We start from the raw sequence: 57,671 nt of genomic DNA on the forward strand, positions 1-57,671 counted from the left end.
GGAAGTTATTCCTATGGCCCGCTCTTATGTGGCCCGGGAACTGGTCAAAATGGGAGGCCAACCTGTCTGGCGAGAGGGTGTGGTCACCGATAACGGCAACGTTATTCTGGATGTTCATAACCTGACGATCCTCAACCCCGTTGAACTGGAGAGTCAGATAAATCAATTGGCCGGAGTGGTCTGTAACGGGTTATTTGCCCGACGCGGCGCCGATGTTGTGGTCGTGGGCACCGAACAGGGCCCACAGATCAGCGAATAAGGTTCTTTGCTAGTCATACGAAAGCAAGAGTTTACCGCAGAGCCGCAGAGAACGCAGAGGTCTTACCCTTTATATTCTATGCAACCTCTGCGTCTCAGCGCCTCTGCGAGAGGCCATTTTGTGTTCTTGGGCTTAGTGTTTTTCGTGGTTGAAAGCTGTTTACCACAAAACTCAGAGGGTACGAGGTTCAAATTTATCTGCCCTGTAATCTCCGTGTTCTCTTTGTCTCCGTGGTTCAATTTTCACCTGATCAAATAAAGCTTTTACCCTTAGACTAAATCTGGTAATTTAGACGTCCAGACGCCCATACATTGATACGGGTAAGACTCCCTGTTATTCGTCATATGGAAACATTCATGAGCAAAGTGTCACTGCCAAAAGACAAAATCCGCATCCTGTTGCTGGAAGGTGTTCACCAGAGTGCCCTGGAGACCCTCAAGGCTAATGGTTACACCAATATTGAATACCTTAAGACTTCATTGCCCGAGCCGGAGTTAATCGAGAAGGTTCGCGATGTGCATTTTGTCGGCGTACGTTCACGGACGCAGATCACTGCCGATGTGGTTGAAGCGGCGCAAAAACTGGTTGCCATTGGCTGTTTCTGTATCGGTACCAATCAGGTGGATTTAAACGCCACCAGGCTGCGCGGAATTCCGGTCTTCAATGCGCCGTTTTCCAATACCCGCTCTGTGGCAGAGCTGGTATTAGGCGAAATCCTGCTGCTGCTGCGGGGTATCCCGCTGAAAAACGCCAAAGCACATCGTGGCGAATGGGATAAAAGCGCCTCAGGTTCCTACGAGGCGAGGGGTAAAACCCTGGGGATTATCGGTTATGGGCATATCGGCACGCAACTGGGTATTCTGGCCGAGCATCTGGGCATGCAGGTGCAGTTTTACGATATTGAAGACAAGCTGGTGTTGGGTAATGCCAGACAGATCAAGAGCCTTAATCAGTTGCTCAAAAGCTCTGATGTGATCACCCTGCATGTACCTGAGACGCCGCAGACCACCAATATGATTGGCCATGCCGAGCTGGACACCATGAAGCATGGTGCGATTCTGATCAACGCCTCACGGGGCACCGTAGTGGATATCGATGCACTGGCAGAGAATCTGGGTAACAACAAGTTATCCGGTGCCGCTATCGATGTATTCCCGGTAGAACCCAAATCTAATCATGAAGAGTTCGTTTCACCACTTCGTGAGTTTGACAATGTGCTGCTGACCCCTCATGTGGGTGGCAGCACCCAGGAAGCGCAGGAAAATATCGGCATTGAGGTTGCAGGCAAACTGGCCAAATACAGTGACAACGGTTCTACCCTGTCTGCAGTCAACTTCCCGGAAGTGTCGCTGCCGGAGCAGTATGGCCGCTCCAGACTGCTGCATATTCACCGCAATATTCCCGGTGTACTGACCCAGATAAACCAGGCCTTTGCCGAGATGAATATCAACATTGCCGCCCAGTACCTGCAAACCTCACCTGAAATAGGTTATGTGGTCATTGATGTGGACTCCGAAGATGCCGATGAAGCCTTTCAGCGGCTGCTGAGTATAGACGGAACCATTAAGACCCGTATTCTGCACTGAGGCGAATTGATACAAAGAGGGGCCTATCGCCCCTTTACCGATCCGACAATACAGGTATAGTAGAGGTCTATCAGTTGTTGCCGGTAATCCAATGCTCCGCATTTTCAGTCTGCTAATCGGTCTTTTTTGCCTGCCAGTCCAGGCACTTGAAGTGCTTGTTTCTGTGCACACCCAGGATAATCAGCCCATGCCTGGTGCTGTGATTTACCTCACTTCTGAACAACCACTGCCGCCGGTTGCTGAGGGCGCAGTGGCAGAAATGGATCAGATCAAAAAACAGTTTTCTCCGCATATTCTGGTAGTACAAAAAGGGACTGAGGTCAGTTTTCCCAATTCCGATTCGATACAGCATCATGTTTACTCCTTCTCACCGGCCAAGACCTTTCAGTTACAGTTATATAAAGATCAGAGTCCTGAACCACTGCCCTTTGATCAGCAAGGTAAAGTGGAACTGGGCTGCAATGTACATGACTGGATGCTCGGATATATCTATGTAGTCGATACCCCTTACTTTGGTCAGACTGACGAGCAAGGCCAGCTTAAGCTGAATGTGCCGGCCGGTGACTATAGCTTATATGTTCGCCATCCGAGAATTCAGGAGCCCTCCGCCAATCTGGATCAGCCCCTGACACTTTCTGCTGATCAAAAGCTAAAGGTTCAGCTTGAACAACCTTTGCTGCCGGGTCTGGATGATTTTGAAGAGGATACCGATGAATTTATCGGTTATGAATAGTGAGTTTATGGTCTCCTCAGCCATGCAGTCCGGGGGGACTGAATGACCATCAAAGTACTCTCCAAACTCACCAGTCGCTCTTTGCGCAGTCGCATGCTGCTGGTTTTTCTGCTGTTACTGGCATTAATTGTTATCGTCACCCTGGTCACCGTGCAAAAAGCCACATATCAACACAGTACCGGTCAGGTCAGAGATCACGCCAGAACATCCGCCATTGTCGTTCAGGATAAAATCCGCAATCGCTCAAATCAGTTACACTCTGCTCTGGATACACTGGCCAAGGACTTTAATACCAAACAGCTTATCGCCGGTGGCAGGCAGGATCCGGAATCGCTGCTATCGGCGCTGAATAACCATCAACGGCGAATTGATGCGGATCTCAGTTGGGTACTTGACGGTGAGGGCAGATTACTGACTGCAACATCGGATGCCGCTGCCGGGGTGCTGGAGATCAATGTGGAGGAGAGCACAAGTATTCTCTGGCACAATATCAACGACCATCATTATCTGCTACAGGCTGTACCGGTCAGATTTGTCGAGTCATCTCCTAAAATCAATGCCTGGCTGGTCGCAGCCGTGGATACCCGCAAACTGATTACTCAGGAACTGGTGACACTGACAGATATGCAAATCAGTTTATTTACTCCGGCTCCGGATAATCAGCTGATCGCATCGACATTTTCCACTGCTGTTGCTGATGCGCTGCAAACTCAGAGCTTGACCTGGTCGGAGAATTTGCAGCAGATACTGCTACCCGTTGAAGGGCAGGAGCAGGAGTTTATTTACGCCTCCGCTGAGATAGGAACCAGCCCTGCAGGAGCACTCAATTTATTACTGGCAACGGTCGCGGATAAGGCCTATCTGTCATACAACAGCCTGATAGGACAGCTGATATTAATCCTCGCCGTCGCCGCATTGCTGGCGCTGACTGCCGCGGTTATCATTTCCAATGGTATTACCCGGCCACTCACGCGATTGGTGAACGTCACCAACAAGATCCGCAAAGGCCAGTATGTAGACGATGTACCACAATCCACTACCCTGGAAATATCGTCCTTATCCACCGCCATTGGCGAAATGCAACAAGGCATCAGGCAGCGTGAGCTGGAAATCCAGCAACTGGCCTACTTTGACTCACTTACCGGCCTGCCCAACCGCAATCAGTTTAACCAACAGTTGCAACAGTTACTGGAAAAGCAGCATCAACCCGTGGTGGTCTTGATGATGGATGTGGACAGGTTCAAAGACATCAACGATACCCTGGGCCATGTTATCGGTGATCAGCTGCTGGCGAAAATTGCCTCGCGATTATCACACATTGAGCTGGACAATCTGTTTGTCGCCAGACTGGGAGGGGACGAATTCGGACTGATATGGTTTGGCGATGACTCGAACACCCCCAAGAGCCTCGCGAATAAGGTGGTGGAAGCCTTTAATCTGCCTTTTGATATTGAGCAATTACGTCTGGATCTCGATCTCAGCATCGGTGTCGCGGTGTATCCTGAGCATGGTGATGATCCCAGTGCCCTGATCCAATGTGCCGACATTGCCATGTACAGTTGTAAGGGTCATCACCGGGCTTTTGCGGTATACCGGCCTGAGCTGAATAAATACTCGGTGCAGCGCCTGAGCCTGATGTCTGAGCTGCGCTCTGCTCTCAGCGAAGGCCAGCTAAGCCTTTATTACCAGCCAAAAGTGTTGCTGGCTGATGGCAGAGTAAGTGGTGCAGAGTGCCTGATTCGCTGGATCCATCCCGTACACGGCTTTATTCCGCCGGATCAGTTTATTCCGCTGGCGGAGCAAACCGGCGCTATCCGGGATGTGACCCGCTGGGCCCTGACCGAGGCCATGCGGCAGCAACAGCAATGGTCAGAAGCAGGCCTGGAACTCAATATGGCAGTGAACATCTCGCCTTTAGATCTGGTAGATATGCAACTGCCGGAAATGGTTGCCAGCCTGTTTTCTGAATTCTCCGCCAACAAAGGCGGACTGACTCTGGAGGTCACTGAGAGTGCCGTGATGAGTGATCCGGATATGGCCATCAGGGCACTGGACAAACTTAAAGCAATGGGCGTCATTCTCTCGATTGACGACTTCGGTACCGGCTATTCTTCAATGGCTCAGCTGAAGAAGATGCCTGTACATGAGCTTAAAATCGACAAAGCTTTTGTGCTGGATCTGGCCACCAACAGTGAAGATCAGGTGATGGTCAACACCCTGCTTGGCCTGGCCAGACACCTGGGGCTGAAAACTGTGGCAGAAGGCGTAGAGGATGCCACCAGTCTGGCCTTTCTGAAACAGGCAGGGTGTCACAAGGCACAGGGGTTCTATATGAGCAAGCCTTTGCCTGCCGCTCAGTTCAGTGACTGGCTGAAGCAGTATCAAAGCCAGGCATCATGAAGCGGATTTTATCAGTCATATTACTGGGTCTGTACAGCAGCCTGAGCTTTGGAGCAGAAATCTCAGCACGGATTCAGCTCAACGTGATTGATGCTGACAGTCAACTAAGCTGGCAGCGCCAGGGCACGGGTATTCTCAGAGAGGATCATTCCGATGTTAATCTGCAGCAGGGGCTGATCAAAGTCCAACAGGCTCTGCTACCGGGCCTGGAAGCAGAAGCCGTGATAAACCTGCATCAGGACGGTGAGCGCCATCTGGGTTTAACCCAGGCAAAACTGCAATACAAACCGCTCTCCGCCAGCCCCTATAAGTTTCGTGCGCGGGCCGGCTTTTTTTACCCTGAGATGTCGTTTGAAAACCCCGATACCGGCTGGCTGTCACCCTATACCTACACTCAGAGTGCTATTAACAGCTGGCTCGGAGAAGAGTTAAGGCTGGCTGGCCTGGAAATGGGGCTGTACAGCCCTGGCAGACAGCGGCGCAGCCCCTGGTCCTGGGAGATTTATGCCGGCGCTTTCAGAGGCAATGATCCTCTTGGTACCTTACTCAGCTGGCGGGGCTGGGCGATGCACGACCGTCAGTCACTGCATCATGATCGAATCCAGTTTGCGCCCTACCCTGCAGTGACCGACAGGATTGACCATCCGGCCTGGGTTGAACCTTTTCATGAAATAGACGGGCGCACCGGCTTTTATATTGGCGGTCATCTGGATTACTTCAAAAAAACACGGCTACGCTATTACTATTATGACAATAATGCCGACCCGCTGGCCGTGAACCACCAGCGTTTATACGCCTGGCATACCCGCTTTCACTCTTTGGCCTTCTCTCACCAGCTTAACTCCGATACCCGGCTGTTGGGCCAGTGGATGGATGGCACTACCGAGATGGGTAGACGCTGGGTCTATGCCGAATTCGATGCCTGGTATCTGATGCTCAGTCACAGAACGGGCAGGCACCGGTTCAGTCTTCGCTATGACCATTTCACCGTGACAGAGGATGATATCTGGCCCTGGGATTACAACCACAGTGACGGTGAGGGCCTGACAGTGAACTGGCGATACCACCTGAACAAAAACTGGCAATTGGGCCTTGAGCACCACATTAACAGCAACACTGCGGTAAACCGTATGACGCTGAGCCAGGCTGTGAGCGTTGATCAGCAGCAAAGTCTGGCAGTACTGGAGTTCAGATGGCACTGAGCTAAACCTGTTAAACCGAACAAGGCCTATCAGCTAATTATGTTGCTGCCTTTTATGCCCGCCTGCTTTGTCCTGATACAGCTTAATACTGATACTGGTCAGGTTGCTGACATTAAAAATACTGCCAAATACACTGCCTACCGACAGCGCATAAGCCAACCCCAGGCCCTCAGCCAGGATAAACCACTGCCGGATACGATGCGTGCGTTGCAGTAAAATAGAGCCAAGAGTAAAGATTAGCGCCGAGGCATAGGCCAGTATAATTCGCCAGTCATGCTGCAATACCCACCATTCATAGGCAAAAAACAGCACATGAATCAGCACGAAAACAGACACCAGCATCAGCGAACGATGCCACAGAGCAATAATGTTTCTTACCGATGCCAGCGCACAGCCAATACCTGCCGCCATGGCGCCGAGTAAGAAGAAATGCGTACTGAGACAAGCCAGCCCCAAAGCAGAAATGAACCGGTAGTGATTAACCTTATTCTGACGGTAACCGACAAAGTTGATAATCAATGCCAGTGCCCCGAATCCCTCAGCCAGCATGGACTCCAACTGCATTGTTCAGCAGAAAGCTTTGACGATATGGCCCACAGCAGAATGCCTGACAGAGAGGCGAAGGTTGTCTCTGACCAAATCGGCCGGGTATCCGAACAGCCCGAACTTGTTGCCTCTGCTATGGCTGATAATCACCACATGTTCAGGTGGCTCAGGCAAATCGGCCTGAAAAGGATCCAGCACAGGGATTTCATAGGGCTCAATACGAATAATGCCCATGCGTCGTCCATTGCGATAAAAAGAACGTTCAAATACCGGTCGTTGCAGTATGGCATAGACCGCAAACTTAGGGATCTGAACACATCGTCCACGCCACTCAAATTCAACCAGTTGCAGGTAATTAACAAGCTGTGCAATATTTTCAGGCAAACGGGTTGTACGCATTGTCTTTCCCCCTTAACTGAGACTATAGCAGCTCCTGAAAAGATATGGCTGATGTGTTACGCCCGGGCGGTCAGAAATTCAGATAGAAGTGCTGGCACAACTTTCGGTAAGCTTGCGTGTAGTGGCCAGCCTGCTGCTGAATGATCAGATTTTGTGTGTTTACCTGATGCGGCGCTGTTCTGCTAAATTCCAGCAACACCCGGCTGACCGACTTATCCGGTTGTGAGCGCACCTCCATTCGCCGGCTGACATACAATCCTTCCTCACGGGCCATAGTCACAAGCCCCTCCACCAGCTGTTGTGGCAACACGCAACAAAAACGCCCTTGTTCAGTCAATAGTCCTGAAACGGCCTGCACAAGTTCCTGATGAGACAACTCTGCAGTCAGCCTGGCAGCTTGCCTGGCCGGCTCAAGTGAGTGCTGATGAGGAAAGTAAGGCGGATTAGAGATGATCAGGTCATACCCTGGCCTTTTGGGCATCGCCTGCAAAGGCAAACACTCAAAAACGAGTTTGTCTGCCCAGGGACTATTGACGGCATTCTCACGGGCCTGAACAATGGCTTGTGGATCCCTGTCAACACCACAGATCCGGCTGTCGGCGCTGCTGGTCTGGGCCATCATCAATGCCAGTAAACCACTGCCGGTACCTATATCCAGAATCCGCCGGGCCTGTCCGGGTTCAGTCCAGCTGCCCAGCATGATGCTGTCCGTTCCCACTTTCATAGCACAGCGATCATGGGCAACAAAAAACTGCTTAAACTCAAAGCCCTTAGCACGCCCCTGGGGAGTTGGCTTAGTCAAACCGCTGCAGCTCCATCATTTTTCCGGCAACTTCAGTTGCTGATACAGGACGGTACTTACTAAAACGCCCAATCAATACAGGAGAGAGCCATTGCATCAGGCGAATCGCTAACTGCTCTGAAACACGTGAATCATCCCTGTTTCCGACTAACAATGACGGCCTTACCGCAGAGGCACTGTTGAGACCGGGGATACGAAAAACAGCATTTTCCAGTTCCCCCTTGGTACGCAGATAGAAACTGGCACTTCTGGCGTTGGCACCCACCGAGGAAATCCATACCAGACTGCGCACATGCTGACTGCGGGCCAGCTGAGCAGCAATATGTACGTATTCGAAATCCACCTTACGAAATTCGCTCTTGCTGCCGGCAGATTTGAGCGTGGTACCGAGACAAATATACAGATGATCGACACAAAAATAGCCTTCGTAGGCCTGAAGGTTATCAAAATCGATGACCACCGGGTGATGTATGTTTGCCTGGCTGGACATGGGCCTGCGCACCAGACAGGTTACACTCTTATAACGAGGGTCTTTAACCAGCATTTGTGTCAGGGCTTTGCCCACCAATCCGCTGGCACCAAGCACAAGAGCAGAATAACCTTGGGTACGCTTCTGAGGCGAACCGCTAAGCTGAATGCTCATTGATTAACCGGTTGGACCACTGAAACCGAAGACCACTGATTGCGGACAAAGTCGGTAAGCTGATCAATTTCCATTGGTCGGGCAGTGAGATAACCCTGCACCTCGTGGCAACCACAGAACCTGATTTGTTCCAGTTGTTCCTGAGTTTCGACCCCCTCAGCCACGACACTGATCTCCAGAGTCCGGGCCATGGTGGCTACCGCCTCGACAATGGCCCGGACTCTTGGCTGATCCAGCAAGTCATGAATAAAGTCCCGATCGATCTTAATTTCATCTATTGGCAGATTCTTCAGCATCGCCAGCGAAGAATATCCGGTACCGAAATCATCAATGGAAAACTTCAGCCCCAGTTCCCGCAACCGGGTCAGCAAGCGCACACTGGCTGACAGGTCAGACAGCGCTGCGGTTTCGGTAATCTCCAGTTGCAGATAGGGATAGAGTTGTGGCGACTGGTGAAGCATCGTCAGTAAACTGGACATCAGCTTCTCACTGTTAAACTCCTGGGCAGAGATATTCACCGACACGCGCCTTATCGTATCTCCGAGCATACCGGACTCTACCAGCTCTTTATTGGCCTGACGGACTACAAAAGCGGTAATTCCGGAAATCAGGTTATTGCTCTCAGCCAACGGAATAAACACATCAGGCCCCACAGCGCCACGTTTCGGACACTGCCAGCGCACCAGCACCTCACAACCTGTCAGACCACCATCGGCAATGGAAAACTGAGGCTGATACACCAGCGAAAGCTGATCATTGGCAATAACCTGACGCAGATCCCTGACTAACGCCTGCCTTTCCTGCTCAGACTCAGACAATGCCTGATTAAACTGGCGGATCATACCCTGACCACTACGCTTCGCCTCCTTGAGGGCGCTTTGGGCAGCGAACAGCAGTTCCTGCGCAGTCTGTCCATCTCGGGGAAACAAGGCAACGCCAATGCTGCAACTGAGCTTCAGTTCAAACTCACGCACCACGTCGGCGAACAACAGGTGCAGAGCAACAGCCTGCTGTTCAATATCAGTTTGATGACGCTCAGCCACTATAGCCAATGCAAACTGGTCGGTGCCAAGACGGGCGATTAAATCCTCTGCATGATACTGGCGCTTCAGCGCTGCCGCCAGTCGCCTCAACAGCGCATCTCCGCCTGCATAGCCGAGGCGGTTGTTTGCTTCCTTAAAACCATCAATATCCAGGCACACCAACATCACCTGCTGATTGTTGCTATGACTACTTACCAGTAAGTCCTGCAGATAATGGGTAAAAAGATAGGGTCTGAACAATCCGGTGAGTGGATCGCGCTGATTGATCCGTTCAATATATGACAAAGCTTTGGCGACAATCACATACAATAACAGGGCTGTCAGGCCCACATAGAACCAGCCCTTGAAGGTCTGAAGTTTGTTGATTAGCTCAGGATCGTCAACCATCCGCTCCAGAGCCAAATCGGAAAACAGGATCCAGCCAGAGCCGATAACAAGGTAGATCAATGCAATCAATGCGGCCGGACGAGTAGCTCTTTTCATTCTTATTCCTTGTCCGGGACAGCCTTTACCAGACCGTCCAACAGCACAATACGCTAAAGGTTTTTAATAAAAAGGTCTATATGAAAATAATACCAGAACAACTTAACTACACAGATTAGCGATTAGCCGGAGACGGCACAAGGAAGAGGACTATCAAGCTCCAGCACAGAACTCAAAGGTATTGGCTTACTCAGGGCAAAGCCCTGACCGTAATCAATGCCCAGCGCCGTCAGTGCACGGCAACTTTCCTGATCAGAAACAAATTCAGCAATGGTAAGCTTGCCCATACTGCTGGCAATTTCATGAATGGCTTTGACGGTGGCGTAATCACTGCGATCACGGCACATATTTCTGACGAAGGAGCCGTCAATTTTCACATAGTCCACGGCCATATTCTTCAGATAAGTGAATGAGCTCATGCCCGCCCCAAAGTCATCCAGCGCAAAACGACATCCCATCTCCCGCAAGGTGTCGATAAAATGGTTGGCGGAGCCAAGGTTAGTGACTGCGGCGGTTTCGGTTATCTCGAAACAGATTTTCTCCGGCGGAATGTTGGCATAGCGCAGGCGACTGACTATCTTGTCCAGAAACTCCTCATTTCCCAGTGTCATACCGGAAAGGTTGATGGCACATTTGCTCAGCACATCCAGATGTTGCGGGTGTTGCTCTAGAAAATCCATGGTGTTTGAGAAGACCCATTCGTCGATCTTATTCATCAGCCCATAGCGCTCGGCAATGGGGATAAAGATTCCGGGGTTGAGCAGTTCGCCCTGTTGATTCTGCATACGTACCAGAATTTCATAATGCATCCCTTCAGCAGCCTGATTAAAGGGCACTATCGGCTGGCAATAGAGCACAAAACTATTGTGCTGTAGCGCCTTTTGAATAGCATTGACCCACTCCAGTTCTTTTTGCTGGTAGTTTAACTGCTGATCACTGGCATCGAACACATGATAGCGGTTGCGTCCGGTATTCTTGGCACTGTAACAGGCGTGATCTGCTGCCTTAATCAGTTCAACACTGTTGGCCATATCGGCACGGATCTCTACCACCCCGATACTGGCTCCGATATGAAAGAGTTTATCTCCCCAGGTGAAACGAAAACTGCGAATGGCCTGCAGCATTTCCGTCAGGCGGGGTTTAACCTGCTCAACCGACAAGGATGCATACACCAGGCAGAATTCATCCCCTCCAACACGGGCCAGAATATCCTGTTCTTCAATGCCCCCGCTCAGCAGACTGGCCACCTGGCGCAATAATTCATCACCGGCCTGATGGCCACAGGAATCATTAACCAACTTGAACTGATCCATGTCGATATAACACAGAGTAGCACTGCTGTGGTGCTGTTTGACCTGTTCCAGTAAGGAATTGAGCTGGCGATCGAAGGCGTACCTGTTGTACAGGCCGGTCAGTTGATCATGATTAGCCTGATAATAGACCTGCTGCTGCAGTGCCAAATCAGCGGTGACATCGCGGCCGATTCCTTCTACCGCAATCAGTCGGCCATCTTGGTCAAAGACCGGGGAATCCCTGTACTCTATCTGCCGCACCTCGCCGCTGGCGGTATAGTAATCCACCACATAAGGTTCCGGGCGCTGCCCTGAAGCCAGTTGACGGCGGATTTTCTGCTCGTTGTCCGGCGCTCGTTTGACACATTGACGATAATTATGGCGAAAATATTCAGCACTGTAACCGAGAATATCCTCCACACTGTGGCTGACGAAACTCACCGTGCCACCTGGCTCATGAGAGTAAACAAAGTGGCCACTGAGTCCCTCAACCAGGCGCCTGAATTTCTCTTCACTGTCTTTCAGTGCCTGCTCACTGAGGCGCCGCGCCGTAATGTCTCTGACTGTCACAGCAACACCGTCCCCGGCTTTCACTATCTGAATTTTCAGCCACTGAGCCTTAACCAAAGGATTATCACAGGCAATATATTGTTCATGGGCGCGCCCGCTCTGACAGACGCGGATACAGATCCTGAGTAACGGCCGGGCATCTAATGCAGCCAGCTGTTGGCTCAGTGTCTTGTTTTGCAGACCGTTATCGCCGGTAACAAAGAGCCGCAGCGCCATATGATTGGCCTCGGCAAGGCTGAAATCACTGATCTGTTGCTTTGTGCGGATCACCCTGAATACCAGAATGGCATCCAGAGAGGCTTCACTGGCGGCCTTATAACGCTGCTGCGACTGGCTCAGTTTAAAGGCACTGCGCAATTGGCGATGCACAAAAATACTGATGGTAAGCGACATTATCAGACCGATGATTAGAACCACATAACCAATATGTAATGTGCCCCTGTTACTCTGTAGCTTCAGTAGCCATTGGCGCCCGGCAAAGGTTACTGGCTGGGTTATCACGGTTTCGCTGGATATCAGCTCACCGTTGACCATCAACAGTTGTTCACCATCGAACAACTGGAAGTTAAAATCAGAGCCCACCAGTTCCCCTATCATCACCGCCAGTGTCGCCTTAATATCGAAGCTGGCCATGATATAGCCATGCTGCAGATCATAAGGATTGATGGGACGCAGGATCAGGGCATAGTATTGCTCCGGACTGGCCTGATATAAACGGCTGGTAAATTCGGTGTTAACTCGGGCAGGCAGTTGTTCTGTCAGTTCCACAAGTATCTGTTGCATTGGTGCTGCGGCGGTCTGGTGTTTGCTGCTCCAGCGAATACCGAGTTTATCATCCAGCCACAGAATATCATCGAACCCCGGTAATATATGGCGGGTCGTTTGGGCACGGGCATTAAACCAATCGATAACATTAGGATAATTTTCAGGCCAGGTAATCATCAGGTCTTCAAGTGCCCGACGTCTGTCAGCTGAGAAAACTTCAATACTGTTACTGACCTGTTGAGCAACCACCCTGGCTTTGGACGCCATTCGTTGACGCTCCTGGGTCTCCAGGTACAGACTGACCAGTGCAAAAAGCAGACTTAACAACAAAAACAGAATAAGGGGCAAGCCACTGACTCTCCCCGGGGCTTTGAACCACATCATCACAGCCTGGAATTACCGCTTAAGAGCGATGATTCTATCCTGCAAAGATGACAGGATTATGACTTCAATTGCGAAATCGTATCGGCACTGTGATGATACCGGCTAGGGTACAGCTATCCCTCTTGCGGCTTCAAGCAGGGCAAACCAGTGCTGACGATCCAGTTTTATATCTATGGCGGCCGCCTGCCTTGTGATACGTCGCGTATTGCCACTGCCAAGGAGTGGCATCGCCTGACAAGGCAGGGCCATTACAAAAGCCAGTAAAATCTGGTCAAGTTCGGCATCATACTGGCGGGCAATTTGTGAGGCTTTCTCCCGCAGTGCCTTGTACTGAAAATCATGGAATATTTCGCCACCGCCAAGACACGACCAGGCCATAGGTTTGACCCGCTGTTGCTGGAGATAGTCCAGATTACCATCGAACAGATAGTCGCTGTGGATCAGGCTGATTTCCAGTTGATTGGTCACCAGTGGATAGTCGAGCCGGGATTGCAACAAAGCAAACTGCGCCACAGTGAAATTCGACACGCCAAAATGACGCACCTTACCCGCCGCTTTCAAAGCATCAAAAGCCTGCGCCACATCATCGGCGTCCATCAACGGATCGGGTCTGTGCAACAACAAGACATCCAGATAGTCACAGTGCAATTCCCGTAGCGAACGCTCGACCGCGCGGATGATATAATCCCCACTGCTGTTGTAATGCATCTCGCTGACGTCAGGCTGCGCTTCACAGGGAAACAGAATGCCACACTTAGACACCACTTCAATCTGCTCCCGCAGATGCGGAGCCTGTTTCAGCATTTTTCCGAACAGGCCCTCCTCAGTAAAGGCGCCGTATACGTCAGCATGATCCGTAGTGGTGATCCCAAGCTCCAGCCCGTGTTCAACGAATGCCTGCAACTCAGATACTGACATCTGCCATTCATTGAGGCGCCAGTAGCCCTGGATACAGCGTGAAAAGCTTAAGTCGTCTTTTACCAGTTCAATACGTTGCATCGACTTTCCTGTTATTTATGCCCGGTTATCCGGGGGGATTTTGCGATACATCCAGGCCAGGTGAACGTGTTCAGGGCCTGACCAGTTTCCAGCCCACAAATACCGTTGCCACTACAGCCAGTACATAACAATAAAAAACATAGGGTATCAGGGCCACCGGCGAGATAGCAAAACTGGCACCGAGCAGCAAAGCCTGGGCGCCATAGGGGATCAGACCCTGCACAATACAGGAAAAAATATCCAGCAGACTGGCGCTGCGTTTAGGCTCAATATCAGCGTGGCTGGCAAGTTGTCTGGCCGCTTCGCCAGCCACGATGATAGATACGGTATTATTCGCCACACATAAATTAGTCAGGCTGCTGAGCAACGCAATGGCAAAACCATGACTGGCCTTATCATCGGGAGAAAGCTTTTGTGCCAGTGCCGTAATGCGCCCCACCAGATATTCCAGCCCTCCCTGACGACGCATCAGCTCTGATAATCCACCAATCAGTAATGACAGGATAAAGATCTCCTGCATCTGACCAAATCCGGTATAGATATCCTGTCCAATGCCGCTGATATCGTAATCGGCCTGCCACAGTCCCATTAGGGCGCTGCTGATAATACCGACGGTGAGTACCGCAAACACATTCAGTCCGGCCACCGCCAGTATCAGAATCAACAGGTAGGGTATCGCCAGCCAGGCATTGCCTTCACTCTCCGGTAAAGCGTCTGCAACAGGGGTAAAGAATATCAGTATTGCCAGGGTAACAATGGCAGCAGGCAACGCCAGACGCAGGTTTTCAAGGAACTTATCCCGCATCTGACAGCCCTGGGTGCGGGTGGCGGCAATGGTGGTATCGGAGATGATCGACAAATTGTCACCAAATATGGCACCGCTCATTAACACGCCGGCCATAAGTGCCGGTTCAATACCGGTAGCCCCGGCCATGCCCAGTCCAATGGGTGCCATGGCGGCCAGCGTGCCCATCGAGGTCCCCATGGCCGTGGATACAAAAGCGCCCAGAATAAATAACCCGGGTAACAGCAACTGCGCCGGGATCACACTCAGACCCAGGGCAACAGTGGCATCGACGCCACCTGTGATGCTGGCAACAGAAGAAAAGGCACCAGCCATCAGATAGATCAGGCACATGGTAATGATATTGGGATGGCCTACCCCGCGCACAAAACCCTCAATAGTATGATTGAGAGATTCGCGGGAGAGCCACACCGCCAGTAAAATCGCCGGCAATACGGCTACCGGAGCGGGCAACTGATAAAACGCATAATCGACCTGCTGGCTCTGATAATAAAATCCGGCACCGAGGAATAACGCCAGAAAAACCACCAGGGGTAGCAGGGCATACTTACCCCGGGAAAGTGTAGGATTTGACAAGTTTTCACCACAAAGACGTTTAGACGGCTAAAATAGTACCTTCAGGGCATGTTCTGAACAAGCACTGATTTATCACAATCCCGCCGCCTGCAACATCATCTGTCGTTTGGCCAGGGGTAACTGATTGGTGGCAGATAACCCGATACTGCGCAGCACTTTTTTAAGCGGATGGTTGCCCGAGAACAGACTTCTGAAACCCTGCATGGCGGCGATCATTTTTACGGCTTCAGCCTTGCGGGCCCGCTCGTAGGGTCGCAATGTGCTTATCTGGCCGATGTCCTTTTTGGCTGCCACCAGTTCCAGTAGCGTCGCAGACAATAAACTGATATCCATCAGGCCGAGATTGGCGCCCTGCCCTGCCAGCGGATGAATGCTGTGGGCAGCATCGCCGGCCAGCACCACGCGATGTTTAAGCCATTGCCTGGCATAGCGCATCGTCAGTGGAAAAGCCTGCCTTGTACTTTGCAGTTCGCACAGGCCAAGACGGCCTTCGAAGGCCGCATACAATGCTCTGGCGAACTGCTCCGGCTCCTGTTCCATCAGCTGTGTTGCCAGCTCAGTATCCTGAGACCAGACAATGGAGCAAAGATGGGGGTCACTCATGGGTAAAAACGCCAGTGGGCCCCTGGGCGTAAACACCTGTCTGGCACATTGCTGATGAGTCTGTTCGGTGCGTACATTTGCAACGATGGCACTCTGTTGATAATCCGCGAAGCTCAGGGCCATAGCCGACAGCTTCCTGATTTGCGAATGAATGCCGTCAGTTCCCACCACCAGTTTACCGGCAATTTGTGCACCGCTTGCCAGTTCCACCACCGCCTGGCTTTCTTCAACCTTCAGCGTCTTAATCGGCGAAGACACCTGCAGCTGGATATTGGCTGCATCAAGTAATTTTTCCCACAGGGCGTTAATCAGCAACTGGTTTTCAACAATATGACCAAGGTGAGGTTGATACAGGCTCTGATGATCAAACTCTATAGCGCCGAAACTGTCCTGCTCCCAGACCTGCATATGGGTATAGGGCTGCACACGCTGACTGTCCAGCTGTTGCCAGATATCCAGTTGCCGGAACAGATTCTCGCTGGCCTGATTGATAGCACTGACCCTGAGTTCCGGTGTCTTGCTGAGTGATTTAAAGGGCAGTTTTTCATCCACCAGCACGAGTTTCAAGGGGCTGTCAGCCAGAGCCACAGCCAGCGTCAGCCCGGCCAGACCGCCACCAACGATAATCACATCAGTCTGCTCCATTGCGTCCTCCATAGCCCATGGCGGATTGCGCCAGTCTGAATCGCAGCGGCGGACACATATCGAGCAAACCCAACCCCAGATTGCGACCCATAGTCAGCGGCCAGTGTCTGTTGCTGAAAAAACGTACCAGTGCATCAGTGCGGTTGATCACCTGCTGCTGATCCTGTTCACGTTGCCTGCCATAAGCCTGCAGCAGTGTCGGTTCGCCCAAGTCAGCATTTTGTTTATTAGCCTGCAACAACAAATTAGCCAGACACTCAGCATCCCGCAAACCAAGATTAAAACCCTGCCCGGCTATAGGATGCAAGGTATGTGCAGCGTTGCCTATTACCACTGCCCGATGTGCAATTGTTCTGTCCAGGCGCACCAGCGCCAGCGGATAGCTGTCGCGACGACCGACGCCACAAAAACGTCCGGCGCTGTAGCCAAATGCCTGTTGCAGCTGTTGTAAAAATGCCGCATCGGCCATTTGCTCTAACTGTCCCAGGCGCTCAACCGCAACACTCCAGACCAGGCCAAAGCCCTTGTCGCGGTTTGGCAGCAATGCCAGTGGACCTTGTGCAGTGAAACGCTCGTAAGCACGGCTTTCATGGGGCTGATCCGTTTGTACATTGGCCACTATTGCCACCTGGCGGTAATCATCTATCTGCGGTTCAGGCCCCAGCATATTTGCGGTGGCTGATTTGCCGCCTTCGGCCACGATCAGTAACTGCGCCGATAACTGCCCCCCGGAGGTCAGTGAAACCTCAATATGCTGTTGATGCTGGCGCAGACCGGCGATACTGTCAGGACAATGCCATTTAATATCCGGACTGTCTTTAACCGGCTCATACAGCATGGTTCCGAGCTGTTGCTGTGAAATGACGTAGCCAAGGGCCCCGACACCCTGTTGCCGGTGGTCCAGCAAGCATTGGCCTGTATGACCCTGATCAGAGACTTTAATCTGTTTAATCGGTGTGCTGTTATGTTGCAGCTTTGTTTGCAGCCCGAGATGATTCAGATAACTGGCAGACTGATGGGACAAAGCAATAGAGCGGCTGTCAAATCCCGGGTGCGGAGATTGCAGGGGATCCCGGGCATAGGCCCTGGCCTCCACGACCGCAATCTTCAATCCTGACGTTGCCAGCGACAACGCCAGCAAACAGCCAACGGTGCCGCCCCCGGCAATAATCAGATCGTATTTCTGTGTCTTTGCCATCAGCTCCTTGCCATCAACTGCTCAATCTGCCGGATTTGCTTGGGTGCACCCGCAGTAAGATTTTCATGACCGTCTGAGGTCACCAGCAAATTGTCCTCAATACGTATGCCTGTACCATGCCACTTCGGATCCACATCGGCCTCAGCAGAAATATAGATGCCAGGCTCAACAGTCAGCACCATGCCCGGCTGCAAAGGCCGGTCTTCACCCTCGACCTTATACTCTCCCACATCATGTACATCCAGCCCCAGCCAGTGACCGAGTCCGTGCATAAAGTACTGCCGATAGGTCTTGTCCGCCAGATTGGCTTCCAGACTGCCCTGTAAAATACCCAGTTCCAGCAGCCCCCTGGTGATCACCAATACAGCCTCTTCCATGGCCCTGATCAGCGTGCTGCCGGGTTTAATCTGTTCAAAAGCCGCCAGTTGCGCGTCCAGTACCAGTTGGTAGAGCCGAGCTTGTGGTTCAGTAAAACGGCCACTGACAGGAAAGGTTCGGGTAATATCCGCCGCATAGCCCATTAGTTCAGCACCGGCGTCAATCAACACCAGATTGCCCTCTTTGAGCTCATCCTGATTCTCCGTGTAGTGCAAAATACAGGCATTGTCGCCACTGCCAACAATAGTGCCATAGGCCGGATGTCTGGCTCCCTGCAGGGCAAATTCATGATGCAGTTCTGCTTCCAGCTGATATTCATAGCGACCAGCACGGGCAAACCCCATAGCACGGATATGACCATCCACGGAAATTTCAGCAGCCCGGCGCATCAGACTGATCTCTGCCGCGGATTTTATCAGCCGCATTTCATGCAGATAGTCACGAATATCGATAAGGGTACCGGGAGGACGCTGGCCCTTTTTACCCGCAGCGCGCATTTGCTCAAGACAGCCAAACACCAACGCATCAATATGTTCATAGCCACCCTGAGCGAAATACAATTGGCGGCTTTGTGCAAGTGCAGAGGGCAGCGCCGTCTCCAGTTGTTCGAGAGCGAAGCATTTGTCCAGACCGAGTCTGATTCTGGCCTGCTCCGGGCCCATTCTTCTGCCATGCCAGATCTCGGCCTGGGGATCTTTAGCCAGACAAAACAATACCGTCTCTACCCGCCCCTGCTGTTTACTGATCAACAACACCGCATCGGGCTCGTTAAAGCCGGTAAGGTAGTAAAAATCACTGTCCTGCCTGAACGGATATTGGGTATCGCGACTGCGGGTAACTTCTCTGGCAGCCGGAATAAGACACAAGGAATTGTCCTGCATATACGCCGCCAGGGCCTGGCGCCTTGCCTGATATTCACTGAGTTCGATCATATTAGTCAATGCAGGGTTTTAGAGGGAGTGGCAGCGCGACTTGCAACGCGACCTTGCTCGTTAAAACACAACATGGCAGATACACGCACATATTCCATCACCTCAAACAAGGCCTGCTCTGAATCTTCACCCTCAGACATTTTTTCATCCATACGACTGATCTCGGCAAAGTCTTCCAGCGCTTCTTTTACATCTTCGGAACATCCCGTGAGGTCATTCTGGTGCAGGCCGAAGCCGAGCAAAAATCCCTGCACCCACTTTACCAGAGCCATACCTCTGTCATTGATCGGAGCTGCATCGTCAGGCAAACAAAGTGTCAGGGTGAAGTCCGAAGCCATTAACTGATCTTTGGTCTGCTGATAGAGGTTCATGATTTGCTGTCTGACATCATCCGGCAGTTTCTCACCCTGATTAACAAAATCGGCCAGGGCGCTGAGCCAATCTTCGCTCTGAACAGGCATGCCACCAGCCAGCATACCTGTAATAATACCCTGAATTTCCGCCCCATCACTGCTGATAGCGGCTTGCTGCAAGGTACTGCCTAGCTGTTCGAATACTTTACTTAAATCGGCCAAAACGAAGTTACTCTTGGGCTGTCGATGGGCTTATGGTAACCCTAACATCAGATAAGCTCAAAGCCTTATCCACCGGGGAAAAAACGGTGACGGTTCAGAAGACTGGCAGTTATATCAATCCAAATTGATATTAAGCTGGTTTTCAGCCAACGGACATGTCTATAATGTTGTCATCGCGCTTTGAGATAATCATAAGCTGCACAAAATAATCACAATAAGACCATTCTGGTCTGCAGGCTGGCTGTTATAGCCGCTATCTCACTTAAATTACACAGCAAGAGCCCGGTAATGATAACAGGGTCTTGTTACGATCAATGTCTCCTGGGATGTACGCCAGTTCAGTAATGTCCCTGGCCGATGCTAATCTCCAAGGGGGTTGAATTACATTGCTATTGCGCAAGCTCGGCCTGAACCGAGAAGCCTGCGGCAGTGATGAAGCCCCCGCCCTGAACTTTTCGGTTCTAGGGCTCAATCTGAGCAGCGGCATTTTGGGAGACACCTTTTTCAGCCTTTGTGCCCGTCATAGTGAAAGCGCCCGGCTCAAAACAGGTTATCGCTATCCTGCTTGTCACCGGTTTTGTCGTCTTGCGCCATCTTGTGTACATATTTGACAAAGATCTCACTCAAAAAACGCTCCGAGTCAAAGCCCAGCCGCCGTGCTACATCTGTGACCCTAACATCGCTGCGCATCAGTATTTTCTTGGCATATTCAAGCCGGTAATGATAGACAAAAGCACGAAAATTACGTTTGAGTAAGGTGCGCGTGGCAATCGCGAGTAAAGTAGGATCCACATCAGCGGCGCGGGCAAATTCTTTCAGCCGTAATCCGATTTTCTTATAAGCCTTAAGCTTAAGCATAACGTTCTCAGCCCGGGTCAGGGCATCATGTAACTGCTGCTCAGAATAATCTGGCTCTGACAGCCTGGCATAATCCAGCGGAGAAGGGGCGTAACGGCGTTTCTCCATCAGAATCAGACTCAGGCCGATAAACATCAGGTAATAACAAAACTGCATAATCTGTAACCAACTGCCCAGTGGCAACAGGTTAAACGCAACCAGCAGAATGATTACCACGGCGCAAAAGGCCAGCGTAATCAAGCCCCCAAAAGCCTTGATGGTCGCCGAGAAGCGATAGAGGTGAGTATCCACCACCTGATCACTGAGGAACAACTGATAGTCTGCGAGCCGTTTTTCCACCACGAAAGCCTGCCACAGGATACCCCCTGACACAGCAACATATAACCGTACAGATACCAGTGTTGTGTCAGGTCGCCAACCGGTGCCTCTGCCAATAACCCCGACTTATAATCCAGTGAATAAAACAAAAAGGGTATGGATGCCAGTACTGCAATGCCACCAGGCAAGAGTATCATTTTTGCGGAGTAACGGGCTGGATCCAGTAGCAGACGGGTAATAGCAACAGATAACAGAGAGGTTAACAACAGGGGAAGACTGATGAACACGGCCACCAAAAAGTGCCAGTTCGCAGAAATCTCAAAAGCGCTCAGCGTCTGCTCTGTGAGCAGTAAAGGACTCAGCATTACCACCGCCAACAATTCCCGGCCATGGGGAAAGCGGTCAAATCGCGCCCACACCAGCATCAGCGGTATCAGCCATAATGCCAGCATAGCCAATACCAATATCTGATAGGGGGTCAGGTTGACCATAAAGACCTCGGCTGCCAAAAACGGACTGTGCTAAGCGGGTTCCCTTTGCTGTGATTGTTGTCGACTTTGCTCCATCACCTGCACGAGACGGGAAATTTTCTCTTCTCCCCAGGCTTTAAGGCTGTCCTTTTGCTCTACATCGGCCTGCTCCAGTTCACACATGAGCAAATTGAGCAATTTCAGTTCATCGATGCCGTCGAGAATATCCAGCCAGGGCGCACGGTATTGTTCGCGCTTATCATCACCAAAGAGATCGGCCAGAAACAGACTGTTAAACAGGGCCTGATCCAGGCTGGATTCTGCGGATAAATAGTGCTGCAGATTAAACGTCTTGTCACGGGGCATACTCTGACTGATATGAAACCAGTTTTGCGCCAGCCATCCCCTGGCATGCTCGATCACCGGTGATTGCCAGGCGGTGTCGTGCTGCCGCCAGGGTTTTTGTACTAACAAAGCTGTCAGGGCCAGCTGCAGGCTGGCATTTTCCTTGTTACAGATAAGCTCAACGGGCCGATACTCCCGTAATATTCCCTCATATCGCCCATGCAAATAACTGAGAAAATCCTGGTGCTTCATTAAGCGCTTACGAAAAGGCCCTTTACGGGAACGGAGCGATTTAATTTCCAGCAGCGCATCCACCCAGTACCAGTCATCAAGTTGCTTCATCAGGCGTTGTGGCAAATCGAGCAAATCGGAGCACTGCAGCATGGGCAGATACAGATTCAGCGCCTGAGATACCATATGGATACCGGTGCGGATCCCCTTCAGGGCTTTGGGCTTCTGAGTTTCCAGATAGCACTGTTCATGCCATTGCCAATAATTAAGCCCTGTATCTAAGGCCCGGCAAAAAGCTTCTTCCACTGTGCTATCAGCACTCAGGCTGACAAAACCCGGCAACGGCTCAGGCTGCAGTTCCTGTCCCGAAGCAAGCTGATAGCCTCTGGCCGCCTTACTCATGACACCGGCCCTTAAGGGCAGCTTTTGGATAAGCTTGCCTGCCAACTCAAACAAATAGCTGACGTCACCGGATTTCAGCTCGATTTCAATTTCATTGATTGCGCTCTGGTGTCCCTGTGCACTGATCTCGCCCTGGTCATAAACCAGCTCCAGTTCGGTGCCCTGGCCCATAATGAGATGAAAAATGCGGCGCTGAAAATGAGTGGTGAAGATCACATCCAGTTGCTGCTGCAACTCGGCCACCCTGGCTCCCTCTGGCCAGATTTGCTGATCAAACAGGCTGAGGTCCGGTTGCGGCTGATCGAGATCGATATTGTATTCCGGGCGCTGTTGTAAACTGCCCTGCTGAACGCCAGCCGTTTTTATGGTTTGTTCGTACCGACCATCCTGACCACGCACCCGCAGACCCATATTCATGCTGCGAAAGGCCTTGTCCTGAGTATCATAATATTGGTTAAACAAAGAGACCTGCGACGACTCACAATTCACGTTAAGTTCTGGCAGCAGTTGTTCTTCTATTACCGCCGCCACATCGACTTCGGCACACACCAGCAGTTTTAATTCAGTTTCCATCGTTTATCTGGACTTTGTAACAGGTCACAAACATTAACCCTAAGCTCAGCTCTTGGCAATTCCCCGTCTGATATGATGCGCAGTTGTATCACTTGCCTTTCCTCGCCACTCGCCATACCATCTAAAAAAATCATCGAGACCAATTGCACCCATGACAAAATTTTTTTTACAGCTTGTGGGCCTGAGCCTGCTCGCCGGGCTGATGCTCAGTCAGGCCAACGCACAGGACAATCAGACTGAATCGGCCAGTGATACCACCGTTTATATTTCCGATGATCTTTATACCTTTATCCATGCGGGCCCTGGTCGTAATTACCGTATTCTGGGCTCTGTAGTTGCCGGCACAGCAGTCACTCTGTTGCAACGTAATGACGAAGAAGGCTTTGTAGAAATTATCGACGACAAAGAGCGAACAGGATGGGTAGACAACAGATTTATCAGCGATACCCCCTCGGTACGTGAGTCCGTTCCGCAGTTAGAACAGTCATTGCAACAAGCTCAGGCAGATTTAGAGCAAACACAACAGCAAAACGATTTACTCAATCAACAGATCCTCGATCTGAGTTCCCGCAACGAGCAATTGCAAACCAGGTTGCAGGAAATTCAGCAACAGCACGGTGAGCTTCAGCAGCAACTGGCCAATATCGACAACAAAATACAAATAGAATGGCTGACCCGCGGAGGCATTATTGCCTTAGGCGGACTAATTCTTGGTGTCATACTGATGCTAATTCCGAGAAAGCGCCGCCGCAACGATAACTGGATGTAACCTGAGCGCTGCCTTAATCCCAGCCTTAGCCCGGGCTTTGTAAACCAGGCTTAACACTTATCTGACTCTTCTTCCCTGACCCGGTCTTTACCGGGTCTTTTTTAATCCCCATGCTGGATTTAAGCAAGCCAGAAAATGGCATTTTGACTTCAGTTACCCGCACCTTCGCCGCATATTCGCGATGATGTCCCGGGGTAACAATTGCCTTGCGTTGAGCATGGCAAAAAAGGAGTTGTATTTTGTATACAATCGGTTTTTTGACCGATATACTCCGCGAAAATTAGGTAGGTGTCTGTATTTTTATATCCGGCATCTGGTTGATATGGGCGCTGCCCGCATTAATAGGTTTGATCATGTTTAGAGCCAGTGAAATATTCAACGACGACTATCAGCTTCCTTCTCTTGCCGAGCTTCCCGGCATCATCAGCGACAACTATATGGTCGATGAAAATGTTTACCTTAAGGAGCTGATCAGGCTTATCCCCCAGGATCAGCAGACTCTGGATGAAATCAGGCAGGAAGCCTCGAAACTGGTGGAAGAAGTGCGTAAGGAAGCGGCCAGTGGAGACAGCATCGATGCCTTTTTGCAGGAATACAGTCTGGATACCCACGAAGGAGTGATCCTGATGTGTCTGGCAGAAGCCCTGTTACGTATTCCTGATGCGGCCACCGCCGACGCCCTTATCAAAGACAAATTGTCAGGGGCAGACTGGCGCAGTCATCTCAAACAAAGCGAATCATTGCTGGTCAATGCCTCCACCTGGGGTCTGATGCTTACCGGTAAACTCTTCCATCTGGATAACAGAGGCAGCGCCAACAGCGACAAGGTGCTGGATAAACTGGTCTCCCGCCTGGGTGAGCCCGTTGTACGCAAAGCCATGTATGCCGCCATGAGCATTATGGGCCGCCAGTTTGTATTGGGCAGAAATATCAGCGAAGCGCTCAAGTACAGCCGTAAACAACGCAAAGAGGGTTATACCCACTCTTACGATATGCTCGGCGAAGCAGCGCTTACCCGCAGCGACGCTGACAAGTATTTCGACGCCTACGCCGAAGCCATTGAGGCTATTGGCCAGGAAAAGTTCGACAAGCAGCACCCGGCACCACCGACCATATCCATCAAACTCTCAGCTCTGCACCCTCGTTATGAGTCGGCGAATGAAGAGCGGGTGATGTCAGAATTGAGTGAGTCGGTGATCAAGCTGGTAGAGCTGGCCCGCAGTAAAAGTGTCGGCGTAAGCATTGACGCTGAAGAAGCGGATCGTCTGGAATTATCCCTCAAACTGTTTGAGAAGGTCTACCGCAGCCCTGCCGCTAAAGGCTGGGGCAACCTGGGACTTGTCGTGCAAACCTATTCCAAACGGGCACTGCCTGTTTTGATCTGGATCTCTCAGTTAGCCAGGGAACAGGGTGATTTGATCCCCGTGCGTCTGGTCAAAGGCGCTTACTGGGATACAGAAATTAAGCTTTGTCAGCAAATGGGAACCGACAGTTATCCGGTATTTACCCGCAAAGCCAGCACAGACGCAAGTTATCTGGCCTGTGCCCGTTTTCTGCTCAGTGAGCACACGCTTGGCGCTATCTACCCACAGTTTGCCACTCACAATGCCCACACCGTTATCGCCATTAAACGCATGGCCGCCGGCCGGGATTTTGAATTCCAGCGTCTGCATGGCATGGGTGAAGAGTTATATGACTGCATTCTGGATGAGAAATCCAATATCAATGTGCGTATATACGCACCAGTAGGTGCACATAAAGATCTGTTGCCCTACCTGGTCAGACGCTTGCTGGAAAACGGCGCTAACAGCTCTTTTGTGCACAAACTGGTAGACCCCGATACACCGGTAGAATCGCTGGTTAACCATCCACTGGACTATCTGAAAAATTTACCGACGCTGTCTAATGATCAGATCCCCCTGCCCGGGAATATTTACCTGCACAGGGAAAATTCCCGTGGCCTGAATCTGAATATTCAGTCTCAGTACCAGCCCTTTATGGAAAAAGTCACGGCCTTTAAAGATCACCAGTGGCACGGCGGTCCTGTCGTCAATGGCGAGACCCTGACTACCGGCCAGGTCAATCAGGTTGTATCACCACAGGATCTGTCCCATCAGGTTGGGCATGTTTACTGGGCCGATGCAGAAGGTATCGAGCAGGCTATTGCCACCGCCCATAATGCCTTTCCCAACTGGAGCCGCACCTCAGTGGAAATGCGCGCCAGTGCACTGGAGGAATTCGCAGATCTGATGGAGGAGCATCGTCACGAGCTGATTGCCCTGTGTACGCTTGAAGGTGGCAAGTTGCTGCAGGATGGTATCGACGAAGTACGAGAGGCCGTGGATTTCTGCCGCTATTACGCTCAGGAAGCAAGAAAGCTGTATGCCTACGAAGGGCCATTAATGGGTCCAACCGGTGAGCTGAATGAGCTTTTTGTGCAGGCCCGTGGTGTATTTGCCTGTATCAGTCCGTGGAACTTTCCACTGGCTATCTTTACAGGCCAGGTCGTGGCCGCTCTGGTAACCGGTAATACCGTGATCGCCAAACCGGCCGAACAAACCAGTCTGGTCGCCTATCGGGCAGTACAACTGATGCTCGAAGCCGGCATTCCCGGTGATGCAATACAGCTGTTGCCAGGCACTGGCGCAGAGGTCGGCAGTAAATTGTCCAGCGACGAGCGTATCTGCGGAATCTGTTTTACCGGCAGCACTGTGACGGCCAAAGCCATCAACAGGGCTCTGGCAGAGCGCGACGGTGCCATTGCCACACTGATCGCAGAAACCGGTGGCCAGAATGCCATGATAGTGGATAGCACCGCGTTACCGGAACAGGTGGTACAGGATGTGGTTCATTCTGCCTTTACCAGTGCGGGTCAGCGCTGCAGCGCTTTGCGTGTACTGTATATTCAGGAAGATAATGCCGAGCGGGTATTAGATCTGCTTCAGGGCGCCATGCAGGAATTAAGTGTCGGGGATCCTATCCAGTATAAAACCGATGTTGGCCCGGTAATTGATGAAAAGGCTCAGCAGGGCCTTAAGGATCATATCGCTGCTATCAGTGAAAAAGGTAAAGTTCTGGGCAGGGCTCCGATGCCACAAGAAACCGAAAAAGGCACCTTTGTACAGCCTGTCGCCGTTGAAATCAGTAACATCAATGAGCTCGACAAGGAACACTTTGGCCCTGTGCTACATGTGGTGAAGTACAAAGCCAAAGAGCTGAATAAAGTGATTAACGATATTAATGGTACAGGCTTTGGCCTGACATTAGGGATTCACAGCCGTAATGAGTCTATGGCCGCCTATATTGCCGATATGGTGAATGTTGGCAATGTGTATATCAACCGCAACCAGATAGGTGCCGTGGTTGGCGTACAACCCTTTGGTGGTCAGGGCTTGTCAGGCACAGGGCCGAAGGCCGGGGGGCCTCACTATCTGTATCGCTTTATCACAGAAAAAACCCGCACCAACAACATTACCGCGATTGGCGGTAATGCCAGCCTGCTGAGCCTGGGAGACTAATCAGGCGGCCATGGCAGATTCCGCTGCCATGGCCGGTACTTAGCCCGGTAAAAAAATCAGATAAATGGTAAAGATGCATTTACCTGTAGCCCAAGTTAGGATAAAAAGACGCCGCAGATCTTATACCTGATAGAGGATTCACTCATGTTATTGCCGTTGCTCGCTGTCATCGCCGGACTTGTGCTACTGGTATACAGTGCCGATAAGTTTGTTGAGGGTGCATCAGCAACCGCAAAACATGCTGGTATGCCTTCCTTGCTGATCGGTATTGTGATCATTGGCTTTGGTACCTCTGCGCCAGAAATGGTGGTTTCCGCCATGGCCGCAGCTGATGGTAATCCCAGCCTGGCGCTGGGTAACGCCTATGGCTCAAACATTACCAACATTGCCCTGATCCTGGGTATTACCGCGCTGATTTCCCCCATCGCAGTGCAATCCCAGATTATCCGCAAGGAGCTGCCCCTGCTGTTGGCTGTTACCCTGTTGGCTGGCTGGCAATTGTATGATGGATTTCTATCGGGTCTCGATGCTGTGGTCCTGCTGCTGGTGCTCTTTGCCCTGATGGGTTGGTCTGTCAGGCAAGGGCTGTCGCAAAGACAGGATATCTTATCAGCCGAAGTAGACAGTGAACTGGCCATCCGTCCGATGCCCCTGAGAAACGCGATTTTGTGGCTGGTAGTCGGTCTGATTCTGCTGGTGATCAGTTCCCGTATTCTGGTTTGGGGGGCGGTCAGCATTGCTCAGACTCTTGGTGTCAGTGACCTGATTATCGGTCTGACCATTGTTGCCATCGGTACCTCCTTACCCGAACTGGCCTCATCCGTGATGGCGGCGAAAAAGGGCGAGCATGATCTCGCTCTGGGTAATATTCTCGGCTCAAATTTATTCAATACCCTGGCGGTCGTGGGTATCGCGGCAGGGATCCATCCGCTGCAGGTTGAACCAGATGTATTGCAACGGGACTGGCTGCTGATGCTTGGACTCACAGTCGGTCTGCTGATTATGGGTATCGGTCTCAAAGGACAGGGCCGCATCAATCGATTTGAAGGCTTGCTGCTGTTGCTTGTTTACATAGGCTATACAGGCTATCTGGGGTATAGCGTAATCTTCCCGCAACTCTGATGGGGGTGGCATGTTAAAACTGTTCAGATTTGAAAAAGGCATTATCGGCGAAATTGCCGCCGAAGAAGGCAAGCTCCATCATGCCCTCGGCCAGGCCCATTGGGTGGATGCTCAGGAACCCGAAGAGATTGAAAGGGAAGGCTTACAAAATCTGATGCGACTGGATTTGCCGATCTCCGACGAGATGGAGGAGATCGAAGCCTCGGCCCGTTATTTTGTCGATCAGGCCGGTATACATGTGCATTCCATGTTTCTGACCCAGAGTGAAGGTCGCCATGCTACCAGTTCAGTGGCCTGTATCTTACAGCCTAACCGCCTGATTACGATACGGGATACTGAGCTGGCTGATTTTCGCCTGTTGCGCATGCGTGCGCGTCGCGGACAGGTGGAAAGCCACTCCCCTGCCGAGTTACTGGTCACTCTGCTGGAGCAGAAAGTGGAAAACCTGGCAGATAATCTGGAAGATATTCATCGCAATCTGGAAAACACCAGCTATCTGGTGCTTGAAGAAGAGAATTCCGATCTCGAGGAAGCCATTGCCCAGTTGGCCAAATCAGAGGACAGTAATGGCAAAATACGCCTGTGTCTGATGGATACTCAAAGGGCAATTTCGTTTCTGCTGCGTCACTTGCGAAGCTACCCTGAGTTGCAGGAATCCTGCAGAGAAATCATGCGTGACATCGATACGCTGATGTCCCACACCACTTTCCTGTTCGATAAAATTAACTTTCTGATGGACTCCACCCAGGGCTTTATCAATATCGAACAGAACCAGATCATCAAAATTTTCTCTATAGCTGCGGTGGTATTCCTGCCCCCTACTTTGGTGGCCAGTATGTACGGCATGAACTTTGTCAATATGCCGGAGTTACAGTGGATGCTGGGCTATCCCTGGGCCCTGGGGCTGATGGTGATCTCCGGCATTACCCCGTATTTATTTTTTAAATACAAAGGCTGGCTGTGAAATGAGTGGCTTGCGCCACTCTCTCATCAATAAAAACATTGCGGCAAATCCTGCAGTCGGCATAATTGCAGTGAGAAAGAGTCGAGCAAAGGTGGTGGCAGATGAAATGGATAAGCCTGGTGTTAATAACACTGCTGTGCCTGCTGCAGTACCGTCTCTGGTTTGGCAAGAACAGCATTCCTGATTATTGGCAGATGCAGCAGGAAACGCAGCAGATGAGGGAGCAAAATGCTAATCTTGCACAACGCAATAGTCTGCTTAAAGCCGATATCGAAGATCTCAAGATAGGTATGGATGCCATTGAAGAACGTGCCCGCAATGAATTAGGCATGATAAAAGAAGGCGAAACCTTCTACCGAATCTTACCTCCTGAGCAACAACCCTAGGATATGATGCCTCCCAGTTCAGACGCATTTTGCGCAGTAGTGCCAGCCGCCGGAATCGGCAAACGGATGCAGTCCGACATCCCCAAACAATATTTATCCCTGGCCGGTAAAACCATACTCGAGCATTGCCTGCTCAACCTGATCGCACATCCGCGCATTCAGCACATTATTCTGGCGTTGCATCCACAAGACCCCTGGTTCAACAAACTCGGGATCGCCTCAGTTCCCTGGCTGACAGTGATAAATGGTGGTAAAGAGCGCGCCGACTCGGTCCTTAATGGCCTGCAGCAAGCCCGGATGTCTGAATGGGTGTTGGTACACGATGCGGCCCGGCCTTGCTTACCCCATACCGATATCGACAAACTGCTGGCGCTCGCCGGGGGGAATGAGGGTGGCATTCTGGCAACGCCCGTGCGTGACACCATGAAGCGCGCCGATGAACAGGGGCTGGTGCTGCGGACCGAAGAACGCGAGCACCTCTGGCACGCATTAACGCCACAGTTTTTTCCCCGCGCACAATTACAGCATGCTCTGAGCAATGCGCTGGCTCAGAACATCAGTATTACGGATGAGGCCTCAGCCATAGAATGGGCCGGGGGCAAGGTGAGGCTGGTACAGGGCGATCCCTGCAACATAAAAATCACTCATCCGGAAGATCTGGCGCTGGCGGAATTTTATCTACAGCGAATGAAGAAGACCCGGGGGAACATGAAATGAATATTCGCATAGGACATGGTTTTGATGTGCATCGGTTCGGGGGCACCGGCCCCATTATCATCGGCGGGGTCAGCATAGATTATGTGCAGGGACTGCTTGCACACTCAGATGGTGATGTGGCCTTACATGCCATCTGTGATGCATTGCTTGGCGCGCTGGCCCTGGGTGATATTGGTAAGCATTTCCCGGATACCGATGCAGAATATGCCGATGCCGACAGCCGGACACTGCTGCGCCATGTGTTCTCATTGGTGAAACAAAAGGGCTTTAAGCTGGGCAATCTGGATATGACACTGATAGCGGAATCCCCGAAAATGTCCCCGCACATTGATGCCATGCGCGAAAACATCGCAGCCGACCTCGATGCCCATATCAGCCAAATCAATGCCAAGGCCACCACCACAGAGAAACTCGGTTTTACCGGCCGCAAAGAAGGTATTGGCTGCCACGCTGTCGTATTATTAGTACCTCAACATAGGGCGGATTAATTGATTCTCGATACCCAACACTGGGCTTATCTCTGGGGTAAGCCGCAGGCCAGCGGACTGCTTAAACAGCAGCCGGAAGATTTTATTGTCAAAGAAGTGCTCGGATTCGAGCCTTGTGGTGAAGGTGAGCACATCTATGTATGGCTGCGTAAATCCGGGCTGAATACGGCTTATGTGGCCGAACAACTGGCGCGTTTCGCCGGTGTCCATCCCCGGGCCGTGACCTTTTCCGGTCGCAAAGACAAATATGCGATCACGGAGCAATGGTTCGGTGTACATATGCCCGGTAAGTATGACCCTGACTGGAAAGACTTTTCCCTGCCCGGCGCTCAGATTCTGGAAACAAAAAGACATAATAAGAAATTACGGACAGGCATTCATAAGGGCAACAAATTTGAACTGGTGCTAAGAGATCTGAAACACAGCGATGCCCTGGAACAAAGGCTGGAAAAGCTCAGTCAGGGCGTACCCAACTATTTTGGTCCCCAGCGCTTTGGCATCAACAACGGCAATCTTCACCTTGGTTTACGCATGCTTCAGGGTGAGAGCATACGTAATCGTCAGAAACGCGCCATGGCCATATCGGCGCTGCGCGCCTGGTTGTTCAATCAAACCCTCAGTGAACGAATTCGGCTTGGCCACTTTGATAAGATCCTGACAGGAGATATCATGGTGCTGTCTGGCTCTAACAGTTATTTCTGTGCCGAGGCGGTGGATGAGGAGCTGGGCAACAGATTACGCAGCGGCGATATCTTACTCTCTGCGCCTCTTTGGGGTCAGGGGTTACCGGACAGCCGGGCCGACGCGCTGCAGTTTGAGCAGCAGGTTGCCGGACAATATGAAATGCTGAGCAAAGGCCTTGAAGCGTTAGGACTCAAGCAGGACAGGCGTGCCATTAATCTGCTGCCGGACCATCTCCAGTGGCAGATAGCAGAAGATACCCTGAGACTGACATTCAGCTTACCACCTGGTGGCTTCGCTACCGCGCTGGTAAGGGAAGTGCTAACAGCAGAAGAACAAACAAAAGGGACAGAACATGCGCATACTACTGAGCAATGACGACGGCGTACATGCCGAAGGGCTTGCAAGCCTCTACCTCGCTCTGTCTGAACAACATGATGTCACCGTTATTGCCCCGGATCGCAATTGCAGCGGTGCCAGTAACGCCCTCTCGCTGCAACAACCATTGCGTATACAGAAAATGAAAAGCGGCTTTTATGCCGTCAACGGCACGCCTTCTGATTGTGTTCATCTGGGCATCAACAGTTTTCTGGACGAGGATCCTGAGCTGGTCGTGTCTGGTATCAATCATGGTGCCAATTTAGGCGATGATGTGATCTATTCCGGTACGGTAGCCGCTGCCACAGAGGGCCGTTATATGGGCCTGCCGGCTATTGCTGTTTCACTGTGCAACTATCAGGCGGGCATTTTGAAACCGCCGCAAAAGTCGTCTGTGAGCTGATCCAACGCATGGCAACTCATGCCCTGCCGGCCGATCAGATCCTCAATGTGAATGTTCCTGATCTGCCACATAACCAGTTACAGGGTGTGCAGGTGACACGGCAGGGACGGCGTCACCGTGCAGAATCTATGGTTCGCAGCCAGGATCCCTGGGGCCGTGAAATCTATTGGTATGGTAAGGTCGGCCAGGAACAGGACGCCGGTCCCGGCACAGACTTCAATGCCATTGCCAATGGCTATTGCTCCGTGACCCCGCTAAGTGTTGATATGACGGCCTATCAGAGCCTCGATGATATGCAGAGCTGGATAGAAAAACCTTAAAATCATAACAAGAAAACAGAAAAATAATGAGCCATACACAACGTTCCCATTCGCGCAAAGGCGAGACTCTGGCCCTGTTACTGCAACAGGAAGGGATCCGTAATCCTCAGGTTTTAAAAGCCATTGCCGCCACTCCCAGAGAACTGTTTCTGCCCGACGCACTTAAGCACAAAGCTTATCAGAATACGGCCCTGCCCATAGGCCAGGGACAAACCATCTCACAACCTTATATTGTCGCCAGAATGACAGAATTGCTGCTGGCTGCACCGAATCAGGCTAACACCATTCTGGAAATTGGTACCGGCTCCGGCTATCAGACCGCCATTCTGGCGCAGTTATTTGGCAAGGTTTTCAGTGTTGAACGCATCAAAGCGTTGCAATATCAGGCCAAGAGGCGAATGCAATCACTGGATCTGCACAATATCGCCATGAAACATGGTGACGGCTGGCAGGGCTGGGCCAGTAAAGGGCCCTTCGATGCCATTATCGTTACTGCTGCAGCCAGCTATGTTCCGGAAAAACTACTGGAGCAACTTACTGACGGTGGCCGACTGATCATCCCGGTGGGTGACAACAGCCAGCAACTCTATGCCATTACCCGCCATGGTGATGAGTTTGATCAACAGAAGGTCGAAGCTGTGCGCTTTGTTCCTCTGGTACCCGGGAATATTGTGTGAAGATTTTTGAGTATTGCTACGACAAGGCCATGTTATGGGCCAGGCACAGACATGCTCCGGCTTATCTCAGTGGCATGACCTTTGCTGAATCCGTGTTTTTTCCTATCCCACCGGACGTGATGCTTGCACCCATGGCCCTGGCCCGGCCGGACAAAGCCTGGTTTTATGCACTGATTACCACGCTGGCATCGGTGGCTGGCGGCATAGCTGGCTATCTGCTTGGATGGCTGGCCTATGATTCATTGCTACAACCCCTGATAGAACAGATGGGTTATACCGGCAAAGTGGAAAGGGCCATTGCATGGTTTGAACTTTACGGTGTCTGGGTTGTATTTCTGGCCGGGTTTTCCCCTATTCCCTACAAGGTATTCACCCTCAGCGCCGGATTTCTGCAAATGGCGTTTCTGCCTTTTGTTATCGCCTCGACTGTCGGCCGGGCTATGCGCTTTTATCTGGTCGCTGCGCTGATGCGATGGGGCGGAGCACCTATGGAAGCCAAATTGCGTCAATACGTTGAGGCCATCGGCTGGGCGACGGTGATACTGGCAGTATTGCTGTATCTGTTTTTGAGGTAGCCATGCACAGCAGGGCTGTCGGATTGTTGCTATTAGTGATGCTGTTGAGCGCCTGCGGCTCACGTACTGCCCCTGCACCGGTAATGGAGCTCAGCCAGCCCAAATCCTTCCGCCAGTTCCAGCAGAATAAAACCTATACTGTGCAACGGGGCGATACCTTGTTTTCTATTGCCTGGTATTCAGGTAATGATTATCGGGATCTGGCCCGTATCAATGATCTCCGCGCCCCTTACAGAATCTATCCTGGACAGCAATTAGACCTGATCGAGCCTGTTAAAAAGACGGCTAAACCGATAGAACGCCAGACTGGTCAGACCTCAAAAATAAACACAAATCAGACAGTTGACCCTCCGAAAAAGCAGGCGTATGGTAAATCTGAAGCTGCTCAAAAGAGTAGCAGTCAGACTCCCGGGCAGACATTTCCTGCGCAAGTGAGTCAATGGCTGTGGCCCGCTGAAGGAAAGCTGGTCGGGCGCTTCTCACTGAAGGAACAGGGAAACAAAGGAATAGATATTGCCAATGTACGTGGTACGCCCGTTCTGGCGTCAGCGGCTGGTAAAGTTGTGTACACTGGCAATGCGTTAAGGGGGTTCGGTAATCTGGTTATTATTAAACATACAGATGCCTACCTCACGGCCTATGCCCACAATCAGGACATCCTGGTAAAAGAACAGGACTGGATTGAGGCGGGCCAGCAAATAGCAAAAATGGGAGACAGTGGTACATCGCAGGTTATGCTTCATTTTGAAGTGCGCTACAAAGGCAAATCTGTGGATCCGCTTAGGTTTCTGCCCAGAAGATAATAACAATAAAGAATAATAATAAACGAAAGGAGAACTATTAAACCACCCCACAACCTGCTGGAGATGCTGTCATGGGTCAAAAGAAATTGAAAGATGTCGACCTGACTGAAGAAGTAGAAGACGTTATCGAATCTGAAATCGAAGATAGCGATAACGATGTAGATCCAATGGAAGAAATCCTGGCTAATCAGGAAGACACCCCCAGAAACCTCGATGCCACCCAACTCTATCTAGGAGAAATCGGCTTTTCTCCACTGCTCAGCGCCGAAGAAGAAGTGTATTTCGCACGCCGCGCCCTGAAAGGGGACGATGCTTCCAGAAAACGAATGATCGTCAGCAATCTTCGCCTGGTAGTAAAAATAGCCCGTCGCTACAACAACCGTGGGCTGGCACTGCTGGACCTGATTGAAGAAGGTAATTTGGGCCTTATTCGGGCAGTGGAAAAGTTTGATCCGGAAAGGGGCTTTCGTTTTTCCACTTATGCCACCTGGTGGATCCGTCAAACCATTGAACGGGCCATCATGAATCAGACCCGTACCATACGCTTACCGATCCATGTGGTAAAAGAACTGAATGTTTACCTGCGTGCCGCAAGAGAGCTGGCACAAAAACTGGATCATGAGCCCACCGCGGAAGAAATCGCCGCCGCCCTGGAAAGACCGGTGGAAGACATCACTAAAATGCTGCGCCTGAATGAGCGCATCAGCTCTGTAGATACACCGATCGGCAGTGATAATGACAAAGCCCTGCTGGATATTATTGCCGATGAAAAAGGCCATGGTCCGGAGGCGGAGCTGCAGGATAAAGACATGAAAAGCAGCATCATCCACTGGCTACATGAACTCAATCCCAAACAGCGTGAAGTCCTGGCCAGACGCTTTGGCCTGATGGGGTACGAGCCTTCGACACTGGAAGATGTGGGTGCAGAAATCGGCCTGACCAGAGAGCGGGTGCGCCAGATCCAGGTTGAGGCTTTGCGTCGGCTGCGGGATATGCTTGGCCATCAGGGATTAAATCTCGAATCACTGTTCAGTAAAGAGTTCTGAACTGCAGGGTTCAACCCTAAACCTCAGACAGTACCAGCACTTTACCTAAGCCCTGTTCTTTGAACAGGGTCAGGGTAAGCTGATAAGGATCAGGCTGAAAAACCTGAAAGTCCAGCGCCTTTCTGTCCGGCAGGAAATTATGTACTTTTGCCGGTGCACCAAAAAGAGTCAGGAGCTCTGCCTCTGACATACCTGGCCGTACCGGCATATCTAAGCTGCTAAGGATCATTGTTGCTTTTTGTGGGGGCAGGTTAAGCAAATCCAGGCTAATCAGGCGGGTATCATCAGGTACTGACTTGGAACGCAGAAACTCTGTGGCCCCAAACGCTTCCCCCAGCCATTCACGCCCCATAAAAAACCAACTGTCAAACTCCTCCACGGATTCCGGAGCCAGAAACTGACGCAACCTGAGGCTGGCAAAATGACGATGGGCTATCACAAAGCATCCTTATGTTGATAAGTCACAGATATACATTTGCATATCTGTGATGCTTTAAGCCTATTGCACAATGGCTGAAAAACCAACGTTTTATACTTCAGGTATAAAAATCTCCGCACTATATTGTCGGAAATATTTACAAGCTTGTTTACATTTTGATCCACTTGAAACTTATATCGTTGTTTATTAATGATTTTTTATTTTGGCACGGTTTAAGCATTCCCTACATTGCATATAAAACCTCATAAGAAATCAGGGAGTAGCTTTATGAAACTAAGAAATACATTAAAAGCAGCGGCTTTTGCAATGGCGAGCATGCTGGCAGCCGCACCGGCCTCTGCGATTCTGCTGACAGGCTGGACCGGAACAGGCAACTATGGCACTTTGGGCGCTGATGGTGATGTGACCCTCTCCCCCTTCGGTGACAGCCAATATGGTTATGTGACCACCGATGGTGGTGTTAGTGGTGTCGGTTTACCAGGAGTTGGTGACGGCGACGGTGGCTCTCCGACTACCGGTTCTGTAATTACCTCGCCGGTATTTGCAGCAAACTCCGGTGATTCGCTGGAGTTCTATTTTAACTTTGTTACCTCCGACGGTGCCGGTTATGCCGATTATGCCTGGGCACGTCTGCTGGACGCCGACTCAAATGAAATCGCCCTGCTGTTTACCGCCAGAACCCGTGACGATGGCGGTGATACTGTGCCCGGCTTTGGTATGCCTGCTCCTGTGGCCAGCCTGACACCCGGCAGCACCCCTATTGTCGGTGGTGCGCCAAACTGGTCTCCTTTAGGTGGTGACTCAGGTTCATGCTACGACACTGGCTGCGGTTATACCGGTTGGGTACAGGCTGCCTATAATATTGGCGCCGCTGGCGACTACCGTCTGGAAATCGGTGTAGTAAACTGGAATGACAGCGCCTTTGACACTGGCATGGCCTTTGATGGTGCTACCATTGCCGGTCAGGTGATTGGTGAACCCACAGAAGTTCCTGCACCTGCCCCGCTGGCATTGCTGGGACTGGGCTTGATTAGCCTGTGGCTGTCACGCCGTAAGGCGCGCTAACATAACCTTCTATTCTCCAATTAAAAAGCGCTCAGGAAGAGCGCTTTTTTTATGTCCAGTGCCTGAAGGAACATGCTCCGGCGATGTACAGCAACCGGCTAACCTTCTTTGCCCGACCGTTTAATCTTTTGCCATACTGCTTCCATTTGCTCTAAGCTGGTTTGCTCCATGGGTGTGCTTGATTCAGCAAAATGTTGTTCTACCGCCCGGAAGCGGCCTTCAAATTTATTATTAGCAGCTCGCAGCAGAGATTCAGGATCTTTTTTTAGTTTTCTGGCCAGATTGACGGTGGCGAAGAGCAGGTCGCCGATTTCTTCTTCCAGCGCCTGCTGGTTAATGTCCGTTTGATTAAGTTCCTGCTGCACTTCGAGGATCTCTTCCTGAATTTTGGCAAATACCCCTTCTGTATCGGGCCAGTCGAAACCCACATTGGCACAGCGCTTCTGGATCTTGGCGGCGCGGGTCAGCGCAGGCAGGGCCACTGGGATATTATCCAGCACGCTGGTCTGGCCCTTTGATTTCTGCGCCCGTTCTCTGGCTTTTTCTGCTTCCCAGTTGGCTTTTACCTCGGCTTCAGTAAATTCTTTGTCAGCAAAGACATGGGGGTGGCGACGAATAAGCTTTTCCGCCATGGTTGCGGCTATATCTTCAAAATCAAACAAGGCCTGTTCTTTGCCCAACCGCGCATAGAACACCACCTGAAATAACAGGTCGCCAAGCTCTTCCCGGATCTCTTGCGGGCCACTGGTTTCAATAGCATCGGCCACTTCATAGGCTTCTTCGAGCGTAAAGGGCACGATGGTTTTAAAGCTTTGTTTTAAGTCCCAGGGGCAGCCAGTCTCGGGGTCACGGAGTTTATCCATTACCCATAAAAGCTTGTCGAGATTGGGATAGTTCTGATCATTAATTATGGTCATAAATAACCTAATATTCCGTGCGGCGCACTTCGGTAACGCCGTTAACCTGTTTTAAGCGGCTAACCACTTTTGAGAGGCTGTTCAGATCCCGCACTTCCAGCTTAAGACTGATGCGGGCGGTATGGTCCTTGTTATTGCTGAGGCTGTTAACACCGAGCAAGCCAACTTTATCGTTAGCCAGTACGGTGGTGATATCCCGCAAAATACCGTCCCTGTCGGCACAGCGCACTTCCAGCTCTGATTCAAAGGCGCCGCTGCGCTCACTGGCCCAGTGTACCTCTATGGCCCGCTCCGGATGGGTTTCCATCAGATGCAGTAATTGCTCACAATCTTCACGGTGCACACTGACACCACGGCCCTGAGTAATAAAACCCTGAATGGCATCCCCCGGCAGTGGCTGGCAGCATTTAGCCAGTTGGCTCAGAAGGTTACCTACCCCTTCCACCACTACCGCATCTTTAGCTGCTGCGGCGCTCTTAGTGCGCTTTTTGATCCGTGGGTCCAGCTCAGGTGGCGGTGCGTGCAGTTGTTGCAGATAATGCACCACCTGATACAAGCGTACATCGCCACCGCCAATGGCAGCGTATAAATCATCAAGGCTGGTAAGATTAAACTTTTCACAGGCCTGAGCCGCTTCTTTTAATGGAATATGGCTTCGTTGCAGCTCCTTCTCCAGGGTTTCTTTACCGGCCTGCAGGTTTTTATCCCTGTCCTGCTTCTTAAACCAGGTGTGGATCTTGGCCCGGGCGCGGTTAGAGTGCACATAACCCAACTGCGGATTCATCCAGTCTCGGCTCGGGTTAAGCTGTTTACCGGTTAAGATCTCAACTTGATCGCCGGTCTGTAACTGGTAGGTGAAAGGCACAATACGACCGAATACCTTGGCACCGATACAACGGTGACCCACATTGCTGTGTATGTAATAAGCAAAATCCAGTGGTGTTGAGCCCAGCGGCAGATCCACCACATCTCCTTTTGGTGTGAACACATACACCCTGTCATCGAAAACCTGGCTGCGCAGCTCTTCCACCAGATCGCCGGACTCGGCCATTTCTTCCTGCCACAACAGGATCTTACGCAGCCAGTTAATCTTATCTTCATAGCCGCTGCGCCCACCCGGGCTGCCCTCTTTATACTTCCAGTGTGCGGCCACACCCAGCTCGGCATCCTGATGCATCTGCTGGGTACGGATCTGTATCTCCACCGCCTTGCCCTCTGGCCCCACCACCACAGTATGAATAGACTGATAACCATTGGGTTTAGGCGTGGCGATATAGTCATCGAACTCCCGTGGAATATGTTTCCAGTTGGCGTGTACAATACCCAGCGCTCCGTAGCAATCCTGCAAGCGTTCGGCGATTATGCGTACCGCGCGGATATCAAACAGCTGCTCGAAACCCAGATGCTTTTTCTGCATCTTCTTCCAGATGCTGTAGATATGCTTAGGGCGGCCATAGACTTCGGCCCGGATCTGCTGCTCATTGAGCTGGCCCTGCAGATTCGTGACAAAATCCTCAATATACTGCTCGCGGTCCTCACGCCTTTCATCCAACAAGCCGGCGATTTGTTTGTAGGTCTTAGGATGCAGGTAGCGAAAAGAGAGATCTTCAAGCTCCCACTTAAGCTGGCCAATCCCTAAGCGGTTTGCCAGAGGCGCATAGATACCGGCGCATTCTTTAGCCACCAGCACCCGGGTCTCTTCATCGGCATCTTTGACTTCTCTTAAGGTGCAGATACGCTCGGCCAGTTTGATCACCACCGCGCGCACATCTTCCACCATGGCCAGTAACATGCGCCGCAGGTTGTCAATTTGCACTTCGTCGGTGCGAGCCTGTTTGTTATTGTGCAGCGCACGAATCGCATCCATACGGCGCACCCCCTGAACCAGCAACCAGACAGAGGGTCCGAGAACCTCAGTAATTTTTTCCTCACCCCAGCCCTGCTGCTCGAGCATGGGCAGCAACAGCGCAGTTTGTAAGGTTTCATCATCCATATGCAGTTCATGGAGAATCTCTACCATCTCCCGCCCGGCCAGTGACACTTCAAATTTTTGTGCCAGCTCACCCAGCTTACCTGCTGTTGCGGCAGGTAACTGCATCGAGCGCAGCCAGTCCGGAAATGGCGTTGCAGTCTGTTTATGCACCTTACGAATGGAAACCATTTAATCTCATTTATCTTGAAAATAACGCCATTAATTCAGTATGGGCAGTATTGGGGAACATATCCATCAGTCCTATTTTATCTACCTGCCAGCCGCTCTCAACCAGCTGCCCCATATCTCTGGCGAAGGTGGCCGGATTGCAGGAGACATACAAGATTTGCGCCGGATTCAGCCGACTCAGCCAGGGCATCACATTTGCCGCACCAGTACGAGCCGGGTCCAGCACGACTTTGCCTATCTGCCCAAGCTGCGTTGTAAGTTGCGTCAAAGCATCTTCATCACCCAGATCGGCCTGCAAAAATTCCGCCTGCAAGCTGTTTTTAAGTGCATTAGCACGGGCCTGCTCGACCATGACCTGAACACCTTCAATGCCGGTAACCTCAGCACCTTGATGGGCCATGGGCAGGGCAAAATTACCTACTCCGCAAAACAGATCCAATACCCTGTCGCCGGGTTTGATATCAAGCCAGTTCAGCGCCTGCGCTATCATGGCCCGGTTAACAGACCCATTCACCTGAATAAAGTCTGTGGGTCTGAAGTCCAGGCTAAGCTCATCCACAGGCCGATAACTGGCGAATTGGTGATCTGAGGTCAGATGTTCAAATTCCTGTGCCTCGGTTTGCAGCAGCACAGTACAGCCATGCTCTTGCGAAAAGGCCTTCAGAGCCTGGCGATCCATTTCGGGAAAGGGTCTGGTCAGGCGCAGGCACAACTGTAACTGATTATCCGCATCCAGCAGGCTGATATGACCGATATGCCTGACACACCCCAGCCCTTTGATTAATGAGCGTAAATCGGGCAAAAGTTGCTGCAATGGCGGAGTCAGCACCTTACATTCGCTGATATCCACCACTTTATCTGAGCCCTGGGCGCGAAACCCCAGATGCACGGAGGATTTGCCTTTGCCCGTACGGGCATCCAGTGCCAGCCTGACTTTGCGCCGATACCCCTGATCTGAACCGCTAAGCGGTGCCTGCCAGTTCAGTGCTGTCACACCGCCAACTTTATTCAGCAGTTGATCAACGGCCTGTTGCTTATATTCCAGCATAGGTAACTGAGCGATATGCTGATGCTGACAACCACCACATTGACTAAAGTGTGGGCAGAAAGGCGCGATACGTTTCGCACCGGGCTTGAGTACCTGCTCCACGGTCGCCCGCCAGAATCGTTTTTTACGCTCATATACCCTGGCCCTGACCTCTTCGCCGGGCAGTGCACCCTCTACAAAGACCACAGGTTGATGAGTACTACATACCCCTGTGCCACTGTGATCTAACTCGTCAATTGTCAGGGTTAATGGTTTTTGTGGCGGCTGTTTTTTTCGCGCGGATTCATATAACTGCACCATCTGCCAGTCCCTTATTTTTCCAGTATCACAGTGGCCATGGCGTAATGCTGCTCATCGGCGATACTGATATTAACGAAACTGCCATGAACCAGCAAACCACTTTTTTTAAATATTAGCCAAGTGCAAAAGCACACTACAAAGACTTATCATCTATGTACTTGCTTTATTTTTTTTCGGGGATAATATAAGCAAGCTATGAACACAAAGAATTACGCACTACAGAGCACCGCACTTACCTTTCCAAATTAAGCCGAGCGCAACACCTGCGTTCGGCGCTTTCTTATTTTCAGTAATTTAATACTCTTTATTTATTAGTTCGGTTGGAGCCAATGCCGTGCTTTTACGTATGTTTAGGTCTCTGAGAGAAAAAAGAGAACATCCCGAAAAAATTCTTGTGAACAAGAATCAGACACTATTACTGGATCCTACAGAGCTCCGTCTTTTACTGGAGAGGTTAGAGCAGAGCCAACAGAGCAAGTCACGACTGTCCGGTATCGTAAGGTTGGGCTCATGCGTAACGATCCGGGACCAGGAATCAGGCAATCAGATCAGTCTGACATTGGTCAATACCTCTGATGCAGATCCCCTGAATAATTACATCTCTTTTTTAACTCCTTTGGGGTTGTCACTAATAGGATTGCGAATCGGGGAGACGGCGAAAATACAATATAACGGGCTCATAATGAAATGGGATGTGGTATCAGTAAACCAAGGGAAAATTTATTTTTAATCTTGCCATACACCTAGTAAGAGGAGGGTGCCATTTTGGAGTAACTGTGTTGCGCAATCGATTGAATCACATGACATTGAACAATAAAGGTGAATCCAATGAGTAAAGAAAAAGATAAAAAGAAAGCAAAACTTACACTAAAAGAGAAACGAAGAATAAAGAAGAAAAAGAAAGAGAAAGATACTGATAATTAACATGTTTAGGGGGCTCTTATGAGCCCCTTACATTAAGGACTATACATAATGAGCATTAAACCTAACATCATAATTTCTACCGTTGACTTAGCCATTATTGAAAATAGCATAGAGGACTCGCGCCTGCCGAAGGATTTTCAGGATGCGTTAGAAACAGAGCTAGCCAGGGCTAATATTGTTGCACCTAATGCACTTCCAGCTGATGTCATTAGCCTAGGAAGAAGAGTAACCTTTAAAATTACGGAAACCGGACAAATTCTTACAAGGAAACTTATTTCTCCAAAACAACGAAATAACGAAGATGACTGCTTATCTGTATTTGCACCATTGGGCGCAGCCTTAATAGGTATGGCAGTGGGTCAAACTATTCAATGGGCTACACACCGTGGCTTAGAGACAATTGAGGTAATCAGCATAGCCTGACGCTTTCTCGTCAGGCTTTTTTTATTGATTGCCAAACAGCCTGACTTATAAAAAACACGCGCGAATCGTTTCAGTTTTAGCGTAATATTTTTGCTAATAATCCAATACATTATTGCACGACTATGGGGATAAACATATCTCGATTCTGATTACAGATATATACGCCGTACAAACTGATGTTCAGGTTTTATTTTTCCAGTATCACAGTGGCCATGGCGTAATGCTGCTCATCGGCGATACTGATAAAGGTAGCGGTTAACGCCCACTCCTCTGCCAGTTGCTGTAAATAACCGGAAAGATGCAGGTAAGGCTGGCCACTTTCATAATGGCGAATCTCCATCTGCCGGAAACTCACACCGTTGCCAATACCGGTACCGAAGGCTTTAACTGTGGCTTCTTTAGCGGCAAAGCGCTTAGCCAGAAAACGGGCCGGAAACTGGTGAGCTGACCACTGTGCCAGCTCTGCTTCTGTCAGTATCCGCTCGGCCAGACGCGAAGAATTTTGCAACTGGCGTTCAATACGGGCAATTTCGACGATATCCGTGCCGATTCCGATAATGGCCATTGTTAATTCACCACAGAGGCACGGAGGACACAGAGGTTAAAAAAGGTAAAGCCTTCAGGAACAGAAGCGCGTCCATCCGCAGGTTTTATCACTCTGTATGCTGTGGAGTTAAAAATTTTCGAAAGTATCGTAGCCTGGATAAAGTGCCGCGGAATCCGGGAACCCTGTCCCGCAATCCGCTTCGCTCCTTGCAGGCTACATCTCTGTGACTCTGTGGTGAACATCATCACAGCCTCGCCTCCAGCATCAGGCGTTTCATATCTGCCACGGCTTTTGCCAGTCCATCAAAGGCGGCCCGGCCGATAATCGCATGGCCGATATTCAGTTCAATAATTTGTGGCAAGGCAGCAATGGGTTTCACATTGTGATAGTGCAGGCCATGACCGGCATTAACTTTCAGCCCCAGGCTGTGAGCATAGGTCACGCCGTTGGCAATGCGGGTCAGCTCCCGCTCGCGGGCAACTTCTGTTTGCGCATCAGCATAAGCACCGGTGTGGATCTCGACATAGGTCGCCCCTGCACCGGCACTGGCTTCTATTTGGTTTTCATCGGCATCGATAAACAGAGACACCTCGATTCCCGCTGTCTGCAGTCTGTCACAGGCCTGCTTGATCCTGTCGCTGCTGCCAGCCACATCCAGGCCGCCTTCGGTGGTCAGTTCCTCGCGCTTTTCCGGCACCAGACAACAAAATTGTGGCTTAATGCGTTCGGCAATTGCGAGCATCTCTTCGGTAACCGCCATTTCCAGGTTCATGCGGGTTTGTAGTGTCTGGCTCAGCAATTCCACATCACGATCCCTGATATGCCGGCGGTCTTCACGCAAATGTACGGTGATGCCATCAGCTCCTGCCCGCTCAGCAATCTCTGCCGCGTGCACGGGATCGGGGTATGCTGTACCGCGAGCATTACGCAGAGTAGCAATATGGTCAATATTGACGCCAAGTAAAATATCTTTCACCAACTGGACTCCTGAACTGGTTGTAAAAATAATTCCCTGCTCTTCAGTGGCTTATCACCTAGTAAGGGCTTTAACGCGATACGGGTTAAACGCTTTGCGGCTTTAAGGGACTCGCTGTGCCATTCTGCCTGGGCAATATCCAATAACGCACTGCCACTGAAGCTCTGGCCCGGTGCATAGCCACCTCGCTGCTTTATCAGCCCCTGTTGCGGTGAAAACTGATATAACGCGTCGGGCTGAACAGGTTCGCCCTTGTCGCCTGTATGGCTCAGTGCAACGGCATATCCAAGCTCCTGCAATAGCAACAGTTCATATTCACGCAATATGGGTTCGATATCTGCCTTCGCCGCCAGCCCCTGTAAACTCATCCCATAGGCCTGATACAGAATATCAAAGGGGATATCAGCAGGTAACAGGCGTAACAATAATTCATTCAGATACATGGCCGAATAAAGGTGATGACCATACAGCGCAAAAGCCGGGCCACTGGCCTCAATCTGGCGCAGAGTTTTTAAATCGTGACGACCGGCCAGACTTAACTGCAGCGGCAGAAAAGCCTGCACCAGAGAGCTTCTGGCCTGTTTACTGTTGCGCACTCCCTTTGCCACCACGCGCTGTTTGCCCTGCTCCTGTGTAAACACGTCCACCAGAAAACTGGTTTCCCGGTAGGCACGGCGATGCAGCACAAAGCTGTTAAGAAAAGTGCTACTCAAGGGTTGGATCGCAGCAAATCAGTCATGCCAATAGTCTATCAGTTTATGTAATACCGGCTAGGACTGACAGATCCTGACGATTTTCATATATTCGAATTCCATACCGGCAACGATTTCTGTTTCCGGGTAATAAGTAATATTCACCAAAGCGCCCTGTAAACTGCGGTAGCGCTTTTTGCGTTTAAAGCGAAAAGGCACGTCATGGCCTTCCAGCATCAGGGTATTAACCAGCCACTCATCGTCTTCTCGTTGTACGTGAGATATCACCTTCATCTGCTCCGAATGGGTGAGATCCGGATGCTGTTCCAGCAGTTGCTTGGTTTTGTCTTTTTTTGCCATGCCTGTACCCTGAATCTTGTTGTGGCTTGCATTTACCCCAGCCTCCCTCTAGTCTGACAGACCGGAATAACACAGGGAAGCGGTATCAACGTGCATCTGTTACTTATAACCTTAACCCTATTGCTGTTAAGTGGCTGTGCGGAACAACCAGAACAATCCGAGTCACAGCTCAGGCTGGCCTCAGTGCACCAACAGGCACAAAAGCACCTGAATCAGGCCCGCGAACTAATCAGTTCTGAGGTAATCAGACACCCCGCCCAACACCTTGAAACTATCTTTGAAGGCCATCGTCTGGTTATAGAAGCCCGACAAGTATACCGTAAAGCCGATGTTTTTGGACTGGAACCGCAAGCATTATCTGATTTCGAACAGCAACTGGCGGAATTTAACCCCATTCTCGCTGAGCATGCTGTTAGTCTGATGCAAGAGCTAAAAGAACGTACGTTGATATTGCGTGAAAAGGTTCAGAAAATTCGTGACGCAGAATCCGGCGTCGGCAAAGTATCAGGGGCCCAGTCCATTAAACGCCTCTCCCGCCTTTACAATGATGAAGTGGATAAGTGCTGCTTAAGAGATATTTACTCTGTTATTGAAATTCTGCATCATCAACAGCCAGAAACCTACTCAGGTGTTGTTCAGCTTGGTATGCGGGCCACAGATGAAATGGTAAAAATACTGCAGAACAAAAACCACGCTGCCATTTTTCAACGAAAGATTGATGCACTAAAACCGTCAATTTGAAAGTAACCACAAAGGCACAGAGGAATAAATAAGTTATCAGTCTGCAGCCATCAGCTTTCAGTCACAAAAACAAAAAACCATATTGACGGCTGATCACCGCACTTTTTCTGGCGACTGACAGCTTAACACTGAAAAATTATTAGTTAGTCCAATAAATTGGACCCTACATAGAATTGCCTTTCTCCGTGGCCTCTGTGTCTCTGTGGTGAAATTTCTTTTTCGTGTGGTTCGTGATAAAGACATCAGTCGATGGCGGCCAGTGCTTCCACCATCAATTGCAGCGATACTTTGCCGCGGAAATAGTTAATATCCAGCCGGTAAGCCAGTTGCACATTGCTCGTTTGTGAGTTTGGCCATTGCGCTAAATCCACATTAAAAGCGATGGCATCGATCAGCTTGCCACCGGGTTCACGTACCATCATTTTCAGGTGCTTACTGCCCACCAGGCGCTGATCCACCAGTTCAAACTCACCGTCGAACAATGGCTCTTCGAAACCCTGCCCCCAGGGCCCACCGTCTTTAAGTTGCTGTGCAAATTCAAGACTGAGCTCAGCACTGGTTAAAGGCCCGTCGCTGACAATCTCTCCTTCCAGCGGATGGCCCTGCAACCACTCTTCAGCAATCTGGTGAAACACCTCTTCAAAGGCCCCGAGCTTGTCGGCCTTAAGGGAGAGTCCGGCGGCCATGGCATGACCACCAAACTTGTCGATAATGCCCGGGTAGCGACTGTTAATTTCCTCTAATAAATCGCGAATATGCAAACCCGGAACAGAGCGGGCTGAGCCTTTGAGTATCTCGTCATCCTGATGGGCAAAGGCAATGGTCGGGCGAAAATAACGCTCCTTGATTCGGCCTGCAAGAATACCAATCACACCCTGATGCCAGTCGGGCTGATAAAGCACCAGGCCAAAGGGCAGTTGTTGTTCATTGAAACTTAACTGCTCAAGGGATTTCAGCGCCTCACTCTGCATTCCGGCCTCGATTTCGCGCCGTTCACGATTAAGGCTATCCAGTTGTACTGCCATTTGTCGCGCTGTGCCCTGATCCTCTGCCAGCAGGCATTCAATGCCCATGGCCATATCATCCAGTCGCCCGGCCGCATTTAAGCGCGGGCCGACCACAAAACCCAGATCACTGGCCTGGATCCGCGCAGGTTCACGTCCGGCCACTTCAAGCATAGCGGCAATACCAGGCCGGCAACGACCGCAGCGTATGCGTTGCAGCCCCTGATACACCAGAATGCGGTTATTGCTGTCCAGTCTGACCACATCGGCCACCGTACCCAGGGCCACCAGATCCAGAAAATCAGCCGGATTGAGCGCTTTTCTACCCTGCTTTTCAAACCAGCCCTGTTGTTGCAACTCCCGGCACAGGGCCAGCATCAGATAAAAGGCCACCCCCACACCAGCCAGATTCTTAGAGGGAAAGCCACAGTCAGAGAGATTGGGATTAACGATAGCATCGGCATCAGGCAACTGCTCGGCTGGCAAGTGATGATCAGTAATCAGTAACTGCATCCCCAGTTCCCGGGCACGTTCAGCGCCTTGTAAACAGGCGATGCCGTTGTCCACCGTCAGCAACAACTGCGCACCCTGTTGATGGGCGACATCCACTATTTCAGGGCTCAGACCATAACCAAAATCAAATCTGTTAGGTACAAGATAATCGACCTGACTAAACCCCATTGCCTTTAATGCCAGCACGCAGAGCGCTGTACTGGTAGCCCCATCGGCATCGAAATCACCGATAATCATGATTCGGGTCTGATTTTGTAAGGCCTGGGATAAGAGTGAAACGGCGCTATCGATGCCCTTTAACTGCTGATAGTGGGCGAGATTGGCGGTCTGGCGTTTGAGTTCAGATTCACTGCAAATGCCACGGCTGGCGTAGATCTGCCGTAGCCTGGGATGCAAAGTACTCTGGTTGTCGCGCCATTGGCCTGGCGTTCTGGCAGCAAGCTTTATTGTCATAAGAACAGAATAGATAGGCCCCTCGCGGTCCGGGAAGGGCGAATTACATCAGGAATTAATATCGTCGAGAATCTTGATCAGCTCTGCTGGCGGCTGATAGCCCGGGATCATATTGCCGTTACCAAGAACTATCGCCGGAGTACCCTGTACCCCTACCTGCTGGCCGAAACTGTAGTGTTCACTGACCTTGTTCTGACAACGCTTATTGCTGATATCTTTACCGTCTTTGGCATCGGTCATGGCCTGCTGAGGATTGCCGGCACACCATACAGAGACCAGATCCGAGAAACCCTCGCTGCTGACGCCGCCGCGGGGAAAGGCCAGATAACGCACGGTAATGCCCAGGGCATTATAGTCGTCCATTTGCGCATGCAACTTGCGACAATAGCCACAGGTGGTATCGGTGAAAACCGTAACCTGATGCTTTTCATTGTCCGCTTTGAATTCAATCACAGAATCGGCAAACCGCTCTATCCCCTGCAATCGCACAGCAGAGAGCGCTTCTTCGGTTTCATTCCGCAATCCTTTATCTAAATTAAAGACTTTTCCGTGCACCAGGTAAGTGCCATCTTCACTGATATAGAACAGCCCTCTGCTGGTCATGGCCTGCAGCAATCCGGGTATCGGAGAAGGCTCGACGCTGATAACTGACAGGCCGACGCCGTCGGTGATCTTAGCGCGTATCTCAGCATAATCCTGCTGTGCCTGCGCTGTAAAAGATAACACCGCACACAGGCCTGAAATGGCAATAACTGAAAGAGTTTTAATCATAAAATATCCAAAACAACGGGGGATTAACTATCAGACCCACTTTCGCGGGAAATCATTACAGCGGATCATTGTAAACGCTGGCCGCTTCGTATACCAACCAGTTCGGGATAAACCACCATTATTCAGGATTTACAGCGGTTAAATTCACTCACAAGGCCGCCTGAACAGATCATAACGGCCCGATACAGGGTATCAGCCTCTGGGATGATGCTCATCAATCAGGTTCTGCAGTCTTTGTGTGGCCACATGGGTATAAATCTGAGTGGTGGAAAGATCAGAGTGCCCCAGCAGCATCTGCACTACCCGCAGGTCTGCACCATGGTTGAGTAAGTGAGTGGCAAAAGCATGACGCAGAGTATGCGGAGATAAGTTCTGCTCGATCCCTGCCTGCACGGCATAATGCCGTATACGATGCCAGAAGGTCTGGCGGGTCATTTGCCGGCCACGGCTGGAGGGAAACAACACATCGCTTTGCTGTTTCAGTAACATCACCCGGCCCGCGCGCAAATATTCCTGGATCCAGCTTAAGGCCTCCTCACCCAAAGGCACCAGGCGCTCTTTATTGCCTTTACCGGTAATACGCACCACCCCCTGTACTGTACTCAGTTGCCCTAATCGCAGGCCCACTAGCTCTGACACCCGTAAACCTGTGGCATAAAGCACCTCCAGCATGGCTTTGTCACGCAGTTGAATCGGCTCCTGTGTATCCGGTGCCTCCAGTAAGGCTTCAACCTGATGTTCACTCAACGTTTTGGGCAGAAACTTACCCAGTCTGGGGTTTTGCAACAATGCCAGCGGATCATCCTCACGTATTCCATGAGTGATCTGGTATTTGACCAGCGCCCGCAGGCTGGAGAGAAACCTTGCGGTGCTGCGTTCAGACAAGCCCTGATCATAACGATCGGCAAGATAATGCTGCAATTGCTGCAGGGTGAAGGTATCGAGACTGATATCCTGCCCACTCAAGCTATGACAGAAGCGGTTCAGGTCACTGCGGTAGGCCGACAGCGTATTCTCGCTAAGGCCCTTCTCCAGCCACATGGTGTCAATAAAGCCATCCACCAGCGCCTGATTCTCACTTAAGAATTTACTGTTGTTGTGTTCTTTTGCCGCTGCCACGAAGAGAGTCTTTCAGATATCGACCATGGTACCTATGCTAACACCGACACCGAGACAGCCTGAAGCAAATTGACAGATGTGCTCAAAACTGGATCTTATGGGGTTATCCAAGCACAATATGCGCAAATTTCAGCAAACAACCTTATTTGATGACGGACACCAGCGCCAAAATCGGTCTTTTTTACGGTTCCAGCACCTGCTATACAGAAATGGCCGGTGAAAAAATTCGCGATGCCTTAGGCGCAGATCTGGTAGAACTGCACAATATTCAGGAGGTGCCCCTGAAGCACGCGGAACACTACGATATCCTGATTTTTGGTATCTCAACCTGGGACTTCGGCGAACTGCAGGAAGACTGGGAATCAAAATGGGACGATATCCGCGAGCTGGATCTGAAAGGCAAAGTGGTCGCCCTCTACGGCCTTGGCGATCAGATTGGATATACCGACTGGTTTCAGGATGCTCTGGGCATGCTGCATGACGAGCTGGTCTTGCTCGGCTGTCAGATTATCGGCTACTGGCCCAATCAGGGCTATGATTTTGCCGCTTCCAAGGCGCTGACCGAAGATGGCAGTCATTTTGTGGGGCTGTCACTGGATGATGAAAACCAGTACGACCTCAGTGATGAGCGTATCGACAAGTGGGTGGATCAGTTACTGGAGGAAATGCAGCAGCTGTGAACCAAAGCCGCTTGTCTGACGTAGGTTTTTTATTTAGGGCCGATAATGTCTGATACACAGCAAGTCATTTTAATCACCGGTGCTGCCCAGCGCGTAGGTCTGCATTGTGCCAAGGCCCTCAATCGCCAGGACTACAAAGTTGTCATCAGTTATCGTCGTCAGCGGCCGGTTATCGATACGCTGACAGAAAAAGGCATTGACTGTATTCAGGCCGATTTTGCCACAGTTGAAGGGGTCGAAAACTTCACTGATACAATCCGTCAGCGCTACCCGCAACTGCGCGCCATTATCCATAATGCGTCCGACTGGAAACACGACAGCATCCACAACCAGGCTGACATTTTCGAACAGATGATGGCCATTCATGCCCGCGCCCCGATGCTGATCAATCAGCGACTTGCCGAGCGGCTGAGTGGTGAAAAAGCCGATATTATTCACCTGACCGACTATGTAGCCAGTACCGGCAGTGCCAGGCATATGGCCTATGCCGCATCCAAAGCCGCGCTGGAAAACCTGACCCTGTCTTTTGCCCGCAAGCTGGCGCCAAAGGTCAAGGTGAACGCCATCGCTCCGGCACTGATTTGTTTTAACGAGGGAGACGATGAGGCTTATCGTCAAAAAGCACTACAAAAGTCCTTATTAGGCATCGCGCCGGGAGAGCAGGAAGTACTGAAAACCATCAACTGGCTATTGGATTCTGACTTTGTCACCGGTCGCATTGTCGCCCTGGATGGCGGCCGCCACCTTAATTTCTGATGCAGCCAAGACTTTATCGCCCCTGGTTTCGCAATGGTCCTGATCACCGAGAGGGCGAAGATGTCAGCTTTGCCGATATCAACCGGGTATTTGGCTTTCGCACTGTCACCGTGGGTAAATGGGTCAGCAAAGACGAACAACAGCTTGCCGCCAATCTTTTCTTCGATGCCTTTTGCGATCTGATGCTTATTCTGTCGGTACCCGAACAGGTGATTTCCTTAAACGGCCAGCTCTCGCTGACCTTTGGCAGCGGCGGCCGCAAACACGCCAGCGCCCACTATGAGGCGAATACACGTACTCTGGCACTGGCCAAGAATGCCGGCGGCGGCGCCCTTGCCCATGAATGGTTTCATGCCTTTGACCACTATATCTGCCCGCGGGTGTTTAAGCAGGCGGGCCGCACTGATTTTGCCTCAGCCAGCTGGCTGGAGAAAACACCACTACTCGACCACCCCCTAAACCAGCGGCTGGCAAAGTGGTTTAAGCTATTGTTTCTTACCGATGACGGTGAACAAGGCAACACCTACCTTCAACAGGCGGTCAGCATTGACAAGCAAATGAACAGTTTCTATTTCGCTCAGCCACAGGAGCTTGCGGCCCGGGCCTTTGAGGCCATAGTGCAGAATCAGCAGCTGAAGAATGCCTTTTTGGTGCAAGGTACCAAACAAAGTCAGGAGGCTCAGATGGGGCTCTACCCTGCAGATGAGCACCTGCTGGCACTACAGAGCGTCCTTTTTGAATATTTTTATCTGCTTGGCCGCGCCCTGGATGGGCGCGGCTGAATCGGCAGCGTATTTTTGCCTTTTGTTTATGGCGTGATATCTATTTATGTTCATGAGCATCCACCGGCTCTTCAAAGGCGATCACAACTACGCACTGCTCTTTACTGACACACTTGCCATCGTGTACGACTTTTGCCGGACCATAAGCGTACATACCTTCTTTGAGATGGGTGGTTTCCTGCCCCTCATATTTAACATCCAGTTCACCAGAGACCAGCACCATTCGCTCAGCTGACGTATGCCAGTGTGCAGGAAATTCATATCCGCCCGGTATTTTAAAGTAGATGTCAGCGTTTGGCTTTGAAGGATCGCCATGCAGCACGGCAATCTGGCATCCTTCAGGAAAAAACGCCGGACACGCTCCCCATTCAAGGGAGCTATCATCATGAGAAGCCGAGATGGCCTGTTCACCGGCACCCACGCCGGATACTGAAAACAACATTGCCGCCGCCACTACAAACTTGCATAGATTCTTTTGCATTACTCACTCCTTAAATTAGTTTGATTCGGTTGCTTAACGCCAACAGCAGGAGCGGGATGGCAGCCACGCTGCCAGTCCACTGTTCTGACTACCTGATGCGCAGCATGTTATCTGAATAACAGATCATAGGAGTCATCTGGCAAAACAGCCAGCGTATGGCGCAGAGGCCGGACTGTGGTAAGCACCGCTGGCCGGAACGGGTAAGCGCAAAGACACCGAGCTAGCCCCTGAAACCTGTTCCCGGGCTTTGCACATGCTCTATCATTTTTTCCATGTCTTTATAGCGACTTAAACTTGTAATGCGTCGTTCGCCTTCAGTAACTGAGTCCAGCTCACTGCCCAGAGTCACAATGACAACACGCTCACCAGAACGCTGTTTCAACAAAAGAGCCAGACAGGCTCTGGCGTTTATGGTTGTGCCGGTTTTTCCTCCAACCACTTGAGTCCTATCAATATTATCAAGAGTGCTAAGCAGTGCTTCATCTCTCGCATTGTCACCTTGAATTTTTGCTATATGTTCTCGTACTGATATGACGTCTTGTATAACCGGGTTGGAAAAAGCGGCTGATGCCAATATCGCCAAATCGCATGCGGTGCTGTATTGGCGCCATAAGTCCTGCCCACTGGGATTACAAAATCGGGTGCTTTTCATCCCGAGCGAATCTGCAAGCTCATTCATGGCGGCTACAAATCGAATTGTGGGATCTCCGGTTGCCGATTCATCTTGCAGCATCGTCTGCCCTATGGCCCTGGCTGTTGCTCTAGCCGCATCGTTACCGGATGCCAGCAACATTCCATAGAGCAAATCCAGGTAGCTGACAATATCACCTTGCTTTAGTTTCATACTTGAACCTACAGGTTCGGCAACATCTGATGCTTCGATGGTGACATATTCATCTTTAAGTAACTTTCCGCTGCTCACTAAAACCAGTGCTGTTGCAAGCTTTACAATGCTCGCGGGGGCATACCTGAAATGATGATTTTTTTGTGCAACGACTTTTCCCGAGTCAACATCGATACAACAAGCAGAACGGGCAGATATTTCAGGAGTTCCACAACGCCGGGAAGCAAACAAGTCAGGTAAATGACGACACCATACAGCGAAATTTATCACGCTAAATAATCCCTGATATGATTTGGCCCGTACTTTTGCCCTGAGATTCCAGTAACGCGTTTTTATTTTTTGCAACATAGCGCTTTCTTTAAACATGTCTCAAGGTGTCAGCGTTAATCGGCATCGGTATGTAATCTATGCGCGGACTTTGCGTCACGATGTGGGAATCAGATTGTATACCATTGGATTGACTATGCCCCGGCCAGCGCGAATCTGCAATTTGTGGCAGCGTTAAATGACTCTTGACCATACTGCCGGCCAGCGTTCAGATTTTTCTGTTGGAGAGAGTTGTTTAGGGCTAACCGTAATGGATGGCCTAAGAGAATACCTGCCGGTAAACAGGGCTTTGGATATCGCCCCTCTTGTTTCTGTGCCCTTAGCATGTGTAACAGCGATTATTTGTTTGCAATGACGACATTGCCAAAAAGAGGCTTGCTCTGAACCTTGTTTAATTTCGTTGAGTAATTCTCGCGGAGAGAACGATATTGTGCCATGGACATCTGAGAGATAAGCCAGTCCGTGCGCAACGCAAAAGTCACAGTCGCACTCGCGAGCCTGGTATTCCTCAATTGGAAGCGGAAAAGACGCCGAAACGTTAATTTTTCCGCAATTGCATTCAGAACAATATTCCACTCCATCCTTCCCATTTTATTCATTACATACCAAACACCCGGAGCAGATTGCGCGGTGTTCAGCGGTAGCGCTTAAATGCTAGCCACCTTTGAGCTTATTGATAAAGGTGCGATACATGGCAGTATCTTTTTCCAGAAACTGATAATTTAACAGGTGATCCAAATCGTTGTAATGAAGATGCTCACACCGATTCTCTCGTTTTTCGTTCATTTTCTGACAAATTTCATTTGCCATCTGAGGTGCAGGCCAGACTGCATCATTCCCCCCGGTCATCAGTACCACCTGAGCACTTATATGGTTAACAGGAATATCTGCTTTATTGCCGTCAACCCGATTCGCTAATGACTGAGTGTACAGATCGCGCAAACCGTTTACCTGCCCCGATGGTTTAAAGGGAACATGAGCTAACGCTTGCCCTTTCTCTGTCCAGCTTGATGAAGGCACTTTCGTCCAATCCTTTAAAATGCCGGCCCAAACTACAGAACTTGGCGCAATAGCCACCACTCTTGAAATCTGCTCATCCTTTGTCGCCAACAACAGCGCCAGCTCTGCCCCCTTAGACCAGCCAACGATAATTAACTCATCTGGTTTTACATTGCTCTGATTTTTTAACCAGGACTTCGCCTGAGTAAAATATTCCAGCGGAATCTTTTCTAATTCTTCAGGTAAGCCGTCGGCATTAAAATAGGCAAGAGCTAACGTTGGATACCCTGCCTCAACAACAGGCTCTGCAAGCTTTTCAGGTATCCCACCCTCGGACCCGCCCAGAACCAACACAGCAACCCGTTGCTCAACCGATGAAGAGGGGTAGTATTTTCCAACAAGACCATCTTTCACTCTGTTTAAGTCAGTAACTGAGGCATAGATGCCATGACTTATTAACAGTGAGCCAACTAATGTCAATTTAATAAATTTGTTTAACATGCTTTTTTCTTTTGTCTCTACAGTTGTTGGGCGTTTTGATCACCTCAGGCGCCAAGCAAAGGGCGATGCTTCAGGCTATGGTAGGTCAACGCCATTTGCAGGCAATGGCCCAGTGGATCTTCTTTTAAAGTAGCATCCAGAGGGATAACAATCGCTCGCTTACCCTCATATTCAAATTCATCCTGGTATATCTCCCTGAATGTTTCGATTAACCTGGTCTGGCAATGGAAACACACCTTTATGGCGTTCGGATCTTTTGCTTTCCAGTCCATTCGAATCGTAGTGCCGCCCTTCACAAGGTAGCTGGCCTCGCCCCACTTAAGCGTTTCCTCAACATTACCCAGGTGGTTTTCTTCTGCAACCAGAAAAATCAGGCGGCGAACGGCTTCAAGTTGTCTCTGAGCCTCAGCGGGGTATGTTGCAAATTTAGCTTCAATTTCGGATTTCACGGGGCCTCGAGCTCGTATAGCAAGCAAGAGTCAGCTTATTATGAACCATCAAAAAGAACAAATCGAAGTCAACGTGGGCGTGGATGTGGGTAAGTCGAAACTGGATATCCATCTGCATCCCCTGGAGCTGCATTTCAGCATTCCTAACCAGCAAGAGGCGATTAGCAAAGTCGTCAAAAATCCTTAAAGGTTATCCCATTAAACGGATTGTCACGGAAGCGACAGGTCGTCATGAGCATGCCTTTTTGTTTGCTCGTGACCAGGCAGATTTACCTGTTGTGGTAGTCGACCCCATCAAGGTCAGACGGTTTGCCCAGGCGCTGGGCGTACTGGCTAAAACCGACAAGATTGATGCCTCGGTCATCGCCCGGTTCGCGGTTAAGATTGAGCCTGAAATAAAACCTATCCCTGAACAACAGGTGCGTTTAATCAAAGACTTACTGGTTCGTCGCAGCCAACTTCTGGAAATGGCAACAATGGAAAAGAACCGGCTGCAAATCATGCCCAGGCCATTGCACAAATCCATCAACAGCCTGCTTAAAACGATACAAAAGCAGATAGACAGTGTTACCAGCCAGGTGGATGAACTTATCAGTCAGTCCAAAACCTGGCGCACAAAAACGGAAATACTGACCAGTGTTCCCGGGGTTGGCAAGGTTCTGGCCTATACCCTGCTCACAGAGCTTCCAGAGTTAGGTGAGCTTAACCGTAAAGAGATTGCCGCATTGGTAGGCGTGGCGCCGATGAACAAAGAGAGCGGCGCATACAATGGCAAGCGCAGAATACGTGGCGGGCGCCACCGTGTCAGAACCGTGATGTTTATGGCCATGATGTCAGCCATACAGTGTAATCCGGTTTTTAAGCGCTATTACGAACACCTGAAAGCTGCCGGGAAGCTACCCAAAGTGGCACTGATAGCCTGCATGCGAAAGCTTATTGTTATCCTGAATACGCTGTTAAAGAACGAGGAGAAATGGTGTGAAAAAGTAGCTTAACTTATTGACACGGGGCCACAGTCACTTGTTAGGTAACTCTGCACCTTCGCCAAGCAGTATAGGTAATATATGATTCCTACTTAGCCGGTGGTGCGTCGCGTTCTTATATTTGCTGTCGTGAGCGTTCAGTAAAAGAATTATCAGAAGATCACGATTTGGAACAAACTGAATCAAAGCGGTGTAGCCATAGTCAGTACTGCCACCCATCTGAACAATTGGCTCACCACTTATTTCGACCTGAGCTAAACTACCTAACAACCATCGCTCGTTCGCCTCAATAAAAACTGAATTTGGCACCCCAGCAGGGAATATTGTTCCGTTTTTAAGTGCAACAGACCAGGTAGCCAAATCATCAATTGACATAACCATACCACCAGCACCAACTAGCGCCCAGGTTAAGCCCTTTTCAAAAGTGGTACTGCCTTGGTCATCGCCCCCGTAACCACGAGCCATGTTATTTACTGTTATTCGTTGATCTTGATAGAAGCCGGTGTTGCTCATATTTAATGGGGTCAATAATTTATCGTGAACGTAATCCTGAA

At 50.6% G+C, this 57,671-nt stretch carries 57 protein-coding genes, 1 other RNA gene and 1 pseudogene (2 of these 59 cut by a window edge); 28 read left to right on the forward strand and 31 right to left on the reverse strand.

All coding sequences use genetic code 11. The features are described 5' to 3' along the window. From rpiA to AT746_RS15380, 5 genes are all read left to right on the forward strand, one after another. On the forward strand, positions 1–259 hold the 3' portion of the coding sequence (gene rpiA / locus AT746_RS15360; protein WP_062481960.1) for a ribose-5-phosphate isomerase RpiA. The gene continues 398 nt to the left of window position 1, outside the view; 259 of the gene's 657 nt are visible here — the last part of the coding sequence; the start codon falls outside the window, past its left edge; the stop codon is at positions 257–259. 356 nt (positions 260–615) lie between these two features. After that, a complete protein-coding gene (gene serA, locus AT746_RS15365) occupies positions 616–1,845 on the forward strand; it encodes a phosphoglycerate dehydrogenase (protein ID WP_062481963.1) in 1,230 nt (409 codons plus the stop codon). Positions 1,846–1,936: 91 nt separating this feature from the next. After that, positions 1,937–2,578 (forward strand): methylamine utilization protein, encoded by a 642-nt coding sequence (locus AT746_RS15370; RefSeq protein WP_231730951.1) that lies wholly within the window; start codon positions 1,937–1,939, stop codon positions 2,576–2,578. A gap of 42 nt (positions 2,579–2,620) precedes the next feature. Further along, the gene (locus AT746_RS15375) at positions 2,621–4,978 is read left to right on the forward strand and encodes a putative bifunctional diguanylate cyclase/phosphodiesterase (RefSeq protein WP_231730952.1); all 2,358 of its coding nucleotides are present in this window, start codon (positions 2,621–2,623) and stop codon (positions 4,976–4,978) included. Continuing rightward, on the forward strand, positions 4,975–6,180 hold the full coding sequence (locus AT746_RS15380) for a hypothetical protein (protein WP_062481966.1): 1,206 nt from the start codon (positions 4,975–4,977) through the stop codon (positions 6,178–6,180). The genes AT746_RS15375 and AT746_RS15380 overlap by 4 nt, the downstream gene beginning before the upstream one ends. Positions 6,181–6,213: 33 nt before the next feature. Here the strand turns inward: AT746_RS15380 and AT746_RS15385 are convergent, their stop codons facing one another. The 12 genes from AT746_RS15385 to AT746_RS15440 form a co-directional block, all read right to left on the reverse strand. Further along, on the reverse strand, positions 6,214–6,744 hold the full coding sequence (locus AT746_RS15385; protein WP_062481968.1) for a YgjV family protein: 531 nt from the start codon (positions 6,742–6,744) through the stop codon (positions 6,214–6,216). A 3-nt stretch (positions 6,745–6,747) separates the two neighbouring features. Beyond that, positions 6,748–7,125, reverse strand: a complete 378-nt coding sequence (locus AT746_RS15390; RefSeq protein WP_062481970.1) for a hypothetical protein — start codon at positions 7,123–7,125, stop codon at positions 6,748–6,750. 70 nt (positions 7,126–7,195) lie between these two features. Beyond that, the gene (locus AT746_RS15395; RefSeq protein WP_062481973.1) at positions 7,196–7,927 is read right to left on the reverse strand and encodes a tRNA1(Val) (adenine(37)-N6)-methyltransferase; all 732 of its coding nucleotides are present in this window, start codon (positions 7,925–7,927) and stop codon (positions 7,196–7,198) included. Further along, complete coding sequence (locus AT746_RS15400; RefSeq protein ID WP_062481975.1) at positions 7,920–8,570, reverse strand: NAD-dependent epimerase/dehydratase family protein; 651 nt, start codon at positions 8,568–8,570, stop codon at positions 7,920–7,922. Before AT746_RS15400 ends, AT746_RS15395 begins: the two co-directional genes overlap by 8 nt. Further along, entirely contained in the window at positions 8,567–10,096 is a 1,530-nt protein-coding gene (locus AT746_RS15405) for a putative bifunctional diguanylate cyclase/phosphodiesterase (RefSeq protein ID WP_062481978.1), read from the reverse strand. The genes AT746_RS15400 and AT746_RS15405 overlap by 4 nt, the downstream gene beginning before the upstream one ends. 122 nt (positions 10,097–10,218) lie before the next feature. After that, positions 10,219–13,107, reverse strand: coding sequence for a putative bifunctional diguanylate cyclase/phosphodiesterase (locus AT746_RS15410; protein ID WP_082633303.1), 2,889 nt, complete (start codon positions 13,105–13,107; stop codon positions 10,219–10,221). Between the two features lie 102 nt (positions 13,108–13,209). Further along, entirely contained in the window at positions 13,210–14,106 is an 897-nt protein-coding gene (locus AT746_RS15415; RefSeq protein ID WP_062481984.1) for an aldo/keto reductase, read from the reverse strand. Between the two features lie 70 nt (positions 14,107–14,176). Beyond that, positions 14,177–15,487 (reverse strand): Na+/H+ antiporter NhaC family protein, encoded by a 1,311-nt coding sequence (locus tag AT746_RS15420; RefSeq protein ID WP_062481987.1) that lies wholly within the window; start codon positions 15,485–15,487, stop codon positions 14,177–14,179. A gap of 72 nt (positions 15,488–15,559) precedes the next feature. Continuing rightward, the gene (locus tag AT746_RS15425; RefSeq protein ID WP_062481990.1) at positions 15,560–16,735 is read right to left on the reverse strand and encodes an FAD-dependent monooxygenase; all 1,176 of its coding nucleotides are present in this window, start codon (positions 16,733–16,735) and stop codon (positions 15,560–15,562) included. After that, positions 16,722–17,933, reverse strand: a complete 1,212-nt coding sequence (gene ubiH / locus AT746_RS15430; RefSeq protein ID WP_062481993.1) for a 2-octaprenyl-6-methoxyphenyl hydroxylase — start codon at positions 17,931–17,933, stop codon at positions 16,722–16,724. Before ubiH ends, AT746_RS15425 begins: the two co-directional genes overlap by 14 nt. Further along, complete coding sequence (gene pepP / locus AT746_RS15435; protein ID WP_062481996.1) at positions 17,933–19,243, reverse strand: Xaa-Pro aminopeptidase; 1,311 nt, start codon at positions 19,241–19,243, stop codon at positions 17,933–17,935. The genes ubiH and pepP overlap by 1 nt, the downstream gene beginning before the upstream one ends. Before the next feature lie 5 nt (positions 19,244–19,248). Further along, positions 19,249–19,818 (reverse strand): UPF0149 family protein, encoded by a 570-nt coding sequence (locus AT746_RS15440; protein ID WP_062481999.1) that lies wholly within the window; start codon positions 19,816–19,818, stop codon positions 19,249–19,251. Positions 19,819–20,133: 315 nt separating this feature from the next. On the opposite strand from AT746_RS15440, the gene ssrS reads away from it, so the two are divergent. Continuing rightward, a non-coding RNA gene (ssrS, locus tag AT746_RS15445) (6S RNA) lies at positions 20,134–20,317 on the forward strand. Between the two features lie 41 nt (positions 20,318–20,358). On the opposite strand, the gene AT746_RS15450 is transcribed toward ssrS, so the two are convergent. From AT746_RS15450 to AT746_RS15460, 3 genes are read right to left on the reverse strand one after another with little or no spacing between them, the layout of a single operon-like run. After that, positions 20,359–21,015: a helix-turn-helix transcriptional regulator gene (locus AT746_RS15450; RefSeq protein ID WP_197414275.1), complete on the reverse strand. Its 657-nt coding sequence runs from the start codon at positions 21,013–21,015 to the stop codon at positions 20,359–20,361. Continuing rightward, positions 20,913–21,485: a hypothetical protein gene (locus AT746_RS15455; protein ID WP_062482004.1), complete on the reverse strand. Its 573-nt coding sequence runs from the start codon at positions 21,483–21,485 to the stop codon at positions 20,913–20,915. The genes AT746_RS15450 and AT746_RS15455 overlap by 103 nt, the downstream gene beginning before the upstream one ends. Before the next feature lie 30 nt (positions 21,486–21,515). Beyond that, positions 21,516–23,015 (reverse strand): inorganic triphosphatase, encoded by a 1,500-nt coding sequence (locus tag AT746_RS15460; protein ID WP_062482007.1) that lies wholly within the window; start codon positions 23,013–23,015, stop codon positions 21,516–21,518. 151 nt (positions 23,016–23,166) lie between these two features. Here AT746_RS15460 and AT746_RS15465 point away from each other — a divergent pair, with 151 nt between their 5' ends. The 13 genes and pseudogenes from AT746_RS15465 (at position 23,167) to rpoS (ending at position 35,862) form a co-directional block, all read left to right on the forward strand. Continuing rightward, positions 23,167–23,784, forward strand: coding sequence for a TIGR04211 family SH3 domain-containing protein (locus tag AT746_RS15465; RefSeq protein ID WP_062482010.1), 618 nt, complete (start codon positions 23,167–23,169; stop codon positions 23,782–23,784). Positions 23,785–24,137: 353 nt separating this feature from the next. After that, positions 24,138–27,302 (forward strand): bifunctional proline dehydrogenase/L-glutamate gamma-semialdehyde dehydrogenase PutA, encoded by a 3,165-nt coding sequence (putA, locus tag AT746_RS15470; protein WP_062484292.1) that lies wholly within the window; start codon positions 24,138–24,140, stop codon positions 27,300–27,302. 144 nt (positions 27,303–27,446) lie between these two features. Next, positions 27,447–28,424: a calcium/sodium antiporter gene (locus tag AT746_RS15475; protein WP_062482013.1), complete on the forward strand. Its 978-nt coding sequence runs from the start codon at positions 27,447–27,449 to the stop codon at positions 28,422–28,424. A gap of 10 nt (positions 28,425–28,434) precedes the next feature. After that, the gene (gene corA, locus AT746_RS15480) at positions 28,435–29,388 is read left to right on the forward strand and encodes a magnesium/cobalt transporter CorA (protein ID WP_062482016.1); all 954 of its coding nucleotides are present in this window, start codon (positions 28,435–28,437) and stop codon (positions 29,386–29,388) included. Between the two features lie 101 nt (positions 29,389–29,489). Continuing rightward, positions 29,490–29,774: a cell division protein FtsB gene (ftsB, locus tag AT746_RS15485; RefSeq protein WP_062482019.1), complete on the forward strand. Its 285-nt coding sequence runs from the start codon at positions 29,490–29,492 to the stop codon at positions 29,772–29,774. Positions 29,775–29,780: 6 nt separating this feature from the next. Then, positions 29,781–30,491 carry a 2-C-methyl-D-erythritol 4-phosphate cytidylyltransferase gene (gene ispD, locus AT746_RS15490; RefSeq protein ID WP_062484294.1) on the forward strand — a complete coding sequence of 237 codons (711 nt, stop codon included), beginning with the start codon at positions 29,781–29,783 and terminating at the stop codon, positions 30,489–30,491. After that, the gene (ispF, locus tag AT746_RS15495; RefSeq protein WP_062482022.1) at positions 30,488–30,979 is read left to right on the forward strand and encodes a 2-C-methyl-D-erythritol 2,4-cyclodiphosphate synthase; all 492 of its coding nucleotides are present in this window, start codon (positions 30,488–30,490) and stop codon (positions 30,977–30,979) included. The genes ispD and ispF overlap by 4 nt, the downstream gene beginning before the upstream one ends. Continuing rightward, positions 30,980–32,038, forward strand: coding sequence for a tRNA pseudouridine(13) synthase TruD (gene truD, locus AT746_RS15500; protein WP_231730954.1), 1,059 nt, complete (start codon positions 30,980–30,982; stop codon positions 32,036–32,038). It abuts the gene before it with no gap. Continuing rightward, positions 32,016–32,761, forward strand: a pseudogene (gene surE / locus AT746_RS15505) (5'/3'-nucleotidase SurE). Before truD ends, surE begins: the two are co-directional and overlap by 23 nt. A gap of 26 nt (positions 32,762–32,787) precedes the next feature. Continuing rightward, positions 32,788–33,438, forward strand: coding sequence for a protein-L-isoaspartate(D-aspartate) O-methyltransferase (locus tag AT746_RS15510; RefSeq protein ID WP_062482025.1), 651 nt, complete (start codon positions 32,788–32,790; stop codon positions 33,436–33,438). After that, positions 33,435–34,013: a YqaA family protein gene (locus AT746_RS15515; protein WP_062482027.1), complete on the forward strand. Its 579-nt coding sequence runs from the start codon at positions 33,435–33,437 to the stop codon at positions 34,011–34,013. The genes AT746_RS15510 and AT746_RS15515 overlap by 4 nt, the downstream gene beginning before the upstream one ends. A 2-nt stretch (positions 34,014–34,015) precedes the next feature. Next, a complete protein-coding gene (locus tag AT746_RS15520; protein ID WP_062482030.1) occupies positions 34,016–34,816 on the forward strand; it encodes a peptidoglycan DD-metalloendopeptidase family protein in 801 nt (266 codons plus the stop codon). Positions 34,817–34,887: 71 nt separating this feature from the next. Next, complete coding sequence (gene rpoS, locus AT746_RS15525) at positions 34,888–35,862, forward strand: RNA polymerase sigma factor RpoS (protein WP_062482034.1); 975 nt, start codon at positions 34,888–34,890, stop codon at positions 35,860–35,862. Positions 35,863–35,878: 16 nt separating this feature from the next. On the opposite strand, the gene AT746_RS15530 is transcribed toward rpoS, so the two are convergent. Continuing rightward, positions 35,879–36,301 carry a hypothetical protein gene (locus AT746_RS15530; protein WP_062482036.1) on the reverse strand — a complete coding sequence of 141 codons (423 nt, stop codon included), beginning with the start codon at positions 36,299–36,301 and terminating at the stop codon, positions 35,879–35,881. A 267-nt stretch (positions 36,302–36,568) separates the two neighbouring features. Here AT746_RS15530 and AT746_RS15535 point away from each other — a divergent pair, with 267 nt between their 5' ends. After that, positions 36,569–37,366 (forward strand): NF038132 family protein, encoded by a 798-nt coding sequence (locus tag AT746_RS15535; protein ID WP_062482044.1) that lies wholly within the window; start codon positions 36,569–36,571, stop codon positions 37,364–37,366. A gap of 98 nt (positions 37,367–37,464) precedes the next feature. Here the strand turns inward: AT746_RS15535 and mazG are convergent, their stop codons facing one another. Genes mazG through rlmD form a run of 3 tightly spaced genes read right to left on the reverse strand, consistent with a single transcriptional unit; the run spans position 37,465 to position 41,792 of the window. Next, positions 37,465–38,283 carry a nucleoside triphosphate pyrophosphohydrolase gene (gene mazG, locus AT746_RS15540; RefSeq protein WP_062482047.1) on the reverse strand — a complete coding sequence of 273 codons (819 nt, stop codon included), beginning with the start codon at positions 38,281–38,283 and terminating at the stop codon, positions 37,465–37,467. A gap of 7 nt (positions 38,284–38,290) precedes the next feature. Continuing rightward, positions 38,291–40,444, reverse strand: a complete 2,154-nt coding sequence (gene relA, locus AT746_RS15545) for a GTP diphosphokinase (RefSeq protein WP_062482050.1) — start codon at positions 40,442–40,444, stop codon at positions 38,291–38,293. A gap of 10 nt (positions 40,445–40,454) precedes the next feature. Continuing rightward, on the reverse strand, positions 40,455–41,792 hold the full coding sequence (gene rlmD / locus AT746_RS15550) for a 23S rRNA (uracil(1939)-C(5))-methyltransferase RlmD (protein ID WP_062482052.1): 1,338 nt from the start codon (positions 41,790–41,792) through the stop codon (positions 40,455–40,457). Between the two features lie 346 nt (positions 41,793–42,138). Between rlmD and AT746_RS20300 the strand changes: the two genes are divergently transcribed. Then, positions 42,139–42,522 carry a GreA/GreB family elongation factor gene (locus AT746_RS20300; RefSeq protein ID WP_062482055.1) on the forward strand — a complete coding sequence of 128 codons (384 nt, stop codon included), beginning with the start codon at positions 42,139–42,141 and terminating at the stop codon, positions 42,520–42,522. Between the two features lie 242 nt (positions 42,523–42,764). Next, positions 42,765–43,139 (forward strand): GreA/GreB family elongation factor, encoded by a 375-nt coding sequence (locus AT746_RS15560; RefSeq protein ID WP_062482058.1) that lies wholly within the window; start codon positions 42,765–42,767, stop codon positions 43,137–43,139. A 187-nt stretch (positions 43,140–43,326) separates the two neighbouring features. Here AT746_RS15560 and acpS read toward each other — a convergent pair whose 3' ends face one another. The 4 genes from acpS to AT746_RS15585 all read right to left on the reverse strand — a co-directional run bounded on the left by acpS (position 43,327) and on the right by AT746_RS15585 (position 45,714). Beyond that, positions 43,327–43,704 carry a holo-ACP synthase gene (gene acpS / locus AT746_RS15565; RefSeq protein WP_062482061.1) on the reverse strand — a complete coding sequence of 126 codons (378 nt, stop codon included), beginning with the start codon at positions 43,702–43,704 and terminating at the stop codon, positions 43,327–43,329. Positions 43,705–43,930: 226 nt separating this feature from the next. Next, positions 43,931–44,662, reverse strand: coding sequence for a pyridoxine 5'-phosphate synthase (gene pdxJ / locus AT746_RS15575; protein ID WP_062484298.1), 732 nt, complete (start codon positions 44,660–44,662; stop codon positions 43,931–43,933). After that, positions 44,659–45,375, reverse strand: a complete 717-nt coding sequence (gene recO / locus AT746_RS15580; RefSeq protein ID WP_062482067.1) for a DNA repair protein RecO — start codon at positions 45,373–45,375, stop codon at positions 44,659–44,661. The genes pdxJ and recO overlap by 4 nt, the downstream gene beginning before the upstream one ends. A 57-nt stretch (positions 45,376–45,432) precedes the next feature. Beyond that, the gene (locus AT746_RS15585) at positions 45,433–45,714 is read right to left on the reverse strand and encodes a hypothetical protein (RefSeq protein ID WP_062482070.1); all 282 of its coding nucleotides are present in this window, start codon (positions 45,712–45,714) and stop codon (positions 45,433–45,435) included. A gap of 90 nt (positions 45,715–45,804) precedes the next feature. Here AT746_RS15585 and AT746_RS15590 point away from each other — a divergent pair, with 90 nt between their 5' ends. Further along, the gene (locus tag AT746_RS15590) at positions 45,805–46,455 is read left to right on the forward strand and encodes a hypothetical protein (protein WP_062482072.1); all 651 of its coding nucleotides are present in this window, start codon (positions 45,805–45,807) and stop codon (positions 46,453–46,455) included. A 242-nt stretch (positions 46,456–46,697) separates the two neighbouring features. Here AT746_RS15590 and recJ read toward each other — a convergent pair whose 3' ends face one another. The 3 genes from recJ to xerD form a co-directional block, all read right to left on the reverse strand. After that, on the reverse strand, positions 46,698–48,425 hold the full coding sequence (gene recJ / locus AT746_RS15595; RefSeq protein ID WP_062482075.1) for a single-stranded-DNA-specific exonuclease RecJ: 1,728 nt from the start codon (positions 48,423–48,425) through the stop codon (positions 46,698–46,700). A 48-nt stretch (positions 48,426–48,473) separates the two neighbouring features. After that, complete coding sequence (dsbC, locus tag AT746_RS15600; RefSeq protein ID WP_062482078.1) at positions 48,474–49,196, reverse strand: bifunctional protein-disulfide isomerase/oxidoreductase DsbC; 723 nt, start codon at positions 49,194–49,196, stop codon at positions 48,474–48,476. Between the two features lie 192 nt (positions 49,197–49,388). Next, complete coding sequence (gene xerD, locus AT746_RS15605) at positions 49,389–50,237, reverse strand: site-specific tyrosine recombinase XerD (protein WP_062484300.1); 849 nt, start codon at positions 50,235–50,237, stop codon at positions 49,389–49,391. 227 nt (positions 50,238–50,464) lie between these two features. Between xerD and fldB the strand changes: the two genes are divergently transcribed. From fldB to AT746_RS15620, 3 genes are read left to right on the forward strand one after another with little or no spacing between them, the layout of a single operon-like run. Next, positions 50,465–50,995, forward strand: a complete 531-nt coding sequence (fldB, locus tag AT746_RS15610) for a flavodoxin FldB (protein ID WP_062482081.1) — start codon at positions 50,465–50,467, stop codon at positions 50,993–50,995. A gap of 45 nt (positions 50,996–51,040) precedes the next feature. Then, a complete protein-coding gene (gene folM, locus AT746_RS15615; RefSeq protein WP_062482084.1) occupies positions 51,041–51,751 on the forward strand; it encodes a dihydromonapterin reductase in 711 nt (236 codons plus the stop codon). Next, complete coding sequence (locus AT746_RS15620) at positions 51,751–52,533, forward strand: CLCA_X family protein (protein WP_062482087.1); 783 nt, start codon at positions 51,751–51,753, stop codon at positions 52,531–52,533. Before folM ends, AT746_RS15620 begins: the two co-directional genes overlap by 1 nt. Positions 52,534–52,573: 40 nt before the next feature. Here AT746_RS15620 and AT746_RS15625 read toward each other — a convergent pair whose 3' ends face one another. The 4 genes from AT746_RS15625 to AT746_RS15645 all read right to left on the reverse strand — a co-directional run bounded on the left by AT746_RS15625 (position 52,574) and on the right by AT746_RS15645 (position 56,134). Further along, a complete protein-coding gene (locus AT746_RS15625; protein WP_062482090.1) occupies positions 52,574–53,014 on the reverse strand; it encodes a cupin domain-containing protein in 441 nt (146 codons plus the stop codon). Between the two features lie 220 nt (positions 53,015–53,234). Then, complete coding sequence (locus tag AT746_RS15630) at positions 53,235–54,206, reverse strand: D-alanyl-D-alanine carboxypeptidase family protein (RefSeq protein WP_062482093.1); 972 nt, start codon at positions 54,204–54,206, stop codon at positions 53,235–53,237. Positions 54,207–54,839: 633 nt separating this feature from the next. Further along, entirely contained in the window at positions 54,840–55,685 is an 846-nt protein-coding gene (locus AT746_RS15640) for an acyl-CoA thioester hydrolase/BAAT C-terminal domain-containing protein (RefSeq protein WP_062482099.1), read from the reverse strand. Positions 55,686–55,729: 44 nt separating this feature from the next. Beyond that, positions 55,730–56,134 carry a DUF1801 domain-containing protein gene (locus tag AT746_RS15645; protein WP_062484302.1) on the reverse strand — a complete coding sequence of 135 codons (405 nt, stop codon included), beginning with the start codon at positions 56,132–56,134 and terminating at the stop codon, positions 55,730–55,732. 40 nt (positions 56,135–56,174) lie between these two features. On the opposite strand from AT746_RS15645, the gene AT746_RS20100 reads away from it, so the two are divergent. Then, positions 56,175–56,321: a hypothetical protein gene (locus AT746_RS20100; RefSeq protein ID WP_231731101.1), complete on the forward strand. Its 147-nt coding sequence runs from the start codon at positions 56,175–56,177 to the stop codon at positions 56,319–56,321. Positions 56,322–56,340: 19 nt separating this feature from the next. After that, a complete protein-coding gene (locus AT746_RS15650) occupies positions 56,341–57,129 on the forward strand; it encodes an IS110 family transposase (protein ID WP_231731088.1) in 789 nt (262 codons plus the stop codon). 21 nt (positions 57,130–57,150) lie between these two features. On the opposite strand, the gene AT746_RS15655 is transcribed toward AT746_RS15650, so the two are convergent. Continuing rightward, positions 57,151–57,671: the end of a serine hydrolase domain-containing protein gene (locus AT746_RS15655; protein WP_062482102.1), read on the reverse strand. It continues 592 nt past the right edge of the window; the window shows 521 of its 1,113 coding nt (coding positions 593–1,113); its start codon lies off the right edge, out of view — the gene reads right to left on this strand; the stop codon is at positions 57,151–57,153.

The sequence above is a fragment of the Lacimicrobium alkaliphilum genome (assembly GCF_001466725.1).
Taxonomy (GTDB): Bacteria; Pseudomonadota; Gammaproteobacteria; order Enterobacterales; family Alteromonadaceae; genus Lacimicrobium; species Lacimicrobium alkaliphilum_B.

What these genes read in the sequence shown, in the direction of transcription:
- serA (WP_062481963.1), top strand. Translation starts at nt 616, where the DNA reads ATGAGCAAAGTGTCACTGCCAAAAGACAAAATCCGCATCCTGTTGCTG.
- AT746_RS15370 (WP_231730951.1), top strand. Translation starts at nt 1,937, where the DNA reads ATGCTCCGCATTTTCAGTCTGCTAATCGGTCTTTTTTGCCTGCCAGTC.
- AT746_RS15375 (WP_231730952.1), top strand. Translation starts at nt 2,621, where the DNA reads ATGACCATCAAAGTACTCTCCAAACTCACCAGTCGCTCTTTGCGCAGT.
- AT746_RS15380 (WP_062481966.1), top strand. Translation starts at nt 4,975, where the DNA reads ATGAAGCGGATTTTATCAGTCATATTACTGGGTCTGTACAGCAGCCTG.
- AT746_RS15385 (WP_062481968.1), bottom strand. Translation starts at nt 6,744, where the DNA reads ATGCAGTTGGAGTCCATGCTGGCTGAGGGATTCGGGGCACTGGCATTG.
- AT746_RS15390 (WP_062481970.1), bottom strand. Translation starts at nt 7,125, where the DNA reads ATGCGTACAACCCGTTTGCCTGAAAATATTGCACAGCTTGTTAATTAC.
- AT746_RS15400 (WP_062481975.1), bottom strand. Translation starts at nt 8,570, where the DNA reads ATGAGCATTCAGCTTAGCGGTTCGCCTCAGAAGCGTACCCAAGGTTAT.
- AT746_RS15405 (WP_062481978.1), bottom strand. Translation starts at nt 10,096, where the DNA reads ATGAAAAGAGCTACTCGTCCGGCCGCATTGATTGCATTGATCTACCTT.
- AT746_RS15410 (WP_082633303.1), bottom strand. Translation starts at nt 13,107, where the DNA reads ATGATGTGGTTCAAAGCCCCGGGGAGAGTCAGTGGCTTGCCCCTTATT.
- AT746_RS15415 (WP_062481984.1), bottom strand. Translation starts at nt 14,106, where the DNA reads ATGCAACGTATTGAACTGGTAAAAGACGACTTAAGCTTTTCACGCTGT.
- AT746_RS15425 (WP_062481990.1), bottom strand. Translation starts at nt 16,735, where the DNA reads ATGGAGCAGACTGATGTGATTATCGTTGGTGGCGGTCTGGCCGGGCTG.
- ubiH (WP_062481993.1), bottom strand. Translation starts at nt 17,933, where the DNA reads ATGGCAAAGACACAGAAATACGATCTGATTATTGCCGGGGGCGGCACC.
- pepP (WP_062481996.1), bottom strand. Translation starts at nt 19,243, where the DNA reads ATGATCGAACTCAGTGAATATCAGGCAAGGCGCCAGGCCCTGGCGGCG.
- AT746_RS15455 (WP_062482004.1), bottom strand. Translation starts at nt 21,485, where the DNA reads ATGGTCAACCTGACCCCCTATCAGATATTGGTATTGGCTATGCTGGCA.
- AT746_RS15460 (WP_062482007.1), bottom strand. Translation starts at nt 23,015, where the DNA reads ATGGAAACTGAATTAAAACTGCTGGTGTGTGCCGAAGTCGATGTGGCG.
- AT746_RS15465 (WP_062482010.1), top strand. Translation starts at nt 23,167, where the DNA reads ATGACAAAATTTTTTTTACAGCTTGTGGGCCTGAGCCTGCTCGCCGGG.
- putA (WP_062484292.1), top strand. Translation starts at nt 24,138, where the DNA reads ATGTTTAGAGCCAGTGAAATATTCAACGACGACTATCAGCTTCCTTCT.
- AT746_RS15475 (WP_062482013.1), top strand. Translation starts at nt 27,447, where the DNA reads ATGTTATTGCCGTTGCTCGCTGTCATCGCCGGACTTGTGCTACTGGTA.
- corA (WP_062482016.1), top strand. Translation starts at nt 28,435, where the DNA reads ATGTTAAAACTGTTCAGATTTGAAAAAGGCATTATCGGCGAAATTGCC.
- ftsB (WP_062482019.1), top strand. Translation starts at nt 29,490, where the DNA reads ATGAAATGGATAAGCCTGGTGTTAATAACACTGCTGTGCCTGCTGCAG.
- ispD (WP_062484294.1), top strand. Translation starts at nt 29,781, where the DNA reads ATGCCTCCCAGTTCAGACGCATTTTGCGCAGTAGTGCCAGCCGCCGGA.
- ispF (WP_062482022.1), top strand. Translation starts at nt 30,488, where the DNA reads ATGAATATTCGCATAGGACATGGTTTTGATGTGCATCGGTTCGGGGGC.
- AT746_RS15510 (WP_062482025.1), top strand. Translation starts at nt 32,788, where the DNA reads ATGAGCCATACACAACGTTCCCATTCGCGCAAAGGCGAGACTCTGGCC.
- AT746_RS15520 (WP_062482030.1), top strand. Translation starts at nt 34,016, where the DNA reads ATGCACAGCAGGGCTGTCGGATTGTTGCTATTAGTGATGCTGTTGAGC.
- rpoS (WP_062482034.1), top strand. Translation starts at nt 34,888, where the DNA reads ATGGGTCAAAAGAAATTGAAAGATGTCGACCTGACTGAAGAAGTAGAA.
- AT746_RS15535 (WP_062482044.1), top strand. Translation starts at nt 36,569, where the DNA reads ATGAAACTAAGAAATACATTAAAAGCAGCGGCTTTTGCAATGGCGAGC.
- mazG (WP_062482047.1), bottom strand. Translation starts at nt 38,283, where the DNA reads ATGACCATAATTAATGATCAGAACTATCCCAATCTCGACAAGCTTTTA.
- relA (WP_062482050.1), bottom strand. Translation starts at nt 40,444, where the DNA reads ATGGTTTCCATTCGTAAGGTGCATAAACAGACTGCAACGCCATTTCCG.
- rlmD (WP_062482052.1), bottom strand. Translation starts at nt 41,792, where the DNA reads ATGGTGCAGTTATATGAATCCGCGCGAAAAAAACAGCCGCCACAAAAA.
- AT746_RS20300 (WP_062482055.1), top strand. Translation starts at nt 42,139, where the DNA reads ATGTTTAGGTCTCTGAGAGAAAAAAGAGAACATCCCGAAAAAATTCTT.
- AT746_RS15560 (WP_062482058.1), top strand. Translation starts at nt 42,765, where the DNA reads ATGAGCATTAAACCTAACATCATAATTTCTACCGTTGACTTAGCCATT.
- acpS (WP_062482061.1), bottom strand. Translation starts at nt 43,704, where the DNA reads ATGGCCATTATCGGAATCGGCACGGATATCGTCGAAATTGCCCGTATT.
- AT746_RS15585 (WP_062482070.1), bottom strand. Translation starts at nt 45,714, where the DNA reads ATGGCAAAAAAAGACAAAACCAAGCAACTGCTGGAACAGCATCCGGAT.
- recJ (WP_062482075.1), bottom strand. Translation starts at nt 48,425, where the DNA reads ATGACAATAAAGCTTGCTGCCAGAACGCCAGGCCAATGGCGCGACAAC.
- dsbC (WP_062482078.1), bottom strand. Translation starts at nt 49,196, where the DNA reads ATGATTAAAACTCTTTCAGTTATTGCCATTTCAGGCCTGTGTGCGGTG.
- xerD (WP_062484300.1), bottom strand. Translation starts at nt 50,237, where the DNA reads ATGTGGCTGGAGAAGGGCCTTAGCGAGAATACGCTGTCGGCCTACCGC.
- fldB (WP_062482081.1), top strand. Translation starts at nt 50,465, where the DNA reads ATGACGGACACCAGCGCCAAAATCGGTCTTTTTTACGGTTCCAGCACC.
- folM (WP_062482084.1), top strand. Translation starts at nt 51,041, where the DNA reads ATGTCTGATACACAGCAAGTCATTTTAATCACCGGTGCTGCCCAGCGC.
- AT746_RS15620 (WP_062482087.1), top strand. Translation starts at nt 51,751, where the DNA reads ATGCAGCCAAGACTTTATCGCCCCTGGTTTCGCAATGGTCCTGATCAC.
- AT746_RS15625 (WP_062482090.1), bottom strand. Translation starts at nt 53,014, where the DNA reads ATGCAAAAGAATCTATGCAAGTTTGTAGTGGCGGCGGCAATGTTGTTT.
- AT746_RS15630 (WP_062482093.1), bottom strand. Translation starts at nt 54,206, where the DNA reads ATGTTGCAAAAAATAAAAACGCGTTACTGGAATCTCAGGGCAAAAGTA.
- AT746_RS15640 (WP_062482099.1), bottom strand. Translation starts at nt 55,685, where the DNA reads ATGTTAAACAAATTTATTAAATTGACATTAGTTGGCTCACTGTTAATA.
- AT746_RS20100 (WP_231731101.1), top strand. Translation starts at nt 56,175, where the DNA reads ATGAACCATCAAAAAGAACAAATCGAAGTCAACGTGGGCGTGGATGTG.